The organism is Paenibacillus lignilyticus (assembly GCF_017942085.1).
GTDB classification, from domain to species: Bacteria; Bacillota; Bacilli; order Paenibacillales; family Paenibacillaceae; genus Paenibacillus_Z; species Paenibacillus_Z lignilyticus.
Genome location: NZ_JAGKSP010000005.1, coordinates 346,029 through 400,040 on the forward strand (window position 1 = coordinate 346,029; position 54,012 = coordinate 400,040).

General features: G+C 49.0%; 50 protein-coding genes and 1 riboswitch (1 of these 51 cut by a window edge). Of the genes, 24 read left to right on the top strand and 26 right to left on the bottom strand.

Features of this window, described 5'->3' with window-relative positions:
• From I8J30_RS15535 to I8J30_RS15555, 5 genes are all read right to left on the bottom strand, one after another.
• Window positions 1-4,399, bottom strand: the 5' portion of a protein-coding gene (locus tag I8J30_RS15535; RefSeq protein WP_240548090.1) for a DUF7507 domain-containing protein. It extends 2,357 nt beyond the left edge of the window; 4,399 of the gene's 6,756 nt are visible here — the first part of the coding sequence; the start codon lies at window positions 4,397-4,399; the stop codon falls past the left edge of the window.
• 42 nt (window positions 4,400-4,441) lie between these two features.
• Complete coding sequence (locus tag I8J30_RS15540) at window positions 4,442-5,071, bottom strand: methyltransferase domain-containing protein (RefSeq protein WP_210659152.1); 630 nt, start codon at window positions 5,069-5,071, stop codon at window positions 4,442-4,444.
• Between the two features lie 132 nt (window positions 5,072-5,203).
• The gene (locus I8J30_RS15545) at window positions 5,204-5,704 is read right to left on the bottom strand and encodes a C40 family peptidase (protein WP_091217012.1); all 501 of its coding nucleotides are present in this window, start codon (window positions 5,702-5,704) and stop codon (window positions 5,204-5,206) included.
• 239 nt (window positions 5,705-5,943) lie between these two features.
• Window positions 5,944-6,402: a cupin domain-containing protein gene (locus I8J30_RS15550; RefSeq protein WP_210659154.1), complete on the bottom strand. Its 459-nt coding sequence runs from the start codon at window positions 6,400-6,402 to the stop codon at window positions 5,944-5,946.
• Window positions 6,403-6,550: 148 nt separating this feature from the next.
• Window positions 6,551-7,105, bottom strand: coding sequence for a superoxide dismutase family protein (locus I8J30_RS15555; protein WP_210659155.1), 555 nt, complete (start codon window positions 7,103-7,105; stop codon window positions 6,551-6,553).
• A 202-nt stretch (window positions 7,106-7,307) separates the two neighbouring features.
• Between I8J30_RS15555 and I8J30_RS15560 the strand changes: the two genes are divergently transcribed.
• The 5 genes from I8J30_RS15560 to I8J30_RS15580 all read left to right on the top strand — a co-directional run bounded on the left by I8J30_RS15560 (window position 7,308) and on the right by I8J30_RS15580 (window position 12,222).
• Window positions 7,308-8,297, top strand: a complete 990-nt coding sequence (locus I8J30_RS15560; protein WP_210659157.1) for a Gfo/Idh/MocA family protein — start codon at window positions 7,308-7,310, stop codon at window positions 8,295-8,297.
• 1 nt (window position 8,298) lies between these two features.
• Window positions 8,299-9,168, top strand: coding sequence for a sugar phosphate isomerase/epimerase family protein (locus tag I8J30_RS15565; RefSeq protein ID WP_210659159.1), 870 nt, complete (start codon window positions 8,299-8,301; stop codon window positions 9,166-9,168).
• A gap of 119 nt (window positions 9,169-9,287) precedes the next feature.
• A complete protein-coding gene (locus I8J30_RS15570; protein WP_210659161.1) occupies window positions 9,288-9,683 on the top strand; it encodes a DUF2203 domain-containing protein in 396 nt (131 codons plus the stop codon).
• A 190-nt stretch (window positions 9,684-9,873) separates the two neighbouring features.
• Window positions 9,874-10,998, top strand: a complete 1,125-nt coding sequence (locus tag I8J30_RS15575; RefSeq protein WP_210659163.1) for an SH3 domain-containing protein — start codon at window positions 9,874-9,876, stop codon at window positions 10,996-10,998.
• An 83-nt stretch (window positions 10,999-11,081) separates the two neighbouring features.
• A riboswitch (purine riboswitch) is annotated at window positions 11,082-11,183 on the top strand.
• An 82-nt stretch (window positions 11,184-11,265) separates the two neighbouring features.
• Window positions 11,266-12,222, top strand: coding sequence for an EamA family transporter (locus tag I8J30_RS15580; protein WP_210659165.1), 957 nt, complete (start codon window positions 11,266-11,268; stop codon window positions 12,220-12,222).
• A 91-nt stretch (window positions 12,223-12,313) separates the two neighbouring features.
• Here I8J30_RS15580 and I8J30_RS15585 read toward each other — a convergent pair whose 3' ends face one another.
• Window positions 12,314-12,502: a hypothetical protein gene (locus tag I8J30_RS15585; protein WP_091216994.1), complete on the bottom strand. Its 189-nt coding sequence runs from the start codon at window positions 12,500-12,502 to the stop codon at window positions 12,314-12,316.
• A 201-nt stretch (window positions 12,503-12,703) separates the two neighbouring features.
• Between I8J30_RS15585 and I8J30_RS15590 the strand changes: the two genes are divergently transcribed.
• Entirely contained in the window at window positions 12,704-13,399 is a 696-nt protein-coding gene (locus I8J30_RS15590) for an N-acetylmuramoyl-L-alanine amidase family protein (protein WP_210659167.1), read from the top strand.
• Between the two features lie 43 nt (window positions 13,400-13,442).
• On the opposite strand, the gene I8J30_RS15595 is transcribed toward I8J30_RS15590, so the two are convergent.
• Genes I8J30_RS15595 through I8J30_RS15615 form a run of 5 tightly spaced genes read right to left on the bottom strand, consistent with a single transcriptional unit; the run spans window position 13,443 to window position 16,993 of the window.
• On the bottom strand, window positions 13,443-13,847 hold the full coding sequence (locus I8J30_RS15595) for a DUF350 domain-containing protein (protein WP_091216989.1): 405 nt from the start codon (window positions 13,845-13,847) through the stop codon (window positions 13,443-13,445).
• Entirely contained in the window at window positions 13,840-15,180 is a 1,341-nt protein-coding gene (locus I8J30_RS15600) for a glutathionylspermidine synthase family protein (RefSeq protein ID WP_338044871.1), read from the bottom strand. Before I8J30_RS15600 ends, I8J30_RS15595 begins: the two co-directional genes overlap by 8 nt.
• 5 nt (window positions 15,181-15,185) lie before the next feature.
• Window positions 15,186-15,491 (bottom strand): hypothetical protein, encoded by a 306-nt coding sequence (locus tag I8J30_RS15605; RefSeq protein WP_210659169.1) that lies wholly within the window; start codon window positions 15,489-15,491, stop codon window positions 15,186-15,188.
• A complete protein-coding gene (locus I8J30_RS15610) occupies window positions 15,492-15,968 on the bottom strand; it encodes a hypothetical protein (protein WP_210659171.1) in 477 nt (158 codons plus the stop codon).
• On the bottom strand, window positions 15,968-16,993 hold the full coding sequence (locus I8J30_RS15615) for a potassium channel family protein (RefSeq protein ID WP_210659173.1): 1,026 nt from the start codon (window positions 16,991-16,993) through the stop codon (window positions 15,968-15,970). The genes I8J30_RS15610 and I8J30_RS15615 overlap by 1 nt, the downstream gene beginning before the upstream one ends.
• Before the next feature lie 374 nt (window positions 16,994-17,367).
• Here I8J30_RS15615 and pyrH point away from each other — a divergent pair, with 374 nt between their 5' ends.
• Window positions 17,368-18,105, top strand: a complete 738-nt coding sequence (pyrH, locus tag I8J30_RS15620) for a UMP kinase (protein WP_210659175.1) — start codon at window positions 17,368-17,370, stop codon at window positions 18,103-18,105.
• A gap of 90 nt (window positions 18,106-18,195) precedes the next feature.
• Here the strand turns inward: pyrH and I8J30_RS33720 are convergent, their stop codons facing one another.
• The 4 genes from I8J30_RS33720 to I8J30_RS15635 form a co-directional block, all read right to left on the bottom strand.
• Window positions 18,196-18,318 (bottom strand): hypothetical protein, encoded by a 123-nt coding sequence (locus I8J30_RS33720; protein WP_256208255.1) that lies wholly within the window; start codon window positions 18,316-18,318, stop codon window positions 18,196-18,198.
• A gap of 87 nt (window positions 18,319-18,405) precedes the next feature.
• Window positions 18,406-19,869 (bottom strand): DHA2 family efflux MFS transporter permease subunit, encoded by a 1,464-nt coding sequence (locus I8J30_RS15625; protein WP_210659177.1) that lies wholly within the window; start codon window positions 19,867-19,869, stop codon window positions 18,406-18,408.
• 118 nt (window positions 19,870-19,987) lie between these two features.
• Window positions 19,988-20,602, bottom strand: a complete 615-nt coding sequence (locus tag I8J30_RS15630; protein ID WP_210659179.1) for a thymidine kinase — start codon at window positions 20,600-20,602, stop codon at window positions 19,988-19,990.
• Between the two features lie 145 nt (window positions 20,603-20,747).
• Window positions 20,748-21,035 (bottom strand): hypothetical protein, encoded by a 288-nt coding sequence (locus I8J30_RS15635; protein ID WP_210659181.1) that lies wholly within the window; start codon window positions 21,033-21,035, stop codon window positions 20,748-20,750.
• A 180-nt stretch (window positions 21,036-21,215) separates the two neighbouring features.
• On the opposite strand from I8J30_RS15635, the gene I8J30_RS15640 reads away from it, so the two are divergent.
• The 5 genes from I8J30_RS15640 (at window position 21,216) to I8J30_RS15660 (ending at window position 27,978) form a co-directional block, all read left to right on the top strand.
• Window positions 21,216-22,307, top strand: a complete 1,092-nt coding sequence (locus I8J30_RS15640) for a threonine aldolase family protein (RefSeq protein ID WP_210659183.1) — start codon at window positions 21,216-21,218, stop codon at window positions 22,305-22,307.
• Between the two features lie 141 nt (window positions 22,308-22,448).
• Window positions 22,449-24,017: a spore germination protein gene (locus I8J30_RS15645; protein WP_210659185.1), complete on the top strand. Its 1,569-nt coding sequence runs from the start codon at window positions 22,449-22,451 to the stop codon at window positions 24,015-24,017.
• A complete protein-coding gene (locus tag I8J30_RS15650) occupies window positions 24,014-25,126 on the top strand; it encodes a GerAB/ArcD/ProY family transporter (RefSeq protein ID WP_210659187.1) in 1,113 nt (370 codons plus the stop codon). Before I8J30_RS15645 ends, I8J30_RS15650 begins: the two co-directional genes overlap by 4 nt.
• Window positions 25,123-26,247, top strand: coding sequence for a Ger(x)C family spore germination protein (locus I8J30_RS15655; protein WP_210659189.1), 1,125 nt, complete (start codon window positions 25,123-25,125; stop codon window positions 26,245-26,247). The genes I8J30_RS15650 and I8J30_RS15655 overlap by 4 nt, the downstream gene beginning before the upstream one ends.
• A gap of 174 nt (window positions 26,248-26,421) precedes the next feature.
• Window positions 26,422-27,978: an ABC-F family ATP-binding cassette domain-containing protein gene (locus tag I8J30_RS15660; protein ID WP_091216964.1), complete on the top strand. Its 1,557-nt coding sequence runs from the start codon at window positions 26,422-26,424 to the stop codon at window positions 27,976-27,978.
• Between the two features lie 62 nt (window positions 27,979-28,040).
• On the opposite strand, the gene I8J30_RS15665 is transcribed toward I8J30_RS15660, so the two are convergent.
• Window positions 28,041-29,882 carry an ABC transporter substrate-binding protein gene (locus I8J30_RS15665; RefSeq protein WP_210659191.1) on the bottom strand — a complete coding sequence of 614 codons (1,842 nt, stop codon included), beginning with the start codon at window positions 29,880-29,882 and terminating at the stop codon, window positions 28,041-28,043.
• A 138-nt stretch (window positions 29,883-30,020) separates the two neighbouring features.
• Between I8J30_RS15665 and I8J30_RS15670 the strand changes: the two genes are divergently transcribed.
• From I8J30_RS15670 to I8J30_RS15680, 3 genes are all read left to right on the top strand, one after another.
• Window positions 30,021-31,565 carry a DUF4153 domain-containing protein gene (locus I8J30_RS15670; RefSeq protein WP_210659193.1) on the top strand — a complete coding sequence of 515 codons (1,545 nt, stop codon included), beginning with the start codon at window positions 30,021-30,023 and terminating at the stop codon, window positions 31,563-31,565.
• Between the two features lie 780 nt (window positions 31,566-32,345).
• Window positions 32,346-33,389 carry a multicopper oxidase domain-containing protein gene (locus I8J30_RS15675; protein ID WP_210659194.1) on the top strand — a complete coding sequence of 348 codons (1,044 nt, stop codon included), beginning with the start codon at window positions 32,346-32,348 and terminating at the stop codon, window positions 33,387-33,389.
• Between the two features lie 15 nt (window positions 33,390-33,404).
• The gene (locus tag I8J30_RS15680) at window positions 33,405-34,604 is read left to right on the top strand and encodes a ZIP family metal transporter (RefSeq protein ID WP_210659196.1); all 1,200 of its coding nucleotides are present in this window, start codon (window positions 33,405-33,407) and stop codon (window positions 34,602-34,604) included.
• A 113-nt stretch (window positions 34,605-34,717) separates the two neighbouring features.
• On the opposite strand, the gene I8J30_RS15685 is transcribed toward I8J30_RS15680, so the two are convergent.
• Window positions 34,718-36,199 (bottom strand): glycoside hydrolase family protein, encoded by a 1,482-nt coding sequence (locus I8J30_RS15685; protein WP_210659198.1) that lies wholly within the window; start codon window positions 36,197-36,199, stop codon window positions 34,718-34,720.
• Between the two features lie 205 nt (window positions 36,200-36,404).
• Window positions 36,405-37,316: an AraC family transcriptional regulator gene (locus tag I8J30_RS15690; RefSeq protein WP_210659200.1), complete on the bottom strand. Its 912-nt coding sequence runs from the start codon at window positions 37,314-37,316 to the stop codon at window positions 36,405-36,407.
• Window positions 37,317-37,702: 386 nt separating this feature from the next.
• Here I8J30_RS15690 and I8J30_RS15695 point away from each other — a divergent pair, with 386 nt between their 5' ends.
• The gene (locus tag I8J30_RS15695) at window positions 37,703-39,445 is read left to right on the top strand and encodes a proline--tRNA ligase (RefSeq protein WP_210659202.1); all 1,743 of its coding nucleotides are present in this window, start codon (window positions 37,703-37,705) and stop codon (window positions 39,443-39,445) included.
• 81 nt (window positions 39,446-39,526) lie between these two features.
• Here I8J30_RS15695 and xerS read toward each other — a convergent pair whose 3' ends face one another.
• A complete protein-coding gene (xerS, locus tag I8J30_RS15700; RefSeq protein ID WP_210659204.1) occupies window positions 39,527-40,609 on the bottom strand; it encodes a tyrosine recombinase XerS in 1,083 nt (360 codons plus the stop codon).
• 176 nt (window positions 40,610-40,785) lie between these two features.
• On the opposite strand from xerS, the gene I8J30_RS15705 reads away from it, so the two are divergent.
• The 6 genes from I8J30_RS15705 (at window position 40,786) to I8J30_RS15730 (ending at window position 45,882) form a co-directional block, all read left to right on the top strand.
• Window positions 40,786-41,148 carry a GntR family transcriptional regulator gene (locus I8J30_RS15705; protein WP_210659206.1) on the top strand — a complete coding sequence of 121 codons (363 nt, stop codon included), beginning with the start codon at window positions 40,786-40,788 and terminating at the stop codon, window positions 41,146-41,148.
• 5 nt (window positions 41,149-41,153) lie between these two features.
• Window positions 41,154-42,047, top strand: coding sequence for an ABC transporter ATP-binding protein (locus tag I8J30_RS15710; protein WP_210659208.1), 894 nt, complete (start codon window positions 41,154-41,156; stop codon window positions 42,045-42,047).
• A complete protein-coding gene (locus tag I8J30_RS15715; protein WP_210659210.1) occupies window positions 42,044-42,733 on the top strand; it encodes a hypothetical protein in 690 nt (229 codons plus the stop codon). The genes I8J30_RS15710 and I8J30_RS15715 overlap by 4 nt, the downstream gene beginning before the upstream one ends.
• A 135-nt stretch (window positions 42,734-42,868) precedes the next feature.
• Window positions 42,869-43,525 carry a cell wall hydrolase gene (locus I8J30_RS33725; protein ID WP_210659212.1) on the top strand — a complete coding sequence of 219 codons (657 nt, stop codon included), beginning with the start codon at window positions 42,869-42,871 and terminating at the stop codon, window positions 43,523-43,525.
• 238 nt (window positions 43,526-43,763) lie between these two features.
• Window positions 43,764-45,176, top strand: coding sequence for an immunoglobulin-like domain-containing protein (locus I8J30_RS15725; RefSeq protein ID WP_210659214.1), 1,413 nt, complete (start codon window positions 43,764-43,766; stop codon window positions 45,174-45,176).
• Between the two features lie 142 nt (window positions 45,177-45,318).
• Window positions 45,319-45,882 (top strand): NUDIX domain-containing protein, encoded by a 564-nt coding sequence (locus I8J30_RS15730; RefSeq protein ID WP_210659216.1) that lies wholly within the window; start codon window positions 45,319-45,321, stop codon window positions 45,880-45,882.
• 87 nt (window positions 45,883-45,969) lie between these two features.
• Here the strand turns inward: I8J30_RS15730 and I8J30_RS15735 are convergent, their stop codons facing one another.
• Window positions 45,970-46,458, bottom strand: a complete 489-nt coding sequence (locus tag I8J30_RS15735; protein ID WP_210659218.1) for a C40 family peptidase — start codon at window positions 46,456-46,458, stop codon at window positions 45,970-45,972.
• A 254-nt stretch (window positions 46,459-46,712) separates the two neighbouring features.
• Between I8J30_RS15735 and msrA the strand changes: the two genes are divergently transcribed.
• A complete protein-coding gene (gene msrA / locus I8J30_RS15740) occupies window positions 46,713-47,699 on the top strand; it encodes a peptide-methionine (S)-S-oxide reductase MsrA (RefSeq protein ID WP_210659220.1) in 987 nt (328 codons plus the stop codon).
• 131 nt (window positions 47,700-47,830) lie between these two features.
• Here msrA and I8J30_RS15745 read toward each other — a convergent pair whose 3' ends face one another.
• Entirely contained in the window at window positions 47,831-49,033 is a 1,203-nt protein-coding gene (locus I8J30_RS15745) for an MFS transporter (RefSeq protein ID WP_210659288.1), read from the bottom strand.
• 162 nt (window positions 49,034-49,195) lie between these two features.
• Between I8J30_RS15745 and I8J30_RS15750 the strand changes: the two genes are divergently transcribed.
• The gene (locus I8J30_RS15750) at window positions 49,196-49,810 is read left to right on the top strand and encodes a TetR/AcrR family transcriptional regulator (RefSeq protein WP_210659222.1); all 615 of its coding nucleotides are present in this window, start codon (window positions 49,196-49,198) and stop codon (window positions 49,808-49,810) included.
• A 152-nt stretch (window positions 49,811-49,962) separates the two neighbouring features.
• Here I8J30_RS15750 and I8J30_RS15755 read toward each other — a convergent pair whose 3' ends face one another.
• The 5 genes from I8J30_RS15755 to I8J30_RS15775 form a co-directional block, all read right to left on the bottom strand.
• Window positions 49,963-50,205 (bottom strand): hypothetical protein, encoded by a 243-nt coding sequence (locus tag I8J30_RS15755; protein WP_210659224.1) that lies wholly within the window; start codon window positions 50,203-50,205, stop codon window positions 49,963-49,965.
• Window positions 50,202-51,056 carry a hypothetical protein gene (locus tag I8J30_RS15760; protein WP_210659225.1) on the bottom strand — a complete coding sequence of 285 codons (855 nt, stop codon included), beginning with the start codon at window positions 51,054-51,056 and terminating at the stop codon, window positions 50,202-50,204. The genes I8J30_RS15755 and I8J30_RS15760 overlap by 4 nt, the downstream gene beginning before the upstream one ends.
• A 246-nt stretch (window positions 51,057-51,302) precedes the next feature.
• A complete protein-coding gene (locus I8J30_RS15765) occupies window positions 51,303-51,797 on the bottom strand; it encodes a DUF5050 domain-containing protein (RefSeq protein ID WP_210659233.1) in 495 nt (164 codons plus the stop codon).
• Window positions 51,798-51,845: 48 nt separating this feature from the next.
• Window positions 51,846-53,153 (bottom strand): stalk domain-containing protein, encoded by a 1,308-nt coding sequence (locus I8J30_RS15770; protein WP_210659235.1) that lies wholly within the window; start codon window positions 53,151-53,153, stop codon window positions 51,846-51,848.
• 143 nt (window positions 53,154-53,296) lie between these two features.
• A complete protein-coding gene (locus I8J30_RS15775; RefSeq protein WP_210659237.1) occupies window positions 53,297-53,881 on the bottom strand; it encodes a B-box zinc finger protein in 585 nt (194 codons plus the stop codon).
• Window positions 53,882-54,012: the final 131 nt, after the last annotated feature.

Genomic DNA, 54,012 nt, shown 5'->3' on the forward strand with positions numbered 1-54,012 from the left:
TTGGGATCGTGCCTACATTTACACCCAGCGCCGGATTCGCACCGGGAACGGGGACGCTATTGATGGCTACGCTTCCTGATACAAATACGGTGCCGCTTGGGATGCCATCGATGAAAACCGTATTCGTAATCGGTGCGATCCCGTTATTGGATACGAGCACGATATAAGGGATCGTATCTCCGATCGAGACGGATGTTGCGGTCGAAGACTTAAACACGTTTACGTTGGGCGAGGATACGGAAATCGAGAGCGAATTGGATAATGACGTCCCCGTGATTAAACGTCCGTCCGGCGGAGTGAACTGGTAAGTAGCCGTCGCTTGGTTGACGATTTGCTGCGGATTGGGAAGCGAATCGATGACGACAGAGAACATGAGGTAGACGGTTTGATTCACGTCAACCGTGCCCGCATTTATTCCGCCGGAAGGCGTCGCGCTAGGCTGCGGAATTCCGCCGACGATGACACTGTTAGCTACGAAAGTCGTATTTGCCGGAATCGTATCGGTTACCGTTACGGTGGCAGGCAGATTGCCGGTATTGCTAACCGCAATCGTGTATACGATGGTATCGCCTACTGTGGCAGAGCTGGTGCCCGCCGATTTAACCACGTTGATTTGCGGCTGCGTAATCGGAGTCGTAACGACGTTGGACGATGATGTGCTCGAGAAGCTGCCGGATGTGAAGCTTACTGTCGACTGGTTAACAATTTGATCGGACACAGGCATGATTAGTTTCACCTCATAGGTCACGGTTGCGAAGGCACTCGGTGCCAGGGAACCGATCGGAATACCAGCGGTCACATCCGCCTGGGGAAGTGCAATACCGTTCACGGTCACGCTGCCCGGAACGAAGGCAGTGCCTGGGATGGGAGTACCGACATAGATGATATTGTTGACGTTCGTAATCCCGTTGTTCGTAATGACGGCGGAGTACAGAATCGTATCGCCTGTCGTGATATCCGTAGCAGGCGTGCTGAGCACAACCGATACATTCGGCGCGGATACCGGGATCGTTACCGTATTCGAGTTTGTCGCACCGTTAACAACGCGTCCGGCTGGAAGCGTATAGGTATACGCGGCTGTTCCTTGGTCTACAAGCTGCTGCGGGCTAGGAAGGGAAACGACGGATACTTGAAAGGTAACCGTTGATGTCTCAAGCGGTGGAACTATGACGCTTGGAATGCCTGTAACCGGGTCAACGCCCGGCTGAGGAGTCCCATTTACAATTACGGAGTTCACAACGAATGTCGACCCGGCCGGGATGTTATCCGTCAGCGTAACATCGGCACCGATATTGCCGCTGTTGTTGATCTGAAGCGTATAGACGACCGCATCCCCAAGTGTAGCAGCAGCGGAATTGGCACTCTTGGAAACAGCGAGTATCGGAGCATAAACGGGAATATTCACGGTATCGGAAAAGGCCGTTCCCATAAATGCACCGGACGTATAGTTGACTGCAGCTCGATTGGATAAGACGGCAGAGGTCGTAAGCGACGTAACGCGAACCCGGAAGCTGATAATCGAAATTGCAGAAGGCGCAAGTGTCCCGACCAGAATGCCCGCCGCGGGATCTGCGCTTGGAGACGGAATGCCCCCGACGGTCACGCTGCCTGCAATAAATTGTGAACCGTCCGGAATGGGGTCGGACACGAATACTTGATTGACAGGAACAATGCTGTTGTTAGAGACGATGATGGTATATGTAATTTCATCGTTGAGGGTCGCTTCCGAGAAATCCGCGCCTTTACTGATGCTTACGTTAGGCGCGGAAGCGGGAATTGACACCGTGTTCGAGCTCCCGCTACCGTTGAACACACGACTGTCCGGAATGGTGTACGTATACGTATAAGTCCCGAAATTGGTTAAGGTAGGCGGGTTAGGCAGCGATTGAAGCACGACCTGAAACGAGACATTCACTGTACTTCCTGCGGGAACCGACCCGACCGGAATACCGGTTTGCGGGGTTGAACCCGGCCGTGGAGAACCGTCTACCGAAATGCTGTTTGCGACATACGTCGTTCCGGAAGGAAGCGTATCGGTCAACGTAAGCTGCGCGCCGAAATTCCCCGTATTTTGGACGGCGAAGGAATAGGTTAACGTATCGCCTACCGTTGCGCGAGTCGAGTTTACCGATTTCAGAACGGCGATGATCGGCTGATAGACCGGAACGGATACGCTGTTCGATAGGGACGAACCGTTAAATGTGCCTGAGCTGTAGGATACCGTAGCGCGGTTATCGATTTGGGCAGGTGACGGAAGCGATGTGACACTGAGCTGGAATACGACATTAACGGATGCACCGGATGCAATGGTGCCGATTGAAATACCGCCGGCAGGATTGGCAGTCGGCCTGGCGACACCGCCGACCGTGACCGATCCATCGATGAAAATGGTTCCGGCCGGAATAGGATCACTGAATACGACATTCGAAACGGCGGCAACGCCATTGTTGGAAATCAAGGTCGAGAATTGAATCGTATCGCCGACCGTCGTTGCGGTGCGATTCGAGCTCTTCACCACGTTCACATTCGGCAGTGAAACAGGTATGACAAGCGTATTCGACGTGGCTGATCCGCTGAGCGTTCTGCCGCTTCCGTCAGGAGGCGAGTAGGTATAGGCTGCAGCTGCCTGATTCGAAATTTGCGGCTGCACGGGAGTGGGCAGCGAATTGACGATGACTTGAAAGGTAACGGTCGTTGACCCGCCGAGAGGCACGATTCCGATAGGAACACCGGTAACGGGATTGGCGCCTGGCTGGGTCACTCCATTTACGGTGACACTGTTCGGGACAAAAGTCGTGCTGCCCGGAATATTATCCGTGAACGTGGTTGTCGCGCCGATACTGCCGGAGTTGGCAATCAGCACCGAATACGTGACGGTTGTACCGACAGCGGCATTCGTAGTATCCGCGCTCTTCGTAAGGGTAAGCACAGGTGAATAAACCGGTGTTGACACGGTGTTCGATGGGATGACACCGCTAATAACGTCCCCGCCGGCGACACTTTGGAAGGTGAAGGCGGCCTTGGCGACGTTTGGAATTTGAGGCGGATTCGGCAAAGAGGTGACCTTGGCTTTGTATGTAATGGTTACGGAGCTGTTCAGGGCAAGGGAACCTATCGGCACGCCGGCAACGATATCGAAAGTAGGTTTGGCTACACCGGCTACGACTACACTGCCTGCAACAAATGTGGAACCTGTTGGAATCGCGTCTGATACGACGACGCTTGCCGCGTTCGCATTGCCGGTATTGCTGACCGTGACGGTATACGTAATCGTATCGCCAATGACGGTTCCGGTAACGTTTGCGCTCTTCGTTGTTGAGATGTTAGGCGCATTGATATTGATCTGCAGCGCGTTGGCATTGACGACATAGGCGTCTCCCGAAGTCGTTAGCGTCAATACTGCCGAGGATTGATTGTTCGCTAAGTTGGCCGATACATTGACGTTCGTGATGTCCCAGCCTTGCCGGCCGCCGGTAATGTTCGAGCCCGGCGCTCCGTTAATCTGATTTCGTGTCCCAAATGTGCCGGTTGTATTCAGCGCGCCGGTATCGTCATTTATCTGAGACGCGAAAAAATTGTTGGCGAAATTGTTTGTTCCGGACAAAGCAACCTGTGTGCCGGTTGTCGGACCGAAAAGCGCCTGGTCGCCTGTGCGATTCGCATCGCCTTCCTGGGCGCTGAAAAGCGCTCTGCCGCCTAGCGCGCCTGTGACAGGCGTGGCGAATCCGGTTATCGTCGTTACAACCGGGGCAGAGGTGGATTGAACAAGCACGGCTCCAACGCGCAGCGACATGTTTCTAAAGGGCAGCGCAGGATTCTGATAGATGACTGCGAGAGTCCAGCCCGCATGGTTGGCCGTTGGATCCGTAACCGTGATGGTACCGACAACGGCTCCTACTGTATAGGTACCGGCTCCGCCTGTCGTGATTCGCGAGGTTACGTTAGCGGATCGCGTATAACCGAATGCGCCGCTGCCGAGATCGAATGTATTTGCGGTTGCCGCGTCAGGTGTAATGCTGACGTTCGTCGAGTTCGGCAATGTAAGCGTAACAGGATTGTTGATGGCCGCCGATAAATTGACGCCGGGTACGATATAGGTTCCGCCCCAGATCAATTCCGCGTACAGCACCGTACTGCCTGCCGGCAGCACAAGAATGGCAGATGAGTTGTTGAGCAGATAGTTGCTGGTCGTTCCAAAGGGATAGGTACCGAACCGAACTGCTGTATTGGTCGTGACGAATGCGCCGATACTGTCTTGGGTACCGGGAACCCCTTCCACCGTGGAACGGCTTAGACCGAGCGTATTACCGGTAAAGGTAATCGCGCCGGTTGCATTGAGGGTAGCCCGAACTACTAGTGCAATGCTCCTCGCCCCCCCCTTTAGGATTGCCTTTTTCAAAATAGATGCAGTTTGCACACTAACTCAAACATATGCACCTGCTCAAGGGGCTATGCTACGGAGCATGGTTACGGCATGCGGCTCAGGGTGAACTTCATTACACATCGCTAACCATTCCTCGTCCGTTATTGGCGCCTTCGCGACGACATAATAATACAGGATTTCATCAACAACGTTGGCTTGCAGCTCTTTGAGCACTTCGAGCTCATCGGGTTCATAGAGATCGGTTAGATAAGGGGCTTGATAGAATAACTCCATGCGAAGCAGTCTGAAATCATAAGGCGGAGGCGTGACATAGCTGTACGGCGATAGGGGAGGGCAGATCGGACTTCCGGGAGGTTGTTTGAAAGAGGCCGTCATATAGCGAGGCGTATGTTCGTCAAACCGGTGCTTTAAGAAGGGATTAGAGCTGTGTCGAAAATTATGCGCGTACGGGCATAGCAAACAAACGACAGTCTTGTGAACGCTGACACGGTAGATTTCACGCAGCGCGAAGTTCAGGTCGCTTACGTAAGGGAGCATGCGGCTTACGGCAATGAAATCGATGGAATTATCGGGAAACGGAATTTCAGTATCCAGATCGCTGACCAGATTGACGCCTGGCAATGCATAACGGTCAATCCCATAGCAATCCGGGAGTTTATTGGCGCCGCAACCGATATCCAGTTTCATTGTTTAAACCCCCTTACACGCGAATACTCTATTAGCTTCTAGTGTATGGAGTCCAAGGCTAGCCTGTATATACGCTTGCCCAACGAAACGAAAAACGTGCAGAGCACCTAGATGCCCTGCACGAAACGGAACTTAAATGACATCGCGAGCCGTAACGAATGTTTTGTCCCAAATGCTGCCTTTGAATGTGGAAATGGTAACGCCGATTCCAACGCGGTACGTTTGAAGTACTTTGCCGTTGCCGATATAGATGCTGACATGATTGATTTTGCCGTCACGATTCGTATCCGAGAAAATAAGGTCGCCCTTTTTCAGGTTGCTTTTCAGAACCCGGGTTCCTTTGAGTGCTTGCTGTCTCGACGAACGCGGGAGGCTGATGCCATTCTTCTTATATACGTATTGCACGAATGAAGAACAATCGAATGCGCTCGTAATACCGGATTTGGCACCGAATTTGTAAGGTACGCCCATATATTGTTTGCCCTTATTAATGATGTTGCTCGCAACGACAGAGTCGGATGCTGCGTGAGTCGTCTTCGGCGTAAGAAGCATGCTTCCGGCAAAAGCGATAGATAGGCTGAGTGCAACACCTGCTAGTTTTCTACCTATACGCTTGTTTGTTGTGTTATTCATGACTTCCTCCTATTAATTGAGAGTATAGTGTGATTACTGGATGTCGTGATCACCTGGAGACCACTATATCACAGCTGGAAAAACCACTACTTACCAATGTGGAGGAAAACTCTGCATTACGAACGCTTTCACTGTAATTGTTAGAATATGATTAGAAAACATTCATTCATTTCCCATTGACAATGAGAAAAGGCCAATCAGGAACATCCTGATTGGCCTCTTGCCTAATAATATAGGGTTTAAGTGCGTTGAATGAGCGTGAAATCATCATAATGAAAGCCCGGTGCGACAACACAGGATACAAAGACGGGCTCATCGCCGAGCGGCTTGGCCATCTGCCACACATTTGCCGGAACCAGCGCTTGAGGGCGCTGCCCCTTCGCGATATCCGGTCCGATAATCATTTCTTCGGTCGTCTCCGGATGCTCTCCCGTACCGCCTAAGCGGAGCAGAAGCGGGCTGCCGGAATGCCAGAGCCATAATTCATCGGACAGTACCGTATGCCAGTCTGAGGTTTCTTCCGGATGCAGAACGAAGTAAATGGATGTTGCCGCAAACCGTGCGCCGGAATAGCGTTCGCCCAGTATGGCTTGCGGAATCTCGAAGGAGGCTTTCCACAATTCTTTGTACCACCCGCCTTCCGGATGCGGTTTGAGGTCCAAAGCTTGTACAAGCGGTGATAATTCTTTCGTTAACATCAGTTTTGTTTGCTCCTTTAGCTGCTCTCTGTATGAGATCTATAAGTCCATCTCCATGTTTCAATTTAACGTATGACTCGTCCGGTTGTAAATGGCCATGATCCTCGCGATATACGAAGTCATGGCCATCGACGGCTACACGATTGCTTTACTGTATGACTCCGCATACGATGCGATTTCCCGAATTGCCGGATGGGTCGGTTGCGTAATCATCCGCTTTCTCATGAATGACAAGCGCGGTACCGCCTGTTTTCCGGAGCGAATTAGGTTGGTTCGGCGCTAGTGTAACGATTCTTGTCTCGATATCTACTTTAACCGAGCCATCCGCAGCTACCGAGATATTCGGCAAATCCCCGACATGGAACCCCTTCGGATTGTTAAATCCATGCTGTTTGGTCTGCGGATTGAAATGTGCGCCTGCCGTCTTAAAGTCAGGCGCTTCGCATTTCCCGGTTTCGTGAAAATGGATGCCATGGACACCTGGGGGCAAGTTTTTGGCTTCTACGTGAAGCACGACGGCATCGTTTTTCTGAGTTAAGGATGCCATTCCGACTTCGGTGCCGGCTGCTCCAACCAGTTTCACTTGAACGACGGTCGGCGCCGTTTCCTGATCGGGGTGCGCGCCGGCAGGACCGCCAATCGATGCAGCCAGCAGGACGAAGCAAACGGCCGTTCGGGTTGTATGTTGCAATATTCTTTTCATTGCGATGTATTCCTCCTGTGCGTTGATCACGAGCTCTTGCTTATCATTACCTACTTTGTAATTGTCCAAACGTGGACATTGCTTAGCATATCTTGTCGCATATTTGGATTGGTAGCGGCTTTGATTTGTGATAGCTTAGTGTGGAGATGTCTTATTTAACCAAATGCATTATCTAGTTGAAGCCTAAGCGGGAGGGAAAATAATGAGCTTGATTCGAGTAGGGATGATTGGAACCGGCGGCATAGCGGGGTGGCACGCGCGTCAGCTGTCTGAGCTGCCGGAAGTGAGGATTGCCGCATTAGCGGATCCGAATGCAGCCGGCAGAGCACAGTTTGCTGCGCAAAATAAGTTAGGCGATATTCCGGCATTCGCGGATTACTCCGAGATGCTGAATGAAGTGGAGCTGGATGCGGTCGTCATTTGTTCGCCGCATACGCTGCACTTCGAGCAGGCTAGCGCCGTATTACGCAAAGGCCTTCATGTATTAATCGAGAAACCGATGACTTGCTCTTCTGAGGAAGCGAAGAACCTAATCGGGTTGGCCCAAGAAGCCGGAAAAATCATCCAAGTCTCGTATCAGCGTCATTTTCAGCCTGAATTTCTCTATATCCGGGATGCCATTGCAAGAGGCGAGATTGGCAAGCTGACTTCGATTACCGCATCTCTTTATCAAGAGTGGAGACAGGGAACACCTGGCTCCTGGCGCCAGGACCCTGCGTTGTCCGGCGGCGGTTTCCTGATGGATTCCGGCAGCCATATCATTGATGTTCTGCTATGGACGACGGGGCTGACACCGATTGAGGTCAAACCTCAGCTGCATATGCACGGCACGCCTGTTGAAATCGATACGTTCACTTCGATTCGATTTGCCGAAGGTGCTGTCGCGGGTCTGAATCTGGTTGGCTTCGCGCCTTGCTGGCATGAGACGTTTGTCTTCTGCGGAGAAGAAGGCGGAGTCTTCTATGATAACGGCCGCATTACGCTCCGCCGCTCGAGACAAGAGCCGATCGTTCCTGAGCTGCCTGCGGTATCGACTAATCAGGATAAAAGCTTTATTGATGCAATCTTGGGTCGACATGATGTTCTTGTACCAGGCGAGTATGCGCTTAAAGTCGTGCAATTATCCGAGATGATTTATGAAGCCGCAGGGTATTCGCCTTTGGGACATTTGGAATCTGAGGAGGTGAGCTAAGATGACGTATTCCATTGGCATGCGCATTCCGCCCATCATTGGCCGCGGAGGGATTAGAAATACCGCTGCTTGGGCAGCAGAAATCGGACTCGATATCTTAGATGTTTCCGAGCTGACATCAGAGGTGAAGCAAGCCTGCAGCGAGTTCGGCATCGGCATTGGATCCGTTGATGCGCGGCATACCGCGCAGTTGCTCAGCCGGGATGATGCCCGCCGCACGGAAGCGGTCGAGGCGACCAAACGCCAGATGGACACGATGGCTGAGCTAGGCGGCAGCATCATGTTTATGTGTTTGGTTCCGGAGGATCTCACGCTTCCGCGCTCGGAGGGCTTCGCGATCTGGAAGGATTGCTTCCCGGAAGTCGTGCGACATGCCGAGCAACGCGGCATCTATATTGCCATCGAAGGCTGGCCGGGGCCGGCACCTCATTATCCTACGCTTGGCTGCACGCCTGAAATGTGGAGAGCGATGTTCGAGGCGATACCTTCGAAGCATTTTGGCCTCAATTATGATCCTTCTCATCTTGTCCGCCTCGGCATCGATTACTTACGCGCGTTATCGGAGTTCGGTGAACGCGTCAACCATTGTCATGGCAAGGATACGGAACTACTTAATGAAGAGCTGTATGAATCCGGCGTGCTGCCGGCAACATTCGGCGCGAAATACGGATTCTCGGAAGGCTCGTGGCGTTATACGATACCGGGTCACGGTGCGGTCGAATGGAGCAAGGTGGCTGTGCGCTTGGATCGCCTTGGGTATAAGGGGGCCATCAGCATTGAGCTGGAGGATCATCGTTTCTGGGGAAGCTTGGAGAAGGAGCAGCAGGGCATTGTGAAAGCGGCGGAGCATTTGCGGACTTATTTTAAATAAGAGGGGGAACGAGAATCGGAGTGTCGAATTCGGGCGCGGGGTTCTCGTTTTTTCATGGCGCGCCGTTTGACCTCGTTCATTTGATTTTAGTACACTTAATGTAAGGAGTGGATACGAAAGTGGACCAAATTCATTTTACATTAAGCGAAGCGAATGCACTATTACCGCAGCTGCAGGAAGATCTGCTGAAGCTGCAGCTGCTGACGCAGCAATTCGAAGAAAAGTTTGATGAATTGCAAGTATTGAAGGCAACTACATCCCGAGAACATGAGGATCCGTTCTTCGAGGTGGAGAGTCAGCTTGAATTTATGCGGATGGAAATTGACTTGCACATCGGAAATTTCGATCGGAAAGGCGTTTTTCTCAAAATGATTAACCCGGGATTGATCGATTTCCCCTCGATTCTCAATGGTGAGGAAATTCTAATCTGTTGGAAGCAAGGCGAGGATCGAATCTCTCACTATCACGGCTGGAATGACGGTTTTATGGGGCGCAAAGCGTTTCCGGAAGCGTGAAAAAAGATTAAAAAACACTCATAAAGGAGCCTGAATCACTCAGGCTTCTTTTTTGTTCGCTAAAGAAGGAATGTCCATCGACAAAAGTACATATTTTTCTTACAGAAGGTTTGACATGCTTTTCAGAAGATAGCATTTACAATCTAACCTATATCGGAAAGGCCCTTAAATCCAAGGAAGAGGTGTTTCAATGACTAGAACCATCCAGTGGAATGTAGTGGCTTATATGATCTGTGCGTTGTTTGTAACGACAATTATCCTATCCTTTACCTTTACGAATGCACTTTGGAATTCCCAAATAGCCGGAATATCCGCTCCGCACTGGCTTCAAAACAAGACGGCCTCCTCAACCAAGTCCCTAGCGCCTGCATCACAAGTCATTCATTTGCCGAAATCATTGTTTCAGCCCGCAACCGTCATCCCCAAAGCATCGACCGTCGAAGCGGTTGAACCGATCCGTATAATCCCCGTACCTGCAGCGCCTGCCGTCGTCGTTCCGAAGGCAAATCCTCTCCATACATATAAAGTAACGGCTTTCTACCTCAATGTGCGTTCCATGCCGGACGCAAGCTCAACCATCCTTACCGAAGTGAAGCAAGGAGAGCTGCTTCAAGTTGTTAGCGTAACCGAATCCGGCTGGCTGTCACTCAAAGATGGCGGGTATGTCCATGGCGGCTATGCAGAGGAAGTGCCGCAGCTATCACAAACGGTATCGCAATCGACAGCAGTACCCGCAAACCAAGTGAAAGCCGCAAAAATAGAAGTGTCCACCGCATCGGTAACTCATCAGACCGTTAAGAAAGTGAATGCGCCAACGGCTGCTATGGATCATTTACCCATTAAGAAGAAGCTTGTAACGCCCCTGGAGAAGCTGGCTAAACCAACATCCAAAGTGATGTCCGACTCGGGTCTAAACAAAGAGCAAATCGCGACTATTCTGAAAGGAACGAAGCTTGCCGGCCATGGACTGGAGGCGGCCGTTCTGGCCATTGAAGATAAATATGGCATTAATGCGTTCTTCACCATCGCCGTCATGAAGCTTGAAAGCGGTAACGGGTCGAGCCGATTGGCGCAAAATAAAAATAATCTGTTCGGTTTGAACGCCGTCACAGGCAAAAACGCCTATAAAAAAGCCTTTTCCTTCGCCACCAAGGGGGAGAGCGTGAGGAAATTCGGACAACTCCTCTCCGCCAATTACGTCGAGCGCGGCTATACGACGATCGAGAAGGTCGCGAAGAAATATTGTCCTGCGAACGGCCGATGGGCAGGGCATGTCCGAAGTATTATGCGAAGCGACTTTCTGAAATTAGCTTAATTTCCGTCAATCACCTGTTGACAGAAACTAACGAGTCATGTTACATTTCCATGAGTGATTACAAGCAGTTGAAACGGAAAACATACTTAACTTCATAATAAATTCGTATAACCTCACGAACAAACAGGGTGAGGGTATCTACAGGAAGCCTTAACTTCCTTACTACGAATACGGAATGATCGGTCGATGATTCTGTATTTGTGGTAAGGAAGTTTTTTGTATTTGGTTTCTGAATGATACGCAAGTTTCGAAAGGGGCATCTTAGAGATGAAATATATGATATCTGTATTTCTGGGCGCGGTCAGCTACGGGATTCTGTCGACGATCGTAGTGAAAGCTTATGGACAAGGCTACAGCCTGGGTGAGGTTGTCGGTACACAGCTGCTAACCGGATTTATTCTATCCTGGCTGCTGGTTCTTATGTTGAAATTACGCGGTAAACGACAAGCAGCGAAGTCAACAGAACAGGTGCAGCAAGCGCTCAGCTTAACATGGAAACAACGTTTCATGCTGATGTCGGCAGGGATTCCGACGGCGTTGACGGGGTTGCTGTATTATCAATCGTTGCGTTACATTCCGAATTCGCTTGCGATTGTGCTGTTGTTCCAATTTACGTGGATGGGCGTTCTCATTCATGCAATCAGCACGCGTAAACGTCCGAACGGAATCATGCTGTTAACGCTTAGCATCTTATTCGGCGGAACAGTGCTCGCAGCCGGAATTATGGAGCAAGGTATTTCGGAGTTCAACTGGACCGGTATCGCTCTTGGATTGCTCGCCGCAGTCAGTTATTCGCTCTTTATTATTTTCAGCGGAAAAGCCGTCCCGGCTGTTCATCCCGCTCAACGAAGCTTGTGGATGATCACGGGCGGAATGATCTTCGTGTTTATTCTATTCCCGCCGGTGTATCTGTTTAATGGCGTGATCTGGAGCAGCTTGCTGCTGTTCGGTTTTCTGCTGGGTCTGTTCGGTGCCTTTATTCCTCCCGTGCTGTTCGCAGCGGGGGTTCCGCATATCGGCGGAGGGATGGCCGGTATTCTTGGCGCATCGGAGCTGCCTGTAGCGGTCATGCTCTCAGCGGTTGTGCTGCATGAACAGGTAAGTGCGCTCCAGTGGGCCGGTGTCGTTCTGGTGCTGCTTGGGGTTGCACTGCCTGAACTGGTTAAGGGATCTCGAAATAAAGGCAATACGACGCGCAAAAAGCTTGAATATTCCGCTGGTTAGTTCGTTCTTTCTTCCACGGGCTTGAGCATAATAAGTGAAGCCCGATTCCATTAGGAACGGGCTTCATGTTTTGTTTGTATCCGATTAGGGACTACTCTTGATCCTCAGCTTCATTAGCTGCAACATTAGCCGCCGTTTGGTTCGAAGCAGGGTTGTGCTGGAATACTTCAGCCGCTTCTTCTGCGGAGAACTCGGTGTCTGCTGCACCTGCAACCGGAAGCTTGTTTAATGCCACGGATTGCACGTCTGCTTTAGAAACTTCATTTTGTCCGTTTGCCATGTGTGTGATCCTCCTCATTCTAAGTAAATTGCAACAGACATTAATGTACCCAAGCAGGTATCGATGTTATGCATGACGAAATGAAAAATTAAACTTTTTATCGATTTAATCCGTTATTAAGATTAGCTTCATTTCAATTTTATGTCGATCTGGTATGGTAGTGGAGCATCAAGATGCAAACGTAAGGAGGACGTTTCTGAAATGAAAAGGCGAAAGAAGAAATCCCCCGGCACTGCCTTGCTTGCCTTAATCGTCTTTGCCGCGGCTTTATTCATATTCCAAGCCCATAATCGTGCCAATGGATCAAGCGATAATAACGCAGCGGAAGGTGAGCCGATCGTCGCAAGCCAGAACCTGCTTCTTGCCGGCAAAACGATTGTATTGGATGCCGGACATGGCGGGAAGGACGCCGGTTCGATCGGACAACAAGGGACGTTCGAGAAGGATGTCACTTTGCAGACGGTTCTTCACATTCGGGACGAGCTGGTGAAGAGAACGGGAGCTAAAGTCATCCTGACTCGCCCCGACGACGAAACCGTATCGCTGGACGAACGCGTGGAAATTGCAAATAATTCGAACGCAGATGTGTTTGTAAGCATTCATTACGACGCTTTCGAATCCAATGATGTAGCGGGGATGACAACGTACTATTACAACGATGCGGATAGCGGACTTGCCGAGCTTATGCATAGCGAGCTGGTTAAATCTATCGATGTCAAGGATCGCGGCGTGAAGGTGGGCAATTATCAAGTCATTCGCGAGAATACGAGACCGGCGCTGCTGCTAGAGCTTGGTTATATTTCGAATCATGCCGAGGAAGAACGGATGCAGTCAGCCGCCTTCCAGGAAACGGTATCCAGCGCGATTGCATCGGGAATTATCGATTATCTATCCTAATAGAAAGCGGCACAAGTGATGAGCACTCGTGCCGCTTTTGTCATTACATCAGGAATGTACCGATTACGATCGACGATCCCAGAATTATAGCGCGGAGCAATTGGGCAACCGATTTGTTGCCTTTGGCGATCTCTTCGCAAACGTTAAGTTTCGGCGTAAGGAAATCAAATAGGACATAGACGAGACAGAGTAGGAGGATGCCAATTCCCGACCAGATGAGCATTGCCTCCCAATCATGGGAGCTGTACGATACCATTGCAACTATAATGCCTAGTCCGAGCAGCTTGCTGCCCATGTAAATGCCTGCAGCCTCATTGCCTTTTCTAATTTCCTCCCAATCATTGAACCGGGTCAGCTTGCTAAATACGAATGAACCAACCAGCAGTGCCGCGAGCAAAATAAGAATTCCAATTCCTACATTCAACAGATCATTTCCAAAGTTATTCACGCCTTGATCCTCCTTGGGTTGTGTATGTAATTGCTGCCGGGCAATAGTAAGCCATATCGCCGGTGATTTTACCGCCTATTCGCGGAAGTAGGCCGGCGTAGCATCCGCCGATGACATAGGCTCCGGTGAGCAGATAACCATCGAATGAACCTTCTTCCGTCTCAACATGGGCTTCTTGCATAGGGAACATGTGCTGATAGATCTTAGGCTGGTTGTCGTAGTAATCTTGAACCTCGAGGACATCCGCTTCCTCATGACCCCATTCCGCTTGTTTGAATTGACCTTCGCCATCGTAGAGAGAGGTACCTTTGCCTTCTCGTCCCCAATATCCTTTGGCTACATAAGGTGTACCGGCTTGCACGAACGGAGCTGCTTCATAATAAGTAGGGAGCAGGTAACGGTCGATATCCGCGATGTCGGTTCCATCGAAGAGGGTGAACCCGACAAACTCCTCGGTTTGATCTCTGCGCGCGTAGAGCGACCAAATAAGCGCCATAAACCCTTTGCTCTGTGTAATGATGCTCTGAGCCGGATTGATCAGCCCGAGCTTGCCTTCTACAACAAGTTGAATCAGCGCTTCGCCAATCGGCATGTTGCCTTGTTCTTCATCTGTATCATGAATTAAATATTCAAGTGGATACAGGCGGTATAACACCGCAATGCGCTGTCCGCCGGCATAAAGTCCGTCACCCGGAACGATTTCAAGTTCTTCGAGGGGGACATAAAGGGTCTCGTAACCCAGCTCATTGACTGCCTGCATTAAATACTCGGTATTCGTACGATCCTCGAGATGCCAGCCATAACTGGAAAATACAATCGGACCTGAAAGACCTTGTTCGGCATAATGACGAATCAATTGGCCGAAGGCGCTCTGAATCTCCTTGCGCATGCCGATTGAAGCTGCTGTAAACGAGGTATAAGTATGAATGAGATGTTCCGCCAAGTAAGCTGTTTCGGGAATGCCCGTTGGCGTATCCGTGTTATTTTCGATACATTTCATGCCGTGTTCATTAATGATCCAATCTTGCCGGGAAACGCCATGACACGGAACTTGCATGCGTGCTGCCGATAAAAGAGCGGGATGAAGTCCTAATTGCTGAACGAGAAACTCGTCGGGCAAATATTGTTGGGCGAAACGCAGTACTTTCCGGTAAATGCGGTCTACGGATTCGGAAGCGGCTTGAATTGCGCCGGCTTCTTCGGGTTGGAACAGCGTTATGGCCGGAAGACAGTACTGTTTGCCATTCATCCGATGATAGGGGATACGCTGGGCAATCTCGCCGCTGAAGATCTCATCATGGTCCCCGTCAAGCTGCACAATCCGGTTCATCATGCCTTTTAACCTCCGCTGCTATGGCTGCCGCTGCTGCCAAACCCCTTGAAGGAGCCGGAGCCGCTGCCAGAGCCCTTGACAACGCCGGAGCTGCTGCTTGAACCATCCGAGTTGTAAGTCGGGTTCTTGGTCGTTGAACCGCCGCTAGAGTAATAGGTGCCGCCTGAACTGCCGTAATAACCATCATCACAATCCTCGTAGTTCGGGTCGCAGTTATAGCTGGAGCCAGTGTTGCATCCGCTAAGTGCGACAGGCACGGCAAGTAATAGCGCGAATTTCAACAGTTTGGTAGGCGTTATTTCGTCTTTCATCTAAACATGAGCCTCCTTCATATACAATACGACTTTATTGCGGTCATCATCGAGCACGGAATATAAGGACTCGAAGGTGCGATTCTGCTTCACCAAATAATGATCGAGGAGCAGCCTGGCGATATCTTGCGATCCCGTCGTTCGGACGAGTTGCTCGCCTAAATCGAAATTTCGTCCGTTCCAATAGAGAAACTCGGTTTCCAGAAACACGGATCGGTCACAACGCTCCAGCAGCGCCGGCTTAACTTCCGCTCCATAGCCGTCCAGATCGCCGGCTTGGAACGAAGCCGCATAGATATGATGGACGCCGGTATCTTCGGATTCATGCGAGCTGTGGTGGAGCAGCCTATTCTGGATGACCGTTGCATTAACAAGCTTACGGACGAATAGTTCATCCGTATCAAGCGAATATTGTTTGAGCGTCCGTACTACCCGCTGCGTGGATTCATCCCATTCTTGATAACAGATCGTATGCATTAAGCGCGCACTCCCTTGGTAATAGTCTGATAGACATCGACATCACAGACGACGAAGAGCTTGGCGTTCGCTGGAATTGGAGCGTTCAGCTTCGTGTTGATGGACATATCTCCGCGATCTGAGATCAATGTCGCGCCTTGCCTTAAGAGAGAGAGGAAGGCATCCTCATACGTCTTCCACTCCGGTGCGACGGGTATAGGGAACACATCGGCACCATGCTGACGACTCAGCAGCTGGGTGAAGATTTCCACGCTGCCATCGTTCAGTGCGGATCGAACCGCTAGTCTGGCAACGGCATCGTGAGAGAGTACAAATTCATTCACTTTGACATGTTTGAAATTGTGGATATGCTTCTCAAGCATGATCTCAACCGTCGTATGTACCTGAGGAGCGATACTTTCAATGCTGGAGGCTATCAGCAGTGATTTGCCGTCGACCAGCGAAGATTCATCGATGCGATAGTCAGCGAAGATGATGGCTGCTTTGGCGCTGGCAATGCCGGCTCTCTCCAGAATGTCGCTGGAGCTAGGATCGCCGCTGACAAAGTGAACATTGTGATGCTCGTAGGGATGTTGATCGATGGCATCAATAATCACGATATGAGTGGCGGGAGAGATAGTTAACAGCTCATCAACCGCATATCTGGCTTTCTTGCTCCAATTAATAAAAATGACGTGCTGTTTACCGGAATAGGTCAACTTGCCAGCTCTCCTTTGTCGATGATATTGTGAGACCGAATCGATAATTTTGCCGATTATCAAGCTCAGCAAACCGATGCCAAACACATAAATAAAGAGGGTAAGCACCTTGCCTGCGAACGTATGCGCGAAATAATCGCCGTACCCGACGGTTGCCATCGTGGTCATCACCCAGTAGAGGGCATTGAACCAGGATTCGAAAGTCTCAGGCTCCAGCCAGTAGGCTAACGTTGAGAGGATCAGCAGGAAGGCAACGAAGAGAATGGCAATAGCTGAGTTCTTAAGCCTTAGCAGCTTTAACGACAGGGTGTGCAGAAACAGTGGCATGCAGGGGATCCTCCTTCTCCGGTCAGGCGCCGCAGGGCACTGTTAACCCGCGAAGCCCTTTCCAATAGTACACTATTTCAGTTCATACGAGAACCATATCCATAGGTGTCAATTTTTTGAAAAATGAACAGAACGATACAGTTCGAAAGTCGGTTATTTATATCGGACATGAGCATAAATGTTTATTGTTTATTAAGGTTGGTTTCCTATATAATCAAGCTTAGTAAAGGAAGGGAGGCGACGCTTCATGCTGATCAGACAACAACCAGGTCCGGTAGAACGCATTGCGTCGACAGCCTTTCCAATTTCATATGTGATCCGCAAACACTAAGGCATTTGCTTTAGTGTTTTATTTTTGTCCAAGGAGGATTGAAATGAGCACATACAAGAGGGTACTGATCAAGTTAAGCGGCGGAGCCGTTGCGGGAAGCAGCGAGTTTGGGTTTGATCCGGGCAGGCTGGAGCATATCGCGGGTGAGATATTGTCGGTGGTGAGCAAAGGCGTAGAGGTATCCTTGGTTATTGGCGGAGGCAACATCTTCAGAGGCAATATGGCGGAGAGCTGGGGCATTGAGCGCGCGGAAGCCGATAACATCGGCACGCTTGCAACGGTAGTGAACAGCTTAATGCTAAGAGGCGTGTTGAAGGCAAAATGCAGCAACGAAGTGCGCGTGATGACGGCCATTCCGCTCACCTCCGTCGCAGAGCCTTATATTCGGCTGCGAGCGATTCATCATTTGGAGAAAGGGTATATCGTCATCTTCGCCGGCGGCAATGGCCAGCCCTATGTGACAACAGACTATCCCTCCGTGCAACGCGCTATTGAGGTGAATTGCGATGCTTTATTTGTAGCGAAGCAAGGGGTGGACGGTGTATATGAAGCAGATCCGAAGAAGCATAGGGAGGCAAGGAAATTCCAATCGCTTCACTATAACGATGTGGTCAAGAATGACTTGCGGGTAATGGATCAGTCCGCGTTTCTGCTCGCGCGCGACTACAAGCTCCCGATTCATGTATTCAATTTCGATGAGCCGGGCTCCATGGCAGCGATATGCGATGGTGAATCGATCGGTACAGTCATTAATGGCGAATCCGTCATGACCTTCGCTTAATCCAGATGAGGCGCTAACCCGGTCACAATAAAAGGCTGTCTCAGAAGTGCGAAATCGCACGATCGAGACAGCCTTCTCTTATTCAATGACTCAGCAGCTGTTACCTTGAGACTTGTTGTCGCTCTCTTCCGAGAGCTTCTCTCCGTATTGATCCAGACGTCCCGGATGGGAGGCCGGACCTTTTTTCTTCGGTTTGCTGTTTCGACCTGTCATGGTAATGCTCACCTCCGTCATCCATAAGATGAGCGGAGAGTGCTGAAATCATTCATCTAGGGGCAATTTACGGTTGGACGGCGATGATTAGCCCATATCTACCGCATGCGCCGGAGCTTGAACCCCGTTTGCTTGAGGCCGTTTCAAGGTGACGGCGAGCAGCAGACCGAAGATAGCCAGCCCGGCAAGCGCCAAGTACGTATCGTGGAAGCCGTGTGCCATCGCATCGGGCATCGGTTTCTCCCCTTCAGCAACATGATGCGTTGTCCGGCTGACGATTAATGTCGTTAATCCTGCGACCGCAAACGATGTAACGACTTGCTGTGCGGCGCTCGTAAGCGACGTAACCCTGCTGACCAAATGACTTGGCGCAGATTGAATGAGATGCGTATTCAGAGCCAGGAAGGACAAGCCCATTCCCATTCCGAGCATGGCGCGGGGAAGAAGGAACATGACCGCACTGTCGGACGGATCGATGCGCGAGATGAGGAATGCGCCAACCGCAACAATCGACAAGCCGGTGACAACCAGCGGACGTGCGCCGATTTTGTCATATAAGCGGCCTCCGATAGGCATAAACAGACCTGCGGCAATCGCTTGCGGCAGTGTCCACATGCCGGCATGGAACGCGCTCATGCCCATAAGCTCTTGCATGAAGTATGGTACGGTGAAGATAATCCCGAACATTACAAATTGCAGGACCCACTGGACGATAATGCCTCGTGTGAACAACGGGGAGCGGAATACACGAAGCTCCAGGAGCGGTTCTTTCTTACGTTTCAATTCAACGATGATAAAGAGAATGAGCGATACCGAACCAACGACGAGACCGATGATTGTCTTGTCGGACGTCCAGCTTGTTGAACCTTCGCTAAGTCCATAAGACAAGCCGGCAAAAGCAAGCGGTCCGAGCAGAATGCCCAACATATCAAGGGAGGTGAACGCTTTTTTCGGCAGCTTCGGCAGCAAGGTTACACATAGGATGACGCCCAGTATGCCGATCGGAACGTTGATGAAGAAAATCCATTCCCAAGCGACATAATCGACTAAATAGCCTGACACGATAGGGCCGAGTGCAGGTGCCAGCAGAATCGGCATTCCCATAAGTCCCATGATGGAGCCGGCTTTCTCAGGAGGACTGAGCTGGTACGTCATCGCGAATGCGATCGGAAGCACCATACCGCCGCCGAGTCCTTGCAGAACGCGGAACATAATCAGCTGCTCTGCCGTCGTGGCCAGTGCGCACAACACCGAACCGACTGTAAACAGAATGAGGGAAATGATGAAGATTTGTTTCGAGCCGAACCGATCTGTCATCCAGCCGGCGAGCGGAATGACGGCTGCTTGAGCCAGCGCATAACCGGTAACGGTCCACTGCACGGTGCTCAGCGTGCTGTCGAAATCTTTCACAAGAACAGGGATGGCTACATTGACAGCGGTACTGTCAAGGATAACCATGAAGATGCCGACAATAATGGCGAGCAAAGGGCCAACCAGTTGTCGCATGGAGGTAAACGGGATAACAGGTGATTCTTTACGTGCAGCGCTCATGGCAGCCTCCTTGAATACTTTTCTAACCTACTTTACCACTTTACTTTCCTCTTATTGGGTTGTCAAAAAGGGGCTGAAAATAACAAAAGAGAGGCTAAAATCGCCTCTCCGCGTCTTCTTATTCGGTTTCGGGCTCCGGCTCAACCTCGCGGAAAGCTTGATTGTAGCAGCGCCTGCAAACCGGTTTATAATCTTCATTGCCGCCGATTTGGATTTGTTCACCCGCGTTAACCGGCTGTCCATCTCGGAAGCGGATAACCATCGTAGCTTTGCGATCGCAGAACCAGCAGATCGTCTTGATCTCTTCGATCTTATCGGCTTGCACCAGCAGGTTATAACTGCCTTCAAACAACTGATTCTGGAAGTCGTTCTTCAGTCCGAACGCCATAACCGGGATGTTCAGTTCATCGACGACTTGCGTGAGCTCTAGGATATGATGTTTCTTCAGAAATTGAGCTTCATCGATGAGTACACAGTAGATTTTGTTAGGACCGGTTGAAGTAGATAAATGCGATTTGACGCTTTCATACAGGTTCGTATGTTCGTCGACCGGAATGGCAGCCCGCTCGAAGCCGACTCGCGAGCCGACCAGCTCTGCACCGTCTCTCGCACTGAAAGAAGGGGAATAGATGAGGACCTGTTTGCCTTGTTCCTCGTAATTGTGGGCTACTTTAATAATTTCAAATGATTTCCCACTATTCATCGTGCCGTATTTGTAATAGAGCTGTGCCATCTGAATCTCTCCTAAGCAATATCTTCCTTTACTTATTTAACATATTTAATTGAAAGTGACAAGCCTGTTTTACAAACGAAACAGGCTGCCGGGCGGTGCCGGCAGCCTGCAAGAAATGCGGGCAATGGAGCTACTGCTGTAGCAATTACATTTTTCCTTTTAGGTCCATGAGATACTTGAATACAACTCCGAATGCACCGACGTAGTAAGCGGTCAACATCATCCAGCCCCAGTGATCGAGAGACTGCATGTTCGCAAACATGAATAACGGTAATACATAGTAAACCATGTCTTTGAGATACCCGAGTACAAAATCAGTGGAAAATGTGCCTGACTTCATCATTTTGAACATATCCATTAAGAAGTTCAGGCCCATGAATCCAAGTACTGCCCACATCGAGTAGAGCATCCAGTCTGTGAGTGCAAATGTCATTAGAATCACCTCCCCTAAAGAAAGAAGAGTTCTTGCATACGTTATCATATGAGGCATGGACGATATGCGTACTGGGGCAACGCTCATTTTTGGGGCGAGCAATGTTCGGAAAGCTTGAAGTGTTACCGCCCAAACGAGTACAATATGACGACAGCAATTGAAGGAGATGGATAAAACCGCATGACGGCATTATTAGAGGCTTTTAACCAAACTACCTACCCGGTCACCGGACACAGCAAGTATACGGTGCAGATTTTACTCGAAGCATTTCGCGATATGGACGGCAGCGTGGAAAGCGACGTATACGGCAATGGGAAGCTGATCGAGGACTTTCAACGGAAGATGGCCGACTTTCTGGGCAAAGAATCCGCCGTATTCTTCCCGAGCGGAACGATGGCTCAGCAAATTGCGCTGCGCATTTGGAGCGATGAGCTAGGAAATAAGAAGGTCGCCTATCACCCGCTTTGCCATCTGGAAATTCACGAGAAGGATGGGCTGAAAGAGCTGCACCATCTGGAGCCGATTCTGCTTGCGGACAAAGAACGACTGATTACACTGGACGATGTGGTGAACATGAAAGAGAACATCTTTTGTTTGCTTCTGGAGCTGCCGCAGCGCGAGATCGGCGGTCAGCTGCCTTCCTTTGCAGAGTTGGAAGCCATTGCGTCTCATTGTCGCGAACGAGGGATCAAGCTGCATTTGGACGGGGCCAGACTGTTTGAAATCTTGCCGTATTACGGGAAGTCGGCCGCGGAAGTATGCGCTTTGTTCGATAGCGTGTACGTATCGTTCTACAAAGGAATCGGCGGTATAGCAGGGGCGATCTTAGCCGGCGGAGAGGCTTTTACCGAGCAATCCAAGATTTGGAAGAGACGCCATGGCGGCGATCTGATCAGCCTGTATCCGTATATCGTTAGCAGCGATTATTATTTCGAGCAGCGAGTAGGGAAGATGGGGCATTATCATGAGTCCGCGGTTGAGCTGGCAAAGCTCTATAACGAATGCGCAGGGCTGAAGACGAACCCGGAATTCCCGGTGTCGAATATGTTCCACGTTCACGCAGCGATCCCGAAAGACAAATTAGAACCGATTTTCTTGGCGCTCTACAAGGAAACCGGAATTGGTCTCACCCGATATATTAATGTCGTTAATGATTCATTAAGCGCATACGAGGTTAGTCTTGGCGACCGTTTTGACAAGATTCCCAAGGCACAACTCAAAGAAGCGTTTGATTTGCTGAAGCAAAAATTGCAAGCTATCGTCGCCGAATAGACATCAACATAATAAAGAAGAAGACAGGCTGTCCTAATGGATGGCCTGTCTTCTTCTGCGTTCATCCTGCGGAATATTTGCTAACAGCTAATGGCAAAATATGAAATACGATCAAGTCAGAAGCGAATGCTGAGGTGAGCCATGGAATTCTTCCTTCGATTATTTAAATTTCTAAATCGCCGCCAAATTCAGTCCTTAAAGTCGATGAAAGAGGATCACACCCCTGCACGCGGTCAATTGCAAAGAAGCTTAAAGGGAAATGTCGATTCGATCACCGCGATTTTCAGCAAAGCACCGGATCTTGTCATTCGGTCATTTTATTATAAGCAGACGGAAAGTCAGGCCGTTCTTGTTTATTTGTCAGGTTTGGCAGACAAGAATTCCATCAACAATAATGTGCTGAACCAGCTGATGTTCGAGTCCGTTGATATTAGCAGAGGCATTGAAGGCAAAGGCGTACTACCCGTTACGCTTGGCGATATTCGCACGCTAACCACCCTACAGCATGTTGAGGATGCGGTTCTGCAAGGTCAAAGCGTCTTTATCATGGATGGCCAGCTGCAAGCATACGCCTTTGATACGCAGGGATGGCCACAACGCGCTATTACCGATTCCCAAATTGAAGCTTCCCTTAAAGGGGCTCACCAAGGGTTCATTGAGACTGCGGGATTAAACATTGCGCTGATCCGCCGGTATATCAGCAGCAGAGAACTAAAGATAAAAGAACTGAACATCGGCTCCAGAGTCCCCTGCACGGTGTCGATACTCTATCTGGAGGATGTTACCCATCCGGATTTGATTCAGGAGATGGAGCGAAGATTAACATCATTAGATGTGGATTGCATTCTGAACACTGGAGAATTGGCGGAGTATATCGAAGATAATCCATTCTCGCTGCTACCGCAGTTTATTACGACTGAGCGGCCGGATACCGCTGCTTCGCAAATTCTCCAGGGGCGCATCTGTGTTGTCGTCGATCGCTCATCAAGTGTATTAATTGCTCCCGCGAGCATCGCTGCATTCTTTCAAGGCATTGATGATTACAGTATACGCTGGCCGATTGCCACGTTTCTGCGTCTATTGCGATTCTTTGCTTGTATCATTGCAGCCTTCCTGCCGGGTATTTATATTGCCTGCATTTCGTTTAATCATGAAGTGATACCGCTTGACTTGATTCTATCCATCGGTCAATTTAGAGCAGCAGTACCGTTTCCACCTGTTATCGAGGCGTTTATGATGGAAATTATGCTTGAGATGCTTCGGGAAGCCGGTGTTCGTCTGCCCGCACCGGTTGGCCAAACGGTAGGCATTGTAGGCGGTATCGTTATCGGACAAGCAGCCGTACAAGCTGGGATCGTAAGTAATCTGATGGTAGTCGTCGTTTCGTCGACCGCTGTTGCTTCGTTTATATTACCCAATTACGATATGGCAGCATCGATCAGGCTCATCCGATTTCCCGTAATGCTCATTGCATCGATGTTCGGGATGATCGGCATCATCGCAGCATTTATGGTGCTCGTCGCACATTTGATCACCTTAAAATCACTTGGCGAACCGTACACTGCGCCTATTGCGCCTATGCGTCTCGGGGATTGGAAGGATATGTTTATTCGGCTTCCCTTATGGAATATGCTGAAGCGTCCGAGGAGCGTGCGATCACTGCAGAAGAACAGAATGGGGATAAACCGCCTTGAAGGTGATGAGGAATGACGGGATTGAGCTTGAAACCTAACGAAGCAAACTCCATAACGCTGCTGCAGTTTATTCTGATTATCCACAGCATGCAGCTCGGCGTAGGTGTCATATCGATGCCGAGGGACCTTGCGCTGACAGGAGGAACAGATGGCTGGATGGCACTATTGATCGGGTATGCTGCGTCGATCATTGCCAGCATCTTGATCGTTCAGATTATGAAGAAATACCCGAATGGGACGATCATCGAACTGATCACGCACTATTTTGGCAGATTTGTCGGATATGTAATGACACTCATATTTGGCGTATACATGTGTTTGTTTGCTTACCTTATCCTTGATCGCATGGTGCTGCTCATTCGCAGCTGGATCATGCAGCAGTCGCAGGATTATGTACTGATGATTCTCTTTGTTGTCCCTGCCTATATGATCGTAAAAGGCGGCATTCGTACAATAGGCAGATACGCAGAAATTGTGGTCATTTGTTCCTTGTGGATGCCACTTGTCTTATTAAGTCTGTTAAACGATGCTCATTGGCTTTACCTGCTTCCTGTTCTTAAAGAAGGGTGGATACCGGTGCTGCGGACTGTGAATACGACGATCATTTCTTTCATGGGATTTGAGGCAACGTTCTTTATCTATCCGCATCTGGAAAATAAGAAGAAAGCCATCCTTGGTGTCGTGATCGCGAACACGTTAACCTTATTTGTTTATTTGTACGTGACGATCCTATGCTTTGTTGTTTACAGCCCAGATGAAATTCAATTCTTTAACGATTCAATGCTTACCGTTGTTAAGGTCATCGAATACCGCTTTCTGGAACGATTCGATATCGTGATGTTGACTTGTTACTTACTCGTGATATCCAAAACCTGGATACCAGCGCTTTATATGGCGGTGTACTGCTCCAAACGGTTGTTTCATAGCGGAAAGATAGGCAAGCATCTTGTCATACTGCTTACCGGGATGGTAGTGGTTACCTACATATGGGAACCGGGCTGGAATGCCAGTACGAAGGCGATGCATTATTTCAGTAATTTCGGGATCATCATGGTTTATCTCTTCCCATTAGGTTTGTGGGCTGTTCTATCCGTCATGACAAGCTTTCCAAGGTGGCAAAAATGAGCCGTTTCTATCGCATCACATTATTGTTCCTTATGTTGACAGTCCTCTTAACGAGCTGCAAAGATCGCGTTGATCTTGAGAACATTACGCTTGTGCTCATGATGGGCTTCGATTTGGACGAGGATAACAACCTGGTGATCTTCTCCTCTTCTCCCGTCTTCAGCAAGGAAGCGAAGAAGAAGAATGAGACGACGAAAGTAAAAGCGATCACTGGCCGTCAAGCTAGAGGAGAGCTGGAAGCCCGCGTGTCTGCGCTCGTCAGCAATGGGAAGCTTCAAAATATCCTGATCGGCAAAAAGGTGCTACAGCACGAAGGATGGATGAATCTGCTTGATGTTTTTTTTCGTGATTCTAAATCCAGAATCAATGCAAGATTGATCGCAGTTGATGGACCTGTGGAAGAGGTTATGTTTTTTACGCCAGAGGACAAACGCAGGCTCCCTCTCCATATTGCGAAGCTTGTCGATACCGCGCACATGCGCAATCTCGTTGAATTGACGACTCTCTTTGATTATATTCGGCTTGTCTTTGATAAAGGGGTTACACCTTTTGTCACGGAACTGCACAAAACGCCAAGAGAGGTAGTCGTAACCGGAACAGCCCTGCTTGACGATAAAGGGATATATCGAGGCTCGCTCGATCTAATGGAGAACGAACTGCTGCAAGTTTTACAGCATGAGAAGCTGGCGGATTTAACGCTGACCGTTATTTTGCCTGATGTAAAGCATAAGAAGTCGATTTTCGAGACAAGAGCAATAAGCTTTTATATTACGAATGTAATGCGGAAAGTAAAGGTTTCTTACACCGACAATCAATTTCGCTTCGACATCCGATTAAAGCTGCCTATTCATTTGACAGAACAGATGTTTCGGCTTAGTGCGGAGAAGAATTCGCCAGAACTAGAAGCCATGATTAATAAGCAGCTTGAGCTGGAAATGAACAAGTTGGTGAAGAAAATACAAAAAAACAAATTGGATCCGATTGGACTTGGGCTGTATGCTCGGGCATTTCAATATAATTCTTGGAAAAAGGTTGAGAATGACTGGGGAGGCGCATTCGCGAAAGCGGAGGTCAACATTCATGTTGATACGACTATTAAAGATCATGGAGAGATCGAATAGAAGTGAAGATGCCCAAGCGGGAAGGCTGTAATTGCGGCTAATACTTGCTTGGGCGTTTGTTCCTGGGCTATCCGGCGGTTAATGGCTAAAGAATCATAAGCGAAATGATTGAGTTGTGAGGCGTCTAACGCTATAATATAACGAGAAAAAAGTCTAACAGAAAAGGTGTCATTCATGAGTATATTAAACGTAGAACGACTGAGCCATGGTTTCGGTGACCGTGCGATCTTCAACGATGTATCTTTCCGCTTGCTTAAGGGAGAGCATATCGGACTTATCGGCGCGAACGGCGAAGGTAAATCCACTTTCATGAACATTATTACCGGCAAACTGCAGCCCGATGACGGGAAAGTCGAATGGTCCAAGCGGATGCGCGTTGGCTATCTCGACCAGCATGCCGTACTGAACAAAGGCATGACGATCCGTGACGTTCTGAAGGGCGCTTTCCAATACTTGTTCGACATGGAACAAGAGATGAACGACATGTACGGAAGAATGGGCGATGTTACGCCTGAAGAGCTGGACCAAATGCTTGAAGATGTCGGAACGATTCAAGATACGCTCACCAATCAGGATTTTTACATGATCGACGCCAAGATTGAAGAAACGGCACGCGGACTTGGTCTGACGGATATCGGTCTGGACAAAGATGTAAACGACCTAAGCGGCGGACAGCGTACGAAAGTGCTGCTTGCGAAGTTGCTGCTGGAGAAGCCGGATATTCTCCTGCTGGATGAGCCTACGAACTATCTTGACGAACAGCACATTGAGTGGCTGAAGCGTTATCTGCAAGAGTACGAGAATGCCTTCATCCTGATCTCGCATGATATTCCATTCTTGAACAGCGTAATCAACTTGATCTATCACATGGAAAATCAAGAGCTGAATCGTTACGTCGGCGACTACTCGCATTTCCAGCAAGTGCATGAGATGAAGAAACAACAGCTTGAATCCGCGTTCAAACGTCAACAGCAAGAAATCGCGGACTTGAAGGATTTCGTTGCGCGCAATAAAGCAAGTGTAGCTACGCGTAATATGGCAATGTCCAGACAGAAGAAGCTGGATAAGATGGATGTTATCGAGCTGGCGAAGGAAAAACCGAAGCCGCAATTTAACTTCAAGGATGCCAGAGCTTCAAGCAAGCTGATCTTCGAAGCGAAGGATCTCGTCATTGGATACGACACGCCGTTATCCAGACCGCTTGATCTGCTTATGGAACGCGGTCAGAAGATTGCGCTGGTCGGGGCAAACGGCATCGGTAAGACTACGCTGCTGCGGAGTATTCTAGGCGAAATCACGCCAATCTCCGGTACGGTGCAACGTGGTGAAATCCTGTCGATCGGGTACTTCGAGCAAGAAGCGAAAGACGCGAATTACAATACGTGTATCGATGAAATATGGAACGAGTTCCCTTCCTTGAATCAATTCGAGGTGCGTGCCGCACTGGCGAAATGCGGATTGACTACGAAACATATCGAAAGCAAAATCGCGGTATTAAGCGGCGGCGAGAAGGCGAAAGTTCGTCTGTGCAAGCTGATCAACCGCGAGACGAACCTGCTCGTGCTCGATGAGCCTACGAACCACTTGGACGTAGACGCGAAGGATGAGCTCAAACGTGCGCTCAAAGCTTATAAAGGCAGCATTCTGCTGATTTCCCATGAACCTGATTTCTACCGTGATGTTGTGACCGATACTTGGAACTGTGAATCGTGGACGACGAAGGTATTTTAATTGAGCTGAAACAAGTAAAAGGCCGCTCCAAACAGTCATTGGCTGCTTGGAGCGGCTTTATATTATTCCGGCAGATTAGTAAACCAGAGGTCGCGAAAATGTACCCATCCGAGCGATTCCAGCGATATTCCGCGGATTGAAGGATGGAAGGCGGTTTTGAGATGCTTGCGATACAGGTACATGAGGCTGTGAGCAGCTGTCAGCAGCTGCTCGATCTGACGGAATCGATCTGCTCTGCGCTTTGCATCGGACTCGGACAATAAGTCGGTCAGCAGATGCTCCAGAATCACTTGCGTTTCCGGCCGCATATGCAGCTGCATGCTCTTGAACAAATCAATGAGACGCAGCTCGCGATGCTCGTCCAGCATGATCGCAAACAGCAGCAAATCCGCATGCAAACGTTCTTCGCCTTTGAATTGTTCAGCGGGAATGAACTTGATCACTAGCGTAATGCCTGCTAACTCGCAAACCTGCTGCACGATTATCGCATCGGCTTCATATTGCGGTATGGTCGCAAGAATGATCGGTTCTCCCTTGTAGCCTGCATCTGCGAGGCGTTGCTTAGCGTCAGAAGGAGTTGCTGCGCATGGATACCCGCTCCCGCTCGTAGAAGGCTGAGGCCAGAAACTGTCGGCAGGCTCGATAACGTCCCCGGAGAGCCGTTCTATGATTTCCGCGCGATTAAGCAGCATGTCGAACGTTTCGCGCATAACGGCATCTGTAAGAGGGCCTTCACGCAGTTCGTTCACGGTCAGAAACTTGCAAGTCGCACCGGATTGGCGAACCTGCTGCCATTGCTCCGTTGCCGTTTCGGATAATCGGACGTTATGCATGACTTGGAAGGCCGGCTGCTCTGCTTGTCCGTCCAGCTGTTGCTGCAGCGGCTGAGTCCATACCTCAACGCGGTCCAGAAAGCCCCGTCCTTGAAAGTAAGCAGGGAAGGCCTCCAGCACCATGACCCCATGCTCCCGATCTATAAGGCGAAACGGGCCTGTACCGATCGGTTGCAGCCCAAGCTCCGTGTATGAGAACCGATCGGAAACGTTATGGACCGCTTTCGACGATGACGAAGCTTCCGGAGCCGGAACAATGGATGCTCGATTCGTAGCCAAGAAGGGGAGAAAAGCTTCATTTCTCTGCTCGAGTACAAATCGTACGGTGCGGTCATCCAACATTTCGATGGAAACGATGCCCCTGTAAACCCAGTTATACAAGCCCCGCGGGGCTAGAGCCTTCAGGCGCTCGAAAGTGAATACGACATCGGCTGCGACCATCTCTCGTCCGTGATGAAAGAGGACCCCTTTGCGGAGATAAAAGGTCCATAAGGTGCGCGTCTTGTCGATATCCCATGTATGCGCAAGATGCGGAAGAATGGTCTCGCCTGAAGGATTTATGCGTACAAGCCCGTCGAAGAGCTGATTGACCAGATGTGCTTCTCCGGAGTAATGGATGGAGGCGGGGTCCAGGGAATGAATGGATTGCGGAAGCGGAAATCGCAGGATGTCCAAGCGACGCTCACCCAATACTTCGGAATGAAAGCCGAACCGTTTCGAGAGCCACTCTTGAAACTGTGCTCGCAGCCCCCATGAGCCCTCGCTGTCCATCGCTTGCAAATAGGAGATTGCCACCTGCAAGTCCTGCTTCTGGGCAATTTCTTGCGCTTCCCGCAGCACGATTTCTTCTTTCCTCGCCTGAAATTTCAGGACTGAGCGGTTCCCGCGCCCGCGTCTCGGTTCCCAGCTTAACCAGCCTTCACGCTGCATGCGCTGCAGCAGGAGGACCATATTGCGATGCGTACAATCCAGCGCTGCGGCCAATTCCTGCGTCGTTACTTCATAAGGTTCTTGCTCCTGCAGCTGTGGCAGAGCGCTTCGAAGCGCGATGTAATGCTGCCTCATTTTCATCGTGAGATCGTCTCCCGACCTAAAATATGAAATTTATTTATCAAATCTTACACTTTTTCTTCTTATTTTATAGGCTACAATAAATAGGAGAAATGTACAATCGTTGCTAATGCATTAAACATGTCGGGAGTGAGCCCTTTGAGAGATCCAGCACCATGGCAAAGAAGATATGAGAAGATGGCGCTTTGCTCATTAGCATTTGGGGTGTTCAGTCAATACTTATTCGTTGGAAATAGCTTGGGGATATCAGTAGCGCTGTTTACCAGTGTATTCTATGGCTTGTTCTTCTACGCCATTAAAGGGAGAATCGGCGGATTCGATCAATGGCGCGGACAATCCAAATCAGGCTGGCTGCTGTGTTTGCCGGTCGCGCTTCTGTCGCTCAGCTATATGCTCTTTAACAATGAGCTGTTTCGTATGCTCAATATTGTTGTATTGCCGGCACTTGTCGCGGCCCAAACGGTATTGCTTTCACGAAGCAGTACGAAGCCTTGGTTTCGGACTGCATTCTATCAAGACGTGCTTTATTTAAGTCTTATCAAGCCGTTTTCTTACTTCACCGTTCCATTTGGTCTCCTCGCGAATCGTGTTTCTCCTCAGCAAAATAGCGGGGGAAATCCGGGAAGCGGTAAGGTTCGCCGGATATTGCTCGGTCTCCTTCTCGCGTCACCGCTTCTGATTGTCGTGATCTTGCTGCTCGCTTCGGCGGATCGTATCTTTATGGATTTATTAAACCGATTACCAGAGGTGTTCGGCGATTACTCGATTCGCACCTTATTTACCAGAACGGTGCTGGCCGTGTTCATTTCAGTCTTTACGTTCAGCTACTTATGGACGCTGCTCTTCCGCAGAACCGACGACCAGTGGAGGGATGGCAGTGACGCAGGCTCCGCCGGCGCTCTTACAGCCGCAGGATCTGCTGCTGCGAGACAGCAATCACCGCTTTCGCTCGATGCGCTTACAGCCGGAACGCTGCTCATCAGCTTCAACATAGTTTATATTGTATTCGCTGCGATTCAATTCTCGTATTTATTCGGGGCTGCGAATGGATTGCTTCCGGATGGTGTTGCTTATGCCGAGTACGCGAGGCAGGGTTTCGCTCAGCTGGTCGTTGTTGCCCTCATTAACCTCGTCTTGCTGCTCAGCGGCCTTCATTTCATTCGCAGAGAGGGGACAGTCGCCGAATGGGTACGTAAGCTCTCTCTTAGCATGCTCGTCGGTTGTACGGTCGTTATGCTGGTATCTGCGTATAGCAGGCTGTCGCTCTACGAATCAGCTTACGGTTATACGCAAACAAGAATACTCGTTCAAGGCTTTATGCTGTTTCTGGGTCTCATTCTCATCGTTTCCTTCATGCGGATCTGGATTGAGCATTTCTCGTTGGCGAAGGCTTACATAGGACTTGCCGTTACTGCTTATATCATCATTAACTATGTGAACGTAGATGCGATTATCGCCAAGCAGAACATGATTCGTTACCAGGATACAGGAAAGGTCGATATGCAGTATCTGGGATCGCTCTCGACGGATGCTTTTCCTACTCTAATAAAGCTGCAGAAAGAAGAACCAGCGCTTGCTGAAGCCATTGAGAATGTGAAGAAAAGCATGCTCGATGAGGCTCGTCAGCGTGGTGGTTGGCCGGCTTGGAATATGTCAGTGGCGAGAGTGTTGAATGAGAAATAGTTAGATTATTAATGCGGTTAATTGTATTATTAATGGCATGAAATATTTGGGTTGACAGGGAGAAGTCCGCGAATCTGAACACACCCCAATTGTTAGATGGTGTCTAACTTTTTGGGGTCAGTTCAATCGCGGGCTTTTTTATTTTGTTTGCGTAGCCCGGGTGTTGAATATTAGCGGGCAACATTTCGAACTAGGAAGGCTGAAGACGATATGTGGCGGCGGGATGGGGTGGGTTCGAAGTATTATCAGGCTGTAATCTCTAACGAATCGTACAGGTCTTATTTGCAATGAAAATGAGCTGAAAAAATTATAACGAATCGTAGCGGCCTTATTTGATGTGTTTTACGTATTTTGGAGCTGATTATCCCAATATAAGACCTCTACGATTCGTTAGTTGCTCGAAGAGCCGAAATTCTGCCCAATAAGACCTCTACGATTCGTTAGAATTAAGAATACTACCCCGACCGACCCGAAATCCGGATCGAGAAGCTTCTTTGGATCGTTGATGGCTTGTGATAGGAAATGGCAGAGCAGAATTTCGGCATGTGGCATTCGTATTGAAAGGACGCGAACGGTGTGCATCTGTCACAACGTCGGGTTCATTTTATTTTGCAGTGAAGAAATTTATGGTTTACAAACGCAGTGGTTCAGCATATATTTAAGTCATTCGAGTTTTGCTCTGGGGAAACATTTTGTCCCTTGTCCACATAAATATTTTTTTGGTTATTTTTTTGCACTCGGAAAACTTAATTTACTTTACGCAAAATAGGAGGTGGCATCATGGCATTTAATCTCAAACGTCCTGTTTCCAGGCGCGATGTGCTGAAATGGGGAGCTGCAGGTGTCCTAGGTGCTTTCAGCGGAGGCTTATTCAGCCCGGGCTCATTACTGGGAAAGCCGGTCAAGGCGATGACCAAACATGAGGTGCACTCGGCATTAAAGCAGCATAAACATCAGACGATGGCGCATGGATATGATCCGGGCAAAGATCAGACCTACGGTCTGCAAGCCGCAATCAAATCGTTGACAGAGTTCGATTACGGGAAAGTGAGTACCCGTGCGGACGGCAAGACGGTACGCGAATACACCATGGTGGCTTCGGATTCGAACGTCGAAATTGCAAAAGGCATCACGTTTCCGGGTTGGACCTATAACGGGACCATTCCCGGACCTACGATCCGCTGCACGGAAGGAGATATCGTTCGAGTGAAGTTCTGGAACGGCTCCTCGCACCCGCATTCGATTCATTTTCACGGCGTACATCCAACCCGAATGGACGGCATCGAACCGGTTCCGACAGGAACGGAATTTATCTATGAATTCGAAGCCAAACCCGCCGGCATGCATGTGTACCATTGTCATATTCCGCCTTTATCCAAACACATTCACAAGGGCCTGTACGGGAATTTCATCGTGGATCCGAAGGTGCCGAGGAAGAAGGCTCGTGAACTTAATATGGTGATGAATGGCTTCGATCTGGACTTAGACGGAGAGAATGAAATCTACACCGTTAATGGTTACGCATTCGCATTCCAAGCTTGGCCGATTCCGGTGAAAGCCGGTGAGCTCGTCCGCGTTTACTTAAGCAATTTAACTGAATTTGATCTCATTAACTCCTTCCATCTTCATGCGAACTTCTTTAACTACTACGAGGTTGGCGCGGACCCGGATGCCAGACCCGTCATGACCGACACCATCATGCAGTGTCAGGGACAGCGCGGAATTCTGGAGATTGTATTCCCGGAACCCGGTCAATACATGTTCCATGCCCATCAAAGTGAATTTGCCGAGCTTGGCTGGATGGGATTCTTCGATGTCAAATAGGAGGGAGGGGTTAACATGGAGATAAAAGTCGCGAATACCAATAAACAAAAGCCCAGAAGTAAGCTGCTCTGGATATGGGGAGGCGCTCCGCTCATTCTCCTTATTCTGATTATCTACTTCATTTCGACTATAGGAACCGGCATTAAGGATGACCCTGTCGCGCCGATCGAAGCGCTTGACGTTCAGAAGATTGTGCTCACCGAGGAAGGGTTTACATTGCATGTCCTGAACACCGGGCCGGAGGAAGTCACGATCGCGCAGGTGCTTGTGAATGATGCATTCTGGAACGCGGATTTTCATCCCGGTGCATCAATTGGACGACTCGGACAAACCGAAATTTTTATTCCTTACGGCTGGGTTGAGGGAGATCCGTACGAAATCAAGCTCATTACGACGAACGGATTGATTTTCGCAGGTGAAGTGCCTGTAGCCGCGTTGACGCCGGTGCCGGATGTTACACGCATTGCCCAGTTTGCCTTGATCGGGTTCTATGTAGGTGTCATTCCCGTTGGATTAGGACTGCTCTGGTTCCCCTTCTTACGTCGATTCTCGCAGCGTGGGATGCAAGCTGTACTGGCTCTCACGGTGGGATTGCTGTTTTTCCTTGTCATTGATACGTTTGAGGAAGGTTTTGAATTAGGAGCAGAAGCAGCCGGTATCTTCCAAGGCAACGGTCTCGTTTGGTTCGGCGCGCTGCTCAGCTTCTTGTTCCTCGTAGCGATAGATCAAGCCAACGAGCGAAAAGGTGCGGTTAGCGGCAAACAAGTCGCATACAAAATCGCCGGAGGTATCGGACTTCACAATCTCGGCGAAGGACTTGCCATCGGTGCTGCATTCGCAGCCGGCGAAGCGGCGCTCGGAACCTTCCTCATCATCGGATTTACGCTTCACAACATCACGGAAGGCGTCGGAATTGCCGCTCCGCTGCTGCAAGATCGCCCGACTTGGCGAACATTCGTGGGATTGGCGTTACTCGGCGGAGGACCCGCGATTATCGGAACGTGGACAGGGGGCTTTATTTTCAACGAAGCTTTCGCTGCATTGTTCTTCGGTATTGGCGCAGGTGCGATTTTGCAGGTGATTTACGTGATTAGTAAGATGGTTGTCAGAGAAGCTGGAAAGAGCGACAGAGCGGTGGTGTCCTGGAGCAATCTGGGCAGTCTGTTTCTGGGGATTCTGATTATGTATGTAACGGCATTATTCGTTAATGTTTGATTACACGAGCAATTGAGCGACATAAATATAATTATGTAAACTAAATTGTTGAACTGAAAAAACGGTGCACAAAAAAAGGAGAGGCGCAGCCGGCCTCTCCTTTTTGTTATCCTCTAGAACACTTGAATGCCATTCATCGGATCCCACGTCATGTATCCGCCTTGGAAATTTTGTCTCGTGCCTGACCCATATGCGAATTCATCACTCGTCGGAAACTGGAGGTAGGTATGGTTTGTGCCCTGCAGGTACGTTTGCCAGAAGCCGTTGCGGACTTGGAAGGTCCCGCTGCCGGATGTCATAATGGCGCTCGGTCCGATGCTTCCGCCGTCATAATCCTGCACATAACCATAGTCCCAATAGTGAACATACGCGCTTCCGCCATTGTCATAAGGGGACCCGTTTGTCGCCATCCCGCCGTGGCTGTTGAAATAATTGAGGATGTTCGTATTCGTTGTTCCACCGGACAGTTTGCCTTCGTAGGCCGTAGCATTGCGGAAATTGGTCCAGCCTGTTTTCTTATCGGAAGAGCCGAGTCCGCTGGATTTGAAAATACCATAGCTGAGCGACGGCTCATCTTGGAGGTAGAACCATACGCCGCTTTGGATATACGGAGAGGCTTTCATGACGTTGTAAGCTGCCGTAATATTGGAGGCTTGCACCGCCTCGCTGACGGCATCTGTCGTCCAGCCGATCTCAGTCATGAAGATTTTCTTAGTCGTACCTGAACCCTCATAAGCTGCGTATGCGCTGTGTACGTAGTTGATGTAATTGTTCAGCTGTGTCGTGGATACGCTGCCGCCTTGATCGATATAGATATGCTGCCCGATATGATCGAGAGGGTAGGATCCGGCATTGGATTGAATCCAATTCCAGCTCCCTACGGTCGTGCCTTCATAGTACGTATCGCTAAGATAGTCGGCACCCGAGCCGCCAGAGGAGTAACCGGCAATATCATGGCCGAAAATACCGCCGCTGATGACTTCGACATCGTAGTTGTTGTAGTATTTCATCTGCGTGTAGACGTGACCCAGCATTGCCGCGAAATTCGAAGGATAAATGAAGGAGCAGCCGGTGTACACGCCCGGTGACGGATTCGAGCCCCAGCAATTCGGTTCATTCCAGATTTCCCAATACTTGATGACGCCGTCGTAATGGCCGGCCATCCGTCCGGCTAAGTAGCCGAACTGGTCGATAAAGTTGTTGTAGCCATCTCCTCCGGGCGTATTCTCGGCATTATTATTCGTCCAATCCGACTGGGTACCGGGCCAGGATTCATTAGAAATCAGTCCGATAACTTGAAGCCCTTTGCTTCGCAGTCTGTTCACAATCGTATCGTAGGTGCTGTAAAATGCCGCTGTATCTGAGGTGTATGGACCGAGGCGGAAATTAAGCCGGACAAATCCCGCTCCACTGTCGGCAAGTGCTTGCGCAACTTGATTCGTAATGAGAATGTTACCGGAATCGTCGATAGGACGTCCGAATTGGATCCCTTGCGGACCGGCTGCCGCCGCTTCTCGGACGCCTATGAAGTTAAAACCAGTGAATACAAGGACGGCGATCATCAGAGCTGCCACCCATTTTGATACTCGTTTCATCACGATACCTCCTTAAAAGTTGTAATCGCTTACAGTTTTATTGTATGCGGTCGATTTTGAGATCCCTCCTTTACATTCCGGACCTCATTCGGGTGAGGATTATTGTGCCGCATGTGATGTAAAAAAGGCGATGATGTTGTTACAAGTGGATGAGTTTCGAGGTGAAATTGATGTAGGGCTTATAATTTTGGGACGATATTCGGTGTTAGGGGTGGGCATTAGCATTCATGCGTCGTTCGCTTGGGGGATAACCGTAGACACGACGGAAGAGTTGACTCAGATAACTGCCATTCGCAAATCCAATTTCTTGCGCGATTCGATCCAAGGAGTAATCGGACTGTCGCAGCAGATGCATCGCACGGTTTAAACGGATTTCGGTGAGGTAACGATTCATCGTTTTACCGGTGACAAGCTTGAACATACGGCCAAGGTGCCGCGGGCTGAAATGCACATGATCGGCGACTTGTTCAAGCGTTATCTGGTGCTGGTAGTTATCTTCAAGGAACAGTATCGTTTCGAGGATGACTTCATAGCCTTGCCGTTTGACGGGCACGGAATAGTTAGCCCGTAAGTCATTACCGGCAAGCATTCTGGCCGTAGAAATAACGACGCCGGCAATCCGGCTCTGAATGTCCGAATAGTAGCCGACAAGTTGACGGTTTGCTTCATCGGCACATGACATGAATAGTGGAATGGCACCGCGGAGGTCAGGGAGACTGCAGTAAACAGGCGTGTTGAATATGTCGAGCAGCTGCTTGGCTTCTTCGATGGAATGGCGGTCGACATTCTCCTGAATCGTAAATTGGCACTGCAGACATAGCTCAGCCATCGGCTCTAGCTGATCGGAGAACTGAGCATGGACGATTTCAGGGCCGGTCAAGTAAAAATGGTTAGGTTCGACGTGGAAAGGGATCTGCTCCATGCGAACGAGCCCTTTACCCGAGGTGATGAAGTGAAATTCATAGGAGGAATGCTTATGTTCGGGTACATGCCAACCCGGTCCGGGAGGGACGTAGTTGATTTTGATCACTTCGACCTGTAAGGCACCGATTGCAAGCTGAACAGGCATCCGTTCCAAATTGCGAAAATGTCGTTTGATCGGGTCAAGATCGAGCAAGCTGAACCACCTGCTTTCATCATCGTTCTAGTACTAGCCTATTCGCGTTTTCCGGTTGACTTGCAGCTAAACTTGTTGTACCTTTAGAATCACATTAATTGAACGACCATGATCAAGGATATGCTTTCTTGTCATTCTGTGCCCAGAGAGGGAGTCCGCCGGCTGAGAGGCTTCCCGCAGATCCAAGAGCTGCCCGGCCTTGTAGTCGCTGCAAGGAACCTTTGCTTTCCGTATTTGCAGCCGGGATCGCCCCGTTATCCGTACAAGAGAGCCCCTTTGTTAAGCGGCTGAATTTTGGGTGGTACCACGAGCACGCACTCGTCCCTTAACCAGGGATGGGTGCGTGATTTTTGTATTCTACTGTTTGGTGAAAGGATGGGTTTGCGATGAGACAGAAGTCAGTATTCTTACCAACAATGAGGGAAGTCCCTGCAGACGCGGAAGCCGTCAGTCATAAGTGGCTGGTAAAAGGCGGATTTATCCGTCAGCTCTCCGCCGGCGTCTATTCCTTCTTGCCTTTAGGGCGCCGCGTGCTGCGTAAGGTAGAAGCTATTGTTCGCCACGAAATGGAGCAGACCGGAGCGCAGGAAGTACTGCTGCCCGCTTTCCAGCCTGCTGATCTATGGCAGCAATCAGGGAGATATGAGGTTTACGGGCCTGAACTGGTACGGCTGCAGGATCGCAACGGTCGAGAATTCGTGCTTGGACCGACGCATGAAGAAGTCATTACGCAGCTTGTCGGTCAGGAGATTTCAACCTATCGGAAGCTTCCCGTCACGTTGTTCCAGGTGCAAACGAAGTTTCGCGATGAACGTCGGCCGCGTTTTGGCTTGCTGCGGTGCAGAGAGTTTGTCATGAAGGATGCGTATTCTTTTGACAGCGATTGGGAGGGCTTGGATCGGACCTATCAGGCGATGTACGAAGCGTATCATCGTATCTTCGAGCGCAGTGGACTGGAGTTCCGAGCGGTTCAAGCAGATGCCGGGGCTATTGGGGGAGAAGGCGGAACCCATGAATTCATGGCGATAGCGGAATCCGGTGAGGATGACGTGGTGACTTGCAGTTCCTGTGATTATGCGGCGAATATGGAGAAAGCGATTAGTCATGAAGCAGCATTAGTCGAAGCAGACAAAAAGCGTTTAACTAGAGATCAAGCTGAGGATGGTTTGCAAGCAGCTGCGGAACAATTCCACACCCCTGGCTTGCGAACGATTGACGAATTGGTAGCAGGACTTGAAATCGGTCATGATGGACTGATTAAAACGCTGATCTACTTAGCGGATGGTAAACCCGTTGCGGTTCTTGTGCGCGGTGATCACAGCATTAACGAAACGAAAGTGCTCAATGCGCTCCAAGCCGTAACGCTTACTCTCGCAGATTCGGATACGGTTAGAACGGTTACCGGTGCGGGTACAGGATTCGCCGGGCCAATTGGATTGGCGATTCCGCTGCTAGTTGATCTGGAAGTTGCGCAGATGAAAGCGGGAATCGCTGGCGCTAATGAAACGGACTATCATGTTCGTCATGTTGTGCCGGGGAGAGACTTTTCTCTGGAGAGGACCGGGGATTTCCGTAATGTGGAGGTAGGCGATCGTTGTCCAAGCTGCGAGCATGGAGAGCTGCGTACGATTCGCGGTATTGAGATCGGACATGTATTCAAGCTCGGCACCAAGTATAGTGAGAAGCTTGGGGCGCAGTTCGTGGATTCCACCGGTGAAACGAAGCCGATCATTATGGGCTGTTACGGGATTGGCATCTCGCGGCTGCTCTCAGCCATCATTGAGCAGCATCATGACGAGAACGGCATGATATGGCCAAGCGCCGTTGCGCCGTATGACGTTCACCTTATTCCGGTTTCAACGCAGGATAGCCTGCAGATGGATGTGGCTGAAAATCTATATGCGCAATTGCAGGCAGCCGGTATCGATGTTCTGCTGGATGATCGCGATGAGCGGCTTGGCGTGAAGCTCAAGGACAGCGACTTGATTGGCATTCCAATTCGGATTGTGGTTGGAAAAGGGGTTGCGGACGGCCAAGTGGAATGGAAGTTGCGCGGCGGGAGCGGCGCAGCGGATCGAATGGCGATTACGGATGTGCTTGCAGCTGTTCAAGGTTCGATGCGCGGTTAGAGTAGGATTCAAAGGACCTCCATCGACATAAGTTGGAGGCTCAGAACAAAAGCCCCATACCAATCCGGTATGGGGCTTTGCTTATGCTTCTTTCGGCCGATCGATGGCTTCGGCCATCGTTTTGTCCGTTAGATGCGCGTAGATTTGCGTTGTTTCCGGTGAGGCGTGACCAAGCTGTTCCTGCGTCTTATAGAGGTCATTACGCAGATAGTAGTCGGTCGCGAAGGAATGGCGCAGCTTATGCACCGAGAGATACGGTTTGCCGAAACGTTTGGCATATTTAATAACCATCTCTTGAATAGCCCGCTTCGTCATTCGGGAGCCTTCCTTCTTGCCGTTCGGAATGGCGAGGAAGAGCGCTTTTTCCCGTTTCGGTGCTTTATACTGCGAATCCCGCTGCGACATATACAACTGAAGATCACGCATAGCCTCCTGGCGGAAATAAACCGGCGTCTTAAACGTGTCGTCGTTCTTCCCTTTACGGTACACGTAGAGCAGCCGTTTCTTCAGGTCGATGTCATCGACGTTCATATTGAACACCTCAGATACACGTAAGCCGGAGTTAAGGATAAGGCTCACTATTGAAGTATCGCGCGTACGGTTATTCGTATAGGAGTAGAGCGCTTGCTTATTCGTGGCGATCTCCATGCCGTAATCCTCATTGATGTACCGGATAAACTCATCAATCTCCTGCTCCTGCAGCAGCTTGCCTTCAAGCTTAGCAGCAGTATCCTTCGGCTTAGACGTTCGTTTGATCGATACCTTCGCCATCACGTTGCGCTTCAGTAGCGGATAGAACTGTTCATCCTCGGCAATTTGACTCAAATAATGAAAGAGCGAGCGAAGGGAGGAAAGCTTGCGAGAAATGGTCGTTCGGCTGTTGGCTTGCTGTTGGCGAGTGGCTAGAAACATTTTGAAATGATCGATACTGTCCATATGAAGTCGTTCCAGCTCGATCAGCTCTACATCGCGCAGCGTCGGTCCGGCGGCCAATCCTTCCGCAAGCAGCCAAGAAAGGAACGTATCATAATCCCGCACATATTCAAGCAGCGAAGAGGGAGAGAGGTCGGGAAGCTTATAGTTAATGAATTTCTCGATATACCAGGGCATTGATGGCGTTCTGCGGTCAAGCTCCTGTCGATCTTTGATTTTGATAATATTCATGCGCAGCCACCTCCATTATTTCTCATTTTAAAGCAGTGGGAGGGCAATGTAAACCGCGCACCGGAACGAATGTTCGCACTGGGCTGCTGCGGAAATCCGAGAAACACTCTTGACGAACGTGTTCGTTACTTATATAGTTAGTTACATGAGTAACTAACCGATGTGGTGGTGTAGCGATGGGTATTAAAATCGATGACAGCCGTCCCATATTCGTCCAGATTGCAGAACGAATTGAGGATGACATTATTGGAGGCGGAATGCCGGAGGAGTCACAGGTTCCTTCGACGAATCAGTTCGCAGCCTTCTACGGTATTAATCCGGCCACAGCAGCTAAAGGCGTGAATCTGCTAGTCGATGAAGAGATTCTATATAAGAAACGGGGAATTGGCATGTTTGTCGCAACCGGCGCTAAAGCGAAGCTGATGGAGAAGCGGAAAGAGCAGTTTTTCGAACAATACGTCGTAACGATGATTCAAGAAGCAGAGAAGCTTGGCATTACGATCGAACAATTAACGGATATGATCCGCAGGAGAGGATGAGTCTGGTGACTACTGTTATTCAAGCGAAGCACTTAACGAAGGTATTCGGCAACTACAAAGCTATCGATGATGTCAGCTTTGAAATCGAAGAGAATAAGATCTATGGGCTGCTGGGACGCAATGGTGCAGGCAAAACGACGATTATGCATATGATAACCGCCCAATTGTTTAAAACCAGCGGGGAGCTTCATGTATTCGGCGAAGATCCATATGAGAACAATCGCGTGCTCCGTCAGATTTGTTTTATTAAAGAAAGTCAGAAATATCCGGATAACTTCAAAGTAGTGGATGTATTGGAAACGGCTGCTTTATTTTTCCCCCAATGGGACGGGGCATATGCACGTGAGCTGATCGCGGAATTCAAGCTTCCGCTCAAGCGGAGAGTGAAGAAATTATCCCGAGGCATGCTGTCAGCCGTTGGCATCATTGTTGGTCTTGCCAGCCGCGCGCCGATTACGATTTTTGATGAGCCGTACTTGGGACTGGATGCTGTGGCGCGGACGATATTCTACGATCGATTAATGGAAGACTACGCGCTTCATCCTCGCACAGTCATTCTGTCGACACATCTCATTGATGAAGTCAGTCGGTTACTCGAGCATATCATCGTCATTAATGAAGGTAAATTACTGCTCAATGAGGAAGCAGATTCGCTGCGTGGTCGCGCTTATACGGTAACCGGACCTGTTGCCAAAATCGAATCCTATACGGCAAATAAGAAAGTCATTCACAGTGAAGGTATGGGCGGTTATCGTTCTGCGACGATCTATGGCAGCTTGGTTGCCAGTGATCAGAAGACGGCGGAGGCATTGGGATTGGACATTACGACGGTTACCATTCAACAGTTGATTGTCTACCTAACAAGTGATCTAGTACGCAAAGAGGTGACGTTACGATGAATATGGTTCAAAATGTAGTCAAAATGTACGCAAGGGACAAATTCGGCTGGTTTATTCTACCCTGGGTCATTCTGCTTTCCAGCTTTGTGGTTAACCTTTTAATTGCTTCCCTTCTTCCTATTGACGAGAAGTTGGTTACAGGGGGGCTGATGTCGATCTTTATCTATATGATGGTCGTCGGAATCATTTCGTTGTCGCAAAATTTCCCTTTTGCTCTGGGGCTAAGTGTCCGAAGACGTGATTTCTTCTTAGGATCCATGCTTATGATTTCATTGCTTAGCACGGGCATATCCATCATCTTGTGTTTGCTTTCTTATATAGAGTCTAGTGTAATCGACGGTTGGGGAGTCCAGCTGTATTTCTTCCATTTGCCTTATCTTTCAGATGGAAACGTCTTTTCGGAGTTCGTGATCTATTTCTCTTGCATGGTATCTCTCTATATGACCGGGTTTTTATGTGCCAGCGTACATCGTCGTTTTGGTCGAAATGGTATGTATGTGCTGTCAATTGCTGCTGTGCTTCTAATAACCATCCTATTTTATGTGATTAATTATATGGGGTGGTGGTCCACGATCTTCCATTTCTTCGGTGATCATACGGCTGTCCAGCTTGCCGAAATGCTCTTACCTATAACGGTTTGCCTGTCCATCGTCGCCTATTTGCTTCTGCGTAGAGCCACTGTGTGAATATGCCGCAGGTTGCTTTTTGCACAGAATGAGAAATTTTTAAGTTCATTAGAATATCCCCTTAATTCGTATGTCAGAGGTTGATTCATGTTACAATCAGCCTCATACCAGACGATATGGAGGGGTTTCAACACCATGGTAAGACACAAAAGAATAGCCGCGGCACTAGTATTCTTCGTACTTCTATCCGGAGGCTCGCTATTCGGCACCGAAGCACATGCTGCAACAGCGCCAATACTTAAAACAGGCAGTCAGGGCGGAGATGTATCGGATCTTCAGTTCCGCTTGCAAACGCTCGGCTACTACAAAGATAAGATCACGACCACATATGGCATGGCGACGCGTAACGCCGTTGCGAACTTTCAACGTGCTAATGGGATCGCCAGTGATGGGATCGCCGGACCTAAGACGTGGGCTAAGCTGAAGAAGCTTTCGGTAAACAAGCCTGAGTTGTCGAAGCTGGCTCGAATCATCTACTCCGAAGCACGTGGAGAGGTGTATAAAGGTCAAGTCGCGGTAGGGGCTGTCGTCATGAACCGCTTGAAATCGCCGTTGTTCCCGAAGAACTTAACCGAAGTGATCATGCAGCCATATGCATTTACCGCTGTAGCCGATGGTCAATATTGGCTGCTTCCGAACAACACCGCATTCCTAGCAGCGAAGGACGCTGTACGCGGATGGGATCCGACTAAAGAAGCGCTGTTCTATTACAATCCGATCACAGCCAAGTCAGAGTGGATTCGCTCCCGAAAAATCACGACGAAGATCGGAAGCCATGTTTTTGCGATCTAATCGAACTAAAACCGCCCTTGGAGGCGGTTTTTTTTATCTTATTTTCCTGCAACAAATTTAGATCTTCAACCGTTTGAAGGATAGATGAAAACGACGGAGTCGCTAATGCGCCATTTAGATACAGTTAACGACAGTAAATGAAATTTATTCCTAATTGGCCCCCGTAAATATGCCCATGGCGACGAAATGTATCTGTAGTGAGCGTTTTCACTAATTTATGGTGTAGGGAGAGAGGATCATGAAGAAGTGGACAGTAATTATGCTTGTCCTTTCCATGTGTCTACTTGGCAGCAGCACCGCACTCGCACATGGGAATAGCCACAACGATAGTCGCCAGGAGCAATTGCAGTCCTGTAAAGACGCTGTGAATCGCTTGAACGCAGTACTGGCTAAAGTGAAGAATGACCGTACACGAGCGATCCTCAAGCGAATGATTGCAAGTTTCAAAGCGGAATGTGAAGCCGGCAATAATGGCGACAGCACGTATCAGAAAGATCTGGCGAAAGTAAACGCCGACAAGAACGCACTGGCTATTCAGTTTCTCGGTAATGACAATTCGAAATCTGTAACCTTGCCTGTCATTCTGAGCACTAAAGGGAAGAATGGATCTGCGATTACTTGGACTTCCAGCAATACTTCCATTCTGGCGAGTAATGGATTACTTATTAATCGACCACAGTATAACGATGCTACGGTCGATATGACGGCAACGATACGTTCCGGTAACGCAACAACGACTAAGACATTCCGCCTCATCGTAAAATCTACTGCACCGGCCATGTCCGATATCGATCGAGTGAAGAAGGATTATGAGGCATTAAACATTGTGTTCGGCGGTTCTGATACGATTGATAGCGTTACACAACCGTTTAAAGAGCTTCCGAGCAAAGGCGTGTACGGCTCCACAGTGACTTGGGAATCGACGTTGCCATCCGTAATCTCCAATGATGGTAAGAAGGTGGTAAGACCTCCTAGCGGCTCCGGCAGCACGACAGTCGTCTTTACAGCTCAAGTTCGATCCGGCAGCTACAAAGAAACGAAGGTCTTTATCGTCAAGGTCAAAGAACAGTTGCCTGATGCCCAGCGCGTTGCTGCAGATAAAGCAGCTCTTCAGATTGATTTTGGCGGATCAGACTCTGCCGGCCGCGTTACCCGTCCGTTTGATGCGTTACCGGCATACGGCGTGAATGGTTCTTCGATTAAATGGATGTCCAGTTCACCTGCCGTGTTGTCCGATGACGGCAAAACGCTTCACCGTCCGGCGGCGAGTGTGGGAGATACTTTCGTTCTTATGACAGCCGTGATCACAAGCGGATCTGCAGTCGATGTGAAGCAGTTTACATTGACTGTGAAGGCGGATTTTACAAGTACAGAAAAAGTCGCAGCAGATAAGGCCGATCTTGCGATTACGTTTAAAGATTCCGATAATGCCGGCTATGTCACAAAGCCGCTCGGACTGCCTTCCAAGGGCTATTATGGCAGCACAATCATCTGGTACTCCAGCAACACTTCCGTGTTGTCAGATAACGGCACCGTGCTGCATCGCCCCGCGCATGGGCAAGGTGACGTAACTGTGAATTTGACCGCTTTTATCAGCAATAACGGTGTTGGCGATGTTAAAGTGTTCACGGTAACCGTGAAGCAGCAATAACGCGCTAAAAGCTTTCGAATTGGACCTATTGAACTCTAGACCGACTGGCGCTATGATTAACGAAGCTGAATGGGAGTTGGAACGATCTCGGCAGCTCGTAATTATGGCAATTCAATATTGGACAATTCGGGAGAGTTCATTTATGGGGATTAATTTTTGTTTAACTTGTGGGGCTCCGCTGGAAGTTAGAGATGTAGACGGAACGCCTCGGAAAGCCTGCACGGCTGATGGCTGCAATTTCGTGCATTGGGGAAATTACAGTGTCGGTGTTGGCGCATTGGTTGTTCGCAAAGAAAAAGTCCTTCTGGTTCGTCGCGCTCAAGAGCCGGGTAAAGGGTATTGGACGAATCCGGGCGGTTATATTGAACAGCATGAGCTCATTCATGAAACGATAAAGCGCGAGGTTATGGAAGAGGCCGGCGTAGAAGCTGAGGTTCGGAACATCGTTGCCGTCCGTGATCATCCGAGAAACATTCATAACGTCTATATTGCGTTTGCGATGGACTATGTTTCCGGTGATCCGGTTCCCGACGGTGTTGAAGTTGATGCAGCCGGCTTCTACAGTTTACAGGAGATGGAATCGATGAACGTGGCCGGTTTCACGAAGTGGCTGGTCGATGTAGCATTGCATGGTCAAGGCGAAGGCTTGAAGGAAGACAAAGAGCCAATTGTACAATTTGACGGATATGGGTTGTTCCGCATATAAGTAGAAGGTTTGCTTGATGAGAAAAGAGCCTGATAAGAGGAGATGCGGACTGTTTCCGTATACCATCTTAACAGGCTCTTTTTGGGGTTAACTGAGGACGCGTCTTGCTGTTACGAATGATTTCTTCCAATAGCCTGACGACATATCGGAGATCTTCACGCTTTTGCCGGCACTATGCAGAATCTTATTATCTCCGGCGTAGATCGCAACATGGCTGATTCCGATCCCATTGGTGTTGAAGAAGACCAGATCGCCTATACTTAAGTATCCTTTGGCAATTTTTTTGCCTTTGGCCGATTGATCGGAAGACGAGCGCGGAAGTGAAATATTGAAGTTATCAAATACATATTGTGTAAAGGATGAGCAATCGAATGCATTCGTCATATATGGTACTGCGCCATATAGATAGGGAGTACCTATGTATTTCTCTCCATAAGTGATCAATTCTTTCGATTTCTCCGTTGCAGCGCTTGCTTGCGATGCTGTACTTAGTGACATTGCAGTAAATCCAACCGTGGCGCAAAGGCTCACACTTAGGATGCTCTTGAGTAAACGTTTGTTAGTTGTTGCTATCATCTGTTTATTCCCTCCAGCTCTTCAAGGTGCCATTTGTCTTTACACACTATAACACACTCCCAAAACACCCTTTTTGCACCATTAGGAGTCAACAGTGAGTGTTCTATAGCGATTAGAGCCTTTATGAGAATTTCGTGAGAAATTTCTCATGATTGACGGCGAATAAATGAGAACGGCGTCGTTTGGAATGATGGCCCAGCTTTGATATGATAGAAACAGAGTAAAATCGACAAGAAGAAAGGGGATTCATGACCATGTCAGATCAAGTGAATGTTACAAATAATGAGCCTTCGAGCAGTGTGGAACAAGCAACCTTTGCCGGTGGCTGTTTCTGGTGTATGGTGACTCCTTTCGAGGAGCAGCCTGGAATTATCAGTGTAATTTCCGGTTATATGGGCGGTCACACAGAGAATCCAACCTATGAAGAAGTGTGTTCCGAAACGACTGGACACGCTGAAGTGGTACAAATTACATTCGACTCCTCGATTTTCCCCTATGAGAAATTGCTCGATGTTTACTGGAGACAAATCGACCCGACAGATGCCGGTGGACAATTCCATGACCGCGGGAATTCGTACCGGACTTCGATTTTCTACCATAGTGAAGGGCAGCGCGTAATTGCGGAGCGCTCCAAGCTAGAACTAGCGCAAAGCGGTCGATTCGATAAGCCGATTGCAACTGAAATCGTTGCTGCAACACCGTTCTATCCGGCTGAAGACTACCATCAAGGCTACCATCACAAGAATCCGCTTCGTTACCGGATGTACCGTGAGGGCTCAGGACGTGATTCGTTTATTAAGGGTCATTGGAATACGAAGGAAGATCGTGAAGCAAGACGTCAGAAGCTGACTCCGCTGCAATTCGAAGTCACTCAGAATAACGCGACAGAAGCGCCTTTCGAGAACGAATATTGGGATTTTAACGGAGAAGGTATCTATGTAGATATCGTGTCCGGAGAGCCGCTGTTCAGTTCAGCGGATAAATTCGATGCACACTGCGGTTGGCCTAGCTTCACGAAACCACTTGTTGGCGGCAATGTGAAGGAAAAGCAGGATTTGAGCCATCGTATGATTCGCACGGAAGTACGCAGTGTGAATGCGGACTCGCATTTGGGTCATGTGTTCAATGACGGCCCAGGACCAACAAAACTGCGCTATTGCATAAATTCTGCGGCGCTGCGGTTTATTCCGAAGGAAGACATGGAGCAAGAAGGTTACGGGTATTTGTTGGATTCGGTATAAGCGTAGATCAGTTTAGTTTACATAACTATTGTTAAGTAAACTAAATGGGTTGATACGTGCAGAAATGAAAACTCTCGTTCGATGCAGCGGCGGAAATCGCGCTGATGAGCGAGAGTTTTTTAGTATTTCCATTATGATTGTGGTTTAGTTTCGGTTAGGAAATATAAGAAAGCTAAGAATGGCAACGCTCCACCTACACATGTGCTCCATACCCAGCCGCCATGCGCATAGGTTAATCCTCCCAAGAATGAACCAACCGCTCCACCAATGAAGAAAATCGCCATAAACAACCCGTTTAATCTACCCCGGGCTTCATTCCCGAGCGAATAGATAATGCGCTGACTTGTGACCAAATTTGCGGAAACCGCCATATCTAATGTAATCGCAACGAGGAAGAGCAGCGCTAACGAGAGATGTGATTTGTCGTGAATTACGGCAATGAGCAGAAAAGACATGACCGCAGAGATGATGGCTGTTATGGTAATGGTTCTGGTGAACCCTTTGTCAGCCCATCTACCACCAATCGGTGCGGCGATTGCCCCAGCTACCCCAACCAAGGCAAATAAGGCGATCCCTTGCTGGGACATTTCATACTCGTCAACCAGTCGAAGTGGCACCGTAGTCCAGAAGAGGCTGAAAGATCCGAACAGACAGGCTTGATAAATAGCTCGGCGCCGTAAGATCGGATACATTCTCAAAAGTTGAATTAATGAAGCAACGAGTTGAGTGTAGCTTAATTTGCTTTCCGGGTATCTTGTAGGCAAAGCACGCGCCAGCATTAGGGCTAACAATGCCATGAGAACAGCGGATAAAACAAATATCGTTCTCCATCCCCATAGTCCGGCGACAAGACTGGAAATCGGCCGGGCCAGCATGATCCCAAGCAATAGTCCGCTCATAACGTTGCCAACAACTCGGCCGCGCTGCTGTTCGCTTGACATCGATGCAGCCAGAGGGACTAGAATTTGAGCAACGACTGAGCCGGTTCCGATTAATAGGGCAGCAGTCAGGAAAAGAATGGCTCCTGGCGATACAGCAGCCAGAATCAAAGCTAAGACGACAACGAGAAGCGAACTCACGATGAGTCGGCGATTCTCAAGCTTATCGCTCAGCGGAACGATGAAGAGTAAGCCGGATACGTAACCAATTTGCGTAAACGTTACGATTAACCCGGCTACACCTGGCGGAAGTCCAAGTGCTTTACTTATGGGACCAACAAGGGTTTGGGAATAGTAAAGATTGGCCACGACCAGACCACATGCGACAGCCAAGATAACCATCATGGCGGTTGAAATATTGTTTTGTTGCTTTGAAGCAGCCTTACCAGTACTCATGATAATCAATGTTCCTCTCTATAAAATGAATGATTTTGGATTAAGTAGACGTATCGTTTACTTAATGTGTGGATAACACTATATACTGAACGCAGCGTTTTGTAAATACGTCGTTTTCCTATATACTGATATCAAAGCGTTAGAATGGAAAGTGGGATGGATATGGCTCAAAAAGGACGCCCCAGAGATGTCAAGCTTCAACAATTAATATTATCGGTTTCGTATGAGCTGCTGCTCGAGAACGGTTATGAATCCGTGACCATAGAGAAAATAGCCGAAACAGCCGGCGTGAGTAAGGCCACCATCTATAAATGGTGGCCGAACAAAGCAGCTGTCGTAGCTGACGGGTTTTTCAAAGCCGCAGCAAGCCAGATGCCCGTACCGGATACCGGATCTGTCATGGAAGATATTTTGATCCATGCGACTAATTTAGCTGTATTTATGGAAAGCAAAGAAGGAAACATGATTGCCGAATTAATCGGTCAAGGTCAGATGAATCAAACGTTAATGAAAGTATTCCGCGAATACTACGTAAAGCCAAGACGTTCAGAATCCGCGATGATTTTAACCAGAGGTATTAATCGCGGCGAACTCAGTCCAAACCTGGATGTGAATTCCAGTATCGATTTGCTGTATGGGCCGTTATTTTATCGTTTGTTAGTTTCGGGAGAATCATTTACGCCGGACAAAGTTAGAGGAATTATTTTGATGGCGTTTAATGGTTTGAGGAATTTGAATGAAAGAAAAATAAATGAAAGAAAAATAAATGAAAAATGAAAGAAAAATAAAAAAGTTGAGCCGCTGTATTACTACTTCACAAAACCCGTATTTTATACATATGTCTTAGCTTGATCAGTGAAGCTGCCGTTCGTGCCGGCAGCTTCGTTATAGTTATATATTCTGCTAATGTTCCCCGTTAGCGGAATAAGCTAACCTATTCTTCTTCTTTTTCTCCATTTAATCATGGCTGATAACAGGACTAAGAGACCGACAACAGATGATGTTGTTACCCATGTTTTTACATAGGACTTTTCTTGTAATGGTCCTATTTGAGTTGCCTTGAAAAACTTTTCATCTACCTTAACTGCAATTGCATCCTTAATATCCACTCCTTTAATTTCAAACAACGAGCTTCCCACATGATGTTTTTCGTTTGACTCGCGGTTCTTCATTGGCATCGGAGTTCTTTGGCGCTTAATTTTTCCAATCTCATTGCCAATGTCTTTACTATCGACTTCCTCGACAGAAAGTCCGTACAAGACATTATTCCAAGCAACGCTACTAGGGTAGGTACTGGCAATTGCACCATTACGGTATCCATAAAGACTTTCTCTTCACCGATACCTACGATGTCGAATCCAACCCGATATGAATACACTAACCCATTATATTTCAATGTTACTGTGTCGTTACTTAAAACATATTCAATTCCAAACCTATTCATCAATACTTCGGTCAACGGGACCATGACCCGGTTATCTTTATTTACATAGAAAATATCGCTCGGTCCAGATACAGCAACATCCTCTCCATTTATGGAGACTGATGCATCATATCGTTTTCGGAAGTTTTCTAACAGCAATTTACCATCGATTTTTTCATCATTATCGATTTTTTCCCCTGGCATTAATCGTCTAGTGGTAGTAACAGAGGCTTGATTAGGTGATGTTGAAATTCTCTTATTGAACATTGTAATCACGTAATACATTTCCCCTGCCTTGAAATCAACACCACAAGCGGACTGTGTATAAGGTGTCCAAACTTTTATTAATGCTTTTACGTTACCTTTCTCCACCTTAAACACTTCAAAATAAACGTCTTTCCCATTATTATTATATCGAACTTCAAGCACCTTACCGAAAAACACATTCGACTCCTGTCGGGGCTCGATAATATAACCTGGAGAATAATCACATGCCAATACTCTTGTACTATTCATTATGAAACCACTTAACATTACTACTGCTGCAATGAATACAATAATAAAATTTCTGAATGTGACTTTTCCAAATATCCTGCGCACGTTAACCATCTCCTTACTGGATAATTTTTACCAATCCTATTCGACACATAGTATATTACCACATTTTTACTTTTTAGTTGCGCTAATATTTTCCGTTAACTTAATCATTTTTAGGAACGACAAAATCCCCTTCTGCCGGTCAGCAGAAGGGGATTTTGAATGAATGGCGCTCTTGACAATATTTGCACATTCCGCATCGTGCATGGTGGATCGGGGAGTGCTCCTGACCAAACGCCGGCATGCACGTCACTTAGCCGAATAGGTCCCTTCCTGATACGTCAGCGTGTACACGATTCCGGCATCGGTCAACAGCGTCGACGCGATTCGGTCCTTCACCAGCCATACATTGCCACCATCAGCCGTCACCTTATACAGTCCCCAGTCGAGGCCTTCACTTACGTAGTAGATGCCCGCAGCTCCGATATAGAATGAGGTAACGGCACGGTCACTCAGCTTGACTTCTTTGCCCCCGGCAATGTCATAACGGAAAAGCATGCCTGGTCCATTCGCGATACTCCCGCCTGCCGCGTTCAACGTATAATAGAAGCTTCCGTTAAATAGCTGCACCTGATACATGGTCCGCCCAACGAGCGTCTTTTCATCGGCGCCGTTCAGATCGGTCGATTTCAAATACCCGGTATCGTCCTCCACATAATAGATCCGGTTGTTTTTCAACCAGAACTCTTTCACCGGACCGCTCAGCTTCATTTGCTTCATATCCGCCAGATGGATTTTGTACACGGCCGACTTGCTGTCGTCGCCTTGCCCATTCCCGTTAAAGCCGAGCGTTTAGAGGTATCCGTCCTGAACATACATGGTTCTGTTGGAGCCATAGCCGACATAACTAGAAGTGACCGAAACATGGACACCATAAGTAAACCCAGGCTCTCCTATCGCTGTTTCCTTCCCCGTCATCAGGTCGATCTGCGTCAAATTATCGCCGCCAGAGCCGAACATCGGGTTGAAATCGGAATAGTACAACTGATTTCCGGACTTCACATATTGAATAAACTCCTTGGCGTTGGTTATAGGCTTCAATACACCTTGCTTGAGCTTGTACAACGACTCGCTGCCCATCGTGTAATCTCCGCTGTGCAGTACGACATACAGCTCTCCCTCGATCATCCGAATATCCGAAACCCAGCCGTCCCCGGATTTCCAATCGGTAATGGCGCCGATGGTCCGGGTCGTGCGGTCCACGAGCCGATATGCATCCAATCGGTCTTTGCTGCCCACTGAAGTCACGTAATACAGCTCACCGCCGATCAGCTTCGCCGAATTCAAGTTCGGATTGCCATCCAGCGGTATCCGGACTTCCTTGCCCTTGCCTGTTCGGCTGTACAGCGTCTGCACGCCGCCTTTGTCCGTATAGCTCAGCCTGTAAGAGTAAACGGTATCGCCCGATGCGGCAATCAGATAATCCGTCTTCGTTTCCTCGACGCGCTTTCGGGGATCTGCCAACCTATCCTTGAGCTGATCCTTAAACGTCAACGTCTGCGGAGCCTTCAGATCAACCTGCTCGTCGCCGATCAGAAGGAGTCCGTCCAACCAATCGATATGCTTGCCCAATGCAATTGCTGCCTCGCGGAGCGGAAGGACGATGCGTCCGTCCACCTTCTGCGGGGCAGTCTCGATCGCCTGCGGTACCTTGTCCACAAGTATAGTTTTGCTGCCGACTGTGAACGTGATCGTCTTATGCAGCGCGTAATTGTTCAGCAAAACCTCATCCGGCTTTTGCTGCTGCCAAATCGCTTCCCAGTAGCTCTCGCCGTTCTCGGACTGCGTCGCCAGATCACTCATCATGCGAATCGGTACCAGCACGCGTCCGTCCCGCTGCACGATTTGATAATTGGCCAACCAATCCGTCATTCTTCCGTTGACGTAGAGCTTATGCTTGAACTGGTACGGAACAACAACAAGCTTGTCGAAGGCCTCATTTAGCGTCTTCTTGCTCCCCGTATTAACAGTGACCGCAGGCGCGGCGGTTACTTGCGGGACAGTCCCCTCCGATAAAGCAGCAGCTGATGCTGCCGGCGCCGATAGCGCGCCCCACGCGAGTCCGATACCGCCGACCGTGGCCAACATTCTACTTTTCATAGCCCATTCTCCCTCTCCCGCTTACGGCTGGCACCCTTATATATCCATTAACGAGGCCCAAGCGCCAATTGTTGCGAAGAAAGGGAACGCCAGGGCTGGGCAGTAGTTACATCGGTCTGTAACAAGCCGTACTATCAAGGTTGTCATGGCTTTTCGAAGAAAATAAACACCGCATAATAAACCAGCGCATTGATGCAGCCGTACGTCAAGATAACCCCATCCCACGACGAGAAAATCAACAGCGCCAGCGTTATCCCGGCAAGACCGTGCAGAAATGCATTCACGATCATTCGTATCCACCGCACGGCTATGCGTTTGCACATGAAGTCGATTCCGATAGACGCAGGCGCACCTAACACCGCCACGATAATGAGACTGACCACCCAAATGACAGCAAGCAGACTGCTAACATGCAGAATACCACCTAATACAATCGTACTAATCGTTACTGAAATAATGGCAACAAGAAGCTTCACGAGGATATATCGTTTAACGCGGAACTTCTGATCATGCGCTTGATCCGACGAATTGCCGTTTCTGACCGCTAGACTGCACATAAAGCAGAACCCGGGATACTCCGCGTCGCAACAGGCTTCGCATAGATGCTTTCCGCAGCCTGTGCAGGCAAGCGCGGCTTCAACGGCGGGATGAAAATAACAATCTATGCGAGTGTTTATATCGTTCATTTGATATCCGTTAGACATGTTGCGCGTTTTTCCGATTTTCAAATCGTCACATCCCGAAAAATAAGTATTAGAATGACCAAAAAAGCGGTGCAACAGCGGGAATGGACGAGAAAATATTGGCCTAGACTACAAACTCGAAATGCTTCCTCATAGGCTTGTATTAAGCTACAGTG

What these genes read in the sequence shown, in the direction of transcription:
- I8J30_RS15565 (WP_210659159.1), top strand. Translation starts at nt 8,299, where the DNA reads ATGACGTATTCCATTGGCATGCGCATTCCGCCCATCATTGGCCGCGGA.
- I8J30_RS15745 (WP_210659288.1), bottom strand. Translation starts at nt 49,033, where the DNA reads ATGAGTACTGGTAAGGCTGCTTCAAAGCAACAAAACAATATTTCAACC.
- I8J30_RS15655 (WP_210659189.1), top strand. Translation starts at nt 25,123, where the DNA reads ATGAGCCGTTTCTATCGCATCACATTATTGTTCCTTATGTTGACAGTC.
- I8J30_RS15605 (WP_210659169.1), bottom strand. Translation starts at nt 15,491, where the DNA reads ATGAAAGACGAAATAACGCCTACCAAACTGTTGAAATTCGCGCTATTA.
- I8J30_RS15640 (WP_210659183.1), top strand. Translation starts at nt 21,216, where the DNA reads ATGACGGCATTATTAGAGGCTTTTAACCAAACTACCTACCCGGTCACC.
- I8J30_RS15635 (WP_210659181.1), bottom strand. Translation starts at nt 21,035, where the DNA reads ATGACATTTGCACTCACAGACTGGATGCTCTACTCGATGTGGGCAGTA.
- I8J30_RS15650 (WP_210659187.1), top strand. Translation starts at nt 24,014, where the DNA reads ATGACGGGATTGAGCTTGAAACCTAACGAAGCAAACTCCATAACGCTG.
- I8J30_RS15560 (WP_210659157.1), top strand. Translation starts at nt 7,308, where the DNA reads ATGAGCTTGATTCGAGTAGGGATGATTGGAACCGGCGGCATAGCGGGG.
- I8J30_RS15625 (WP_210659177.1), bottom strand. Translation starts at nt 19,869, where the DNA reads ATGAGCGCTGCACGTAAAGAATCACCTGTTATCCCGTTTACCTCCATG.
- I8J30_RS15665 (WP_210659191.1), bottom strand. Translation starts at nt 29,882, where the DNA reads ATGAAAATGAGGCAGCATTACATCGCGCTTCGAAGCGCTCTGCCACAG.
- I8J30_RS15585 (WP_091216994.1), bottom strand. Translation starts at nt 12,502, where the DNA reads ATGGCAAACGGACAAAATGAAGTTTCTAAAGCAGACGTGCAATCCGTG.
- I8J30_RS15770 (WP_210659235.1), bottom strand. Translation starts at nt 53,153, where the DNA reads ATGAAAAGTAGAATGTTGGCCACGGTCGGCGGTATCGGACTCGCGTGG.
- I8J30_RS15555 (WP_210659155.1), bottom strand. Translation starts at nt 7,105, where the DNA reads ATGAAAAGAATATTGCAACATACAACCCGAACGGCCGTTTGCTTCGTC.
- I8J30_RS15680 (WP_210659196.1), top strand. Translation starts at nt 33,405, where the DNA reads ATGGAGATAAAAGTCGCGAATACCAATAAACAAAAGCCCAGAAGTAAG.
- I8J30_RS15575 (WP_210659163.1), top strand. Translation starts at nt 9,874, where the DNA reads ATGACTAGAACCATCCAGTGGAATGTAGTGGCTTATATGATCTGTGCG.
- I8J30_RS15630 (WP_210659179.1), bottom strand. Translation starts at nt 20,602, where the DNA reads ATGGCACAGCTCTATTACAAATACGGCACGATGAATAGTGGGAAATCA.
- msrA (WP_210659220.1), top strand. Translation starts at nt 46,713, where the DNA reads ATGTCAGATCAAGTGAATGTTACAAATAATGAGCCTTCGAGCAGTGTG.
- I8J30_RS15730 (WP_210659216.1), top strand. Translation starts at nt 45,319, where the DNA reads ATGGGGATTAATTTTTGTTTAACTTGTGGGGCTCCGCTGGAAGTTAGA.
- I8J30_RS15645 (WP_210659185.1), top strand. Translation starts at nt 22,449, where the DNA reads ATGGAATTCTTCCTTCGATTATTTAAATTTCTAAATCGCCGCCAAATT.
- I8J30_RS15615 (WP_210659173.1), bottom strand. Translation starts at nt 16,993, where the DNA reads ATGCCACTGTTTCTGCACACCCTGTCGTTAAAGCTGCTAAGGCTTAAG.
- I8J30_RS15705 (WP_210659206.1), top strand. Translation starts at nt 40,786, where the DNA reads ATGGGTATTAAAATCGATGACAGCCGTCCCATATTCGTCCAGATTGCA.
- I8J30_RS15755 (WP_210659224.1), bottom strand. Translation starts at nt 50,205, where the DNA reads ATGAAGAACCGCGAGTCAAACGAAAAACATCATGTGGGAAGCTCGTTG.
- I8J30_RS15590 (WP_210659167.1), top strand. Translation starts at nt 12,704, where the DNA reads ATGAAAAGGCGAAAGAAGAAATCCCCCGGCACTGCCTTGCTTGCCTTA.
- I8J30_RS15735 (WP_210659218.1), bottom strand. Translation starts at nt 46,458, where the DNA reads ATGATAGCAACAACTAACAAACGTTTACTCAAGAGCATCCTAAGTGTG.
- I8J30_RS15725 (WP_210659214.1), top strand. Translation starts at nt 43,764, where the DNA reads ATGAAGAAGTGGACAGTAATTATGCTTGTCCTTTCCATGTGTCTACTT.
- I8J30_RS15715 (WP_210659210.1), top strand. Translation starts at nt 42,044, where the DNA reads ATGAATATGGTTCAAAATGTAGTCAAAATGTACGCAAGGGACAAATTC.
- I8J30_RS15540 (WP_210659152.1), bottom strand. Translation starts at nt 5,071, where the DNA reads ATGAAACTGGATATCGGTTGCGGCGCCAATAAACTCCCGGATTGCTAT.
- I8J30_RS15750 (WP_210659222.1), top strand. Translation starts at nt 49,196, where the DNA reads ATGGCTCAAAAAGGACGCCCCAGAGATGTCAAGCTTCAACAATTAATA.
- I8J30_RS33725 (WP_210659212.1), top strand. Translation starts at nt 42,869, where the DNA reads ATGGTAAGACACAAAAGAATAGCCGCGGCACTAGTATTCTTCGTACTT.
- xerS (WP_210659204.1), bottom strand. Translation starts at nt 40,609, where the DNA reads ATGAATATTATCAAAATCAAAGATCGACAGGAGCTTGACCGCAGAACG.
- I8J30_RS33720 (WP_256208255.1), bottom strand. Translation starts at nt 18,318, where the DNA reads ATGACAGGTCGAAACAGCAAACCGAAGAAAAAAGGTCCGGCCTCCCAT.
- I8J30_RS15675 (WP_210659194.1), top strand. Translation starts at nt 32,346, where the DNA reads ATGGCATTTAATCTCAAACGTCCTGTTTCCAGGCGCGATGTGCTGAAA.
- I8J30_RS15695 (WP_210659202.1), top strand. Translation starts at nt 37,703, where the DNA reads ATGAGACAGAAGTCAGTATTCTTACCAACAATGAGGGAAGTCCCTGCA.
- I8J30_RS15600 (WP_338044871.1), bottom strand. Translation starts at nt 15,180, where the DNA reads ATGATGAACCGGATTGTGCAGCTTGACGGGGACCATGATGAGATCTTC.
- I8J30_RS15685 (WP_210659198.1), bottom strand. Translation starts at nt 36,199, where the DNA reads ATGAAACGAGTATCAAAATGGGTGGCAGCTCTGATGATCGCCGTCCTT.
- I8J30_RS15550 (WP_210659154.1), bottom strand. Translation starts at nt 6,402, where the DNA reads ATGTTAACGAAAGAATTATCACCGCTTGTACAAGCTTTGGACCTCAAA.
- I8J30_RS15545 (WP_091217012.1), bottom strand. Translation starts at nt 5,704, where the DNA reads ATGAATAACACAACAAACAAGCGTATAGGTAGAAAACTAGCAGGTGTT.
- I8J30_RS15610 (WP_210659171.1), bottom strand. Translation starts at nt 15,968, where the DNA reads ATGCATACGATCTGTTATCAAGAATGGGATGAATCCACGCAGCGGGTA.
- I8J30_RS15580 (WP_210659165.1), top strand. Translation starts at nt 11,266, where the DNA reads ATGAAATATATGATATCTGTATTTCTGGGCGCGGTCAGCTACGGGATT.
- I8J30_RS15660 (WP_091216964.1), top strand. Translation starts at nt 26,422, where the DNA reads ATGAGTATATTAAACGTAGAACGACTGAGCCATGGTTTCGGTGACCGT.
- pyrH (WP_210659175.1), top strand. Translation starts at nt 17,368, where the DNA reads ATGAGCACATACAAGAGGGTACTGATCAAGTTAAGCGGCGGAGCCGTT.